Origin of the sequence: Alkalihalophilus lindianensis (assembly GCF_032843265.1) — a bacterium.
Taxonomy (GTDB): Bacteria; Bacillota; Bacilli; order Bacillales; family Bacillaceae_D; genus Alkalihalophilus; species Alkalihalophilus lindianensis.
In genome coordinates, this window is the sequence record NZ_JAWJBA010000001.1 from 804,896 (window position 1) to 862,566 (window position 57,671).

At 39.8% G+C, this 57,671-nt stretch carries 51 protein-coding genes; 11 read left to right on the forward strand and 40 right to left on the reverse strand.

What is annotated here, in order from left to right; genetic code table 11:
- Nucleotides 1-80: 80 nt before the first annotated feature.
- The 15 genes from cls to RYX56_RS04455 all read right to left on the reverse strand — a co-directional run bounded on the left by cls (nucleotide 81) and on the right by RYX56_RS04455 (nucleotide 17,032).
- Nucleotides 81-1,529, reverse strand: coding sequence for a cardiolipin synthase (gene cls, locus RYX56_RS04385; protein WP_317120916.1), 1,449 nt, complete (start codon nucleotides 1,527-1,529; stop codon nucleotides 81-83).
- Between the two features lie 111 nt (nucleotides 1,530-1,640).
- A complete protein-coding gene (locus RYX56_RS04390) occupies nucleotides 1,641-3,467 on the reverse strand; it encodes a UbiD family decarboxylase (protein WP_317120917.1) in 1,827 nt (608 codons plus the stop codon).
- Nucleotides 3,468-3,673: 206 nt separating this feature from the next.
- A complete protein-coding gene (locus RYX56_RS04395; protein ID WP_317120918.1) occupies nucleotides 3,674-4,513 on the reverse strand; it encodes an SDR family NAD(P)-dependent oxidoreductase in 840 nt (279 codons plus the stop codon).
- A 33-nt stretch (nucleotides 4,514-4,546) separates the two neighbouring features.
- On the reverse strand, nucleotides 4,547-4,840 hold the full coding sequence (locus tag RYX56_RS04400) for a DNA-binding protein (RefSeq protein ID WP_317120919.1): 294 nt from the start codon (nucleotides 4,838-4,840) through the stop codon (nucleotides 4,547-4,549).
- A 131-nt stretch (nucleotides 4,841-4,971) separates the two neighbouring features.
- Nucleotides 4,972-6,195, reverse strand: coding sequence for a M20 family metallopeptidase (locus RYX56_RS04405; RefSeq protein ID WP_317120920.1), 1,224 nt, complete (start codon nucleotides 6,193-6,195; stop codon nucleotides 4,972-4,974).
- Nucleotides 6,196-6,221: 26 nt separating this feature from the next.
- The gene (gene panF / locus RYX56_RS04410) at nucleotides 6,222-7,673 is read right to left on the reverse strand and encodes a sodium/pantothenate symporter (protein WP_317120921.1); all 1,452 of its coding nucleotides are present in this window, start codon (nucleotides 7,671-7,673) and stop codon (nucleotides 6,222-6,224) included.
- A complete protein-coding gene (locus tag RYX56_RS04415; RefSeq protein WP_317120922.1) occupies nucleotides 7,670-7,960 on the reverse strand; it encodes a YhdT family protein in 291 nt (96 codons plus the stop codon). Before RYX56_RS04415 ends, panF (RYX56_RS04410) begins: the two co-directional genes overlap by 4 nt.
- 112 nt (nucleotides 7,961-8,072) lie before the next feature.
- Nucleotides 8,073-8,834 carry an SDR family NAD(P)-dependent oxidoreductase gene (locus RYX56_RS04420; protein ID WP_317120923.1) on the reverse strand — a complete coding sequence of 254 codons (762 nt, stop codon included), beginning with the start codon at nucleotides 8,832-8,834 and terminating at the stop codon, nucleotides 8,073-8,075.
- Nucleotides 8,835-8,856: 22 nt separating this feature from the next.
- Nucleotides 8,857-9,939: a tartrate dehydrogenase gene (locus RYX56_RS04425; RefSeq protein WP_317120924.1), complete on the reverse strand. Its 1,083-nt coding sequence runs from the start codon at nucleotides 9,937-9,939 to the stop codon at nucleotides 8,857-8,859.
- A gap of 39 nt (nucleotides 9,940-9,978) precedes the next feature.
- A complete protein-coding gene (locus RYX56_RS04430) occupies nucleotides 9,979-11,433 on the reverse strand; it encodes an aldehyde dehydrogenase family protein (RefSeq protein ID WP_317120925.1) in 1,455 nt (484 codons plus the stop codon).
- A 152-nt stretch (nucleotides 11,434-11,585) separates the two neighbouring features.
- Nucleotides 11,586-13,382 carry a sigma-54 interaction domain-containing protein gene (locus RYX56_RS04435; RefSeq protein WP_317120926.1) on the reverse strand — a complete coding sequence of 599 codons (1,797 nt, stop codon included), beginning with the start codon at nucleotides 13,380-13,382 and terminating at the stop codon, nucleotides 11,586-11,588.
- A gap of 128 nt (nucleotides 13,383-13,510) precedes the next feature.
- Nucleotides 13,511-13,816 carry a hypothetical protein gene (locus RYX56_RS04440; RefSeq protein WP_317120927.1) on the reverse strand — a complete coding sequence of 102 codons (306 nt, stop codon included), beginning with the start codon at nucleotides 13,814-13,816 and terminating at the stop codon, nucleotides 13,511-13,513.
- Between the two features lie 117 nt (nucleotides 13,817-13,933).
- A complete protein-coding gene (gene purT, locus RYX56_RS04445; RefSeq protein WP_317120928.1) occupies nucleotides 13,934-15,133 on the reverse strand; it encodes a formate-dependent phosphoribosylglycinamide formyltransferase in 1,200 nt (399 codons plus the stop codon).
- Between the two features lie 157 nt (nucleotides 15,134-15,290).
- Complete coding sequence (gene panF / locus RYX56_RS04450) at nucleotides 15,291-16,727, reverse strand: sodium/pantothenate symporter (protein WP_317120929.1); 1,437 nt, start codon at nucleotides 16,725-16,727, stop codon at nucleotides 15,291-15,293.
- The gene (locus tag RYX56_RS04455) at nucleotides 16,724-17,032 is read right to left on the reverse strand and encodes a YhdT family protein (RefSeq protein ID WP_317120930.1); all 309 of its coding nucleotides are present in this window, start codon (nucleotides 17,030-17,032) and stop codon (nucleotides 16,724-16,726) included. The genes panF (RYX56_RS04450) and RYX56_RS04455 overlap by 4 nt, the downstream gene beginning before the upstream one ends.
- 135 nt (nucleotides 17,033-17,167) lie before the next feature.
- Here RYX56_RS04455 and RYX56_RS04460 point away from each other — a divergent pair, with 135 nt between their 5' ends.
- Nucleotides 17,168-18,076, forward strand: coding sequence for a VanW family protein (locus tag RYX56_RS04460; protein ID WP_317120931.1), 909 nt, complete (start codon nucleotides 17,168-17,170; stop codon nucleotides 18,074-18,076).
- Nucleotides 18,077-18,106: 30 nt separating this feature from the next.
- Here RYX56_RS04460 and RYX56_RS04465 read toward each other — a convergent pair whose 3' ends face one another.
- Nucleotides 18,107-19,189 carry a hypothetical protein gene (locus RYX56_RS04465; RefSeq protein WP_317120932.1) on the reverse strand — a complete coding sequence of 361 codons (1,083 nt, stop codon included), beginning with the start codon at nucleotides 19,187-19,189 and terminating at the stop codon, nucleotides 18,107-18,109.
- 136 nt (nucleotides 19,190-19,325) lie between these two features.
- Nucleotides 19,326-20,615, reverse strand: a complete 1,290-nt coding sequence (locus RYX56_RS04470; RefSeq protein WP_317120933.1) for a glycosyl hydrolase family 18 protein — start codon at nucleotides 20,613-20,615, stop codon at nucleotides 19,326-19,328.
- A 178-nt stretch (nucleotides 20,616-20,793) separates the two neighbouring features.
- Here RYX56_RS04470 and RYX56_RS04475 point away from each other — a divergent pair, with 178 nt between their 5' ends.
- Complete coding sequence (locus tag RYX56_RS04475; RefSeq protein ID WP_317120934.1) at nucleotides 20,794-21,249, forward strand: hypothetical protein; 456 nt, start codon at nucleotides 20,794-20,796, stop codon at nucleotides 21,247-21,249.
- A gap of 106 nt (nucleotides 21,250-21,355) precedes the next feature.
- A complete protein-coding gene (locus tag RYX56_RS04480) occupies nucleotides 21,356-21,760 on the forward strand; it encodes a secondary thiamine-phosphate synthase enzyme YjbQ (protein WP_317120935.1) in 405 nt (134 codons plus the stop codon).
- A gap of 33 nt (nucleotides 21,761-21,793) precedes the next feature.
- On the opposite strand, the gene ku is transcribed toward RYX56_RS04480, so the two are convergent.
- On the reverse strand, nucleotides 21,794-22,627 hold the full coding sequence (gene ku / locus RYX56_RS04485) for a non-homologous end joining protein Ku (RefSeq protein ID WP_317120936.1): 834 nt from the start codon (nucleotides 22,625-22,627) through the stop codon (nucleotides 21,794-21,796).
- Nucleotides 22,628-22,730: 103 nt separating this feature from the next.
- Here ku and RYX56_RS04490 point away from each other — a divergent pair, with 103 nt between their 5' ends.
- On the forward strand, nucleotides 22,731-24,578 hold the full coding sequence (locus RYX56_RS04490) for a DNA ligase D (protein WP_317120937.1): 1,848 nt from the start codon (nucleotides 22,731-22,733) through the stop codon (nucleotides 24,576-24,578).
- 26 nt (nucleotides 24,579-24,604) lie between these two features.
- Here RYX56_RS04490 and cydC read toward each other — a convergent pair whose 3' ends face one another.
- From cydC to RYX56_RS04510, 4 genes are all read right to left on the reverse strand, one after another.
- A complete protein-coding gene (cydC, locus tag RYX56_RS04495; protein ID WP_317120938.1) occupies nucleotides 24,605-26,320 on the reverse strand; it encodes a thiol reductant ABC exporter subunit CydC in 1,716 nt (571 codons plus the stop codon).
- A complete protein-coding gene (gene cydD / locus RYX56_RS04500) occupies nucleotides 26,317-28,050 on the reverse strand; it encodes a thiol reductant ABC exporter subunit CydD (RefSeq protein ID WP_317120939.1) in 1,734 nt (577 codons plus the stop codon). The genes cydC and cydD overlap by 4 nt, the downstream gene beginning before the upstream one ends.
- Nucleotides 28,051-28,221: 171 nt before the next feature.
- Nucleotides 28,222-29,646 (reverse strand): DEAD/DEAH box helicase, encoded by a 1,425-nt coding sequence (locus tag RYX56_RS04505; protein WP_317120940.1) that lies wholly within the window; start codon nucleotides 29,644-29,646, stop codon nucleotides 28,222-28,224.
- Between the two features lie 410 nt (nucleotides 29,647-30,056).
- Nucleotides 30,057-31,427: a hypothetical protein gene (locus tag RYX56_RS04510; protein ID WP_317120941.1), complete on the reverse strand. Its 1,371-nt coding sequence runs from the start codon at nucleotides 31,425-31,427 to the stop codon at nucleotides 30,057-30,059.
- Between the two features lie 296 nt (nucleotides 31,428-31,723).
- On the opposite strand from RYX56_RS04510, the gene RYX56_RS04515 reads away from it, so the two are divergent.
- Entirely contained in the window at nucleotides 31,724-33,115 is a 1,392-nt protein-coding gene (locus tag RYX56_RS04515) for an LVIVD repeat-containing protein (protein WP_317121305.1), read from the forward strand.
- Nucleotides 33,116-33,374: 259 nt separating this feature from the next.
- Here RYX56_RS04515 and cobT read toward each other — a convergent pair whose 3' ends face one another.
- The 3 genes from cobT to RYX56_RS04530 all read right to left on the reverse strand — a co-directional run bounded on the left by cobT (nucleotide 33,375) and on the right by RYX56_RS04530 (nucleotide 36,566).
- The gene (cobT, locus tag RYX56_RS04520; RefSeq protein WP_317120942.1) at nucleotides 33,375-34,421 is read right to left on the reverse strand and encodes a nicotinate-nucleotide--dimethylbenzimidazole phosphoribosyltransferase; all 1,047 of its coding nucleotides are present in this window, start codon (nucleotides 34,419-34,421) and stop codon (nucleotides 33,375-33,377) included.
- Between the two features lie 68 nt (nucleotides 34,422-34,489).
- Entirely contained in the window at nucleotides 34,490-35,875 is a 1,386-nt protein-coding gene (locus tag RYX56_RS04525; RefSeq protein ID WP_317120943.1) for a HAMP domain-containing sensor histidine kinase, read from the reverse strand.
- A gap of 1 nt (nucleotide 35,876) precedes the next feature.
- Nucleotides 35,877-36,566: a response regulator transcription factor gene (locus RYX56_RS04530; protein WP_317120944.1), complete on the reverse strand. Its 690-nt coding sequence runs from the start codon at nucleotides 36,564-36,566 to the stop codon at nucleotides 35,877-35,879.
- A 232-nt stretch (nucleotides 36,567-36,798) separates the two neighbouring features.
- On the opposite strand from RYX56_RS04530, the gene RYX56_RS04535 reads away from it, so the two are divergent.
- Nucleotides 36,799-37,278, forward strand: coding sequence for a hypothetical protein (locus tag RYX56_RS04535; RefSeq protein ID WP_317120945.1), 480 nt, complete (start codon nucleotides 36,799-36,801; stop codon nucleotides 37,276-37,278).
- 20 nt (nucleotides 37,279-37,298) lie between these two features.
- On the opposite strand, the gene RYX56_RS04540 is transcribed toward RYX56_RS04535, so the two are convergent.
- From RYX56_RS04540 to RYX56_RS04570, 7 genes are all read right to left on the reverse strand, one after another.
- Nucleotides 37,299-38,195, reverse strand: coding sequence for a F510_1955 family glycosylhydrolase (locus RYX56_RS04540; protein ID WP_317120946.1), 897 nt, complete (start codon nucleotides 38,193-38,195; stop codon nucleotides 37,299-37,301).
- Between the two features lie 15 nt (nucleotides 38,196-38,210).
- Nucleotides 38,211-39,551 (reverse strand): cell wall-binding repeat-containing protein, encoded by a 1,341-nt coding sequence (locus RYX56_RS04545; protein WP_317120947.1) that lies wholly within the window; start codon nucleotides 39,549-39,551, stop codon nucleotides 38,211-38,213.
- Between the two features lie 112 nt (nucleotides 39,552-39,663).
- Complete coding sequence (locus RYX56_RS04550) at nucleotides 39,664-40,968, reverse strand: protoglobin domain-containing protein (protein WP_317120948.1); 1,305 nt, start codon at nucleotides 40,966-40,968, stop codon at nucleotides 39,664-39,666.
- A gap of 187 nt (nucleotides 40,969-41,155) precedes the next feature.
- On the reverse strand, nucleotides 41,156-41,923 hold the full coding sequence (locus RYX56_RS04555) for a 3-hydroxyacyl-CoA dehydrogenase (protein WP_317120949.1): 768 nt from the start codon (nucleotides 41,921-41,923) through the stop codon (nucleotides 41,156-41,158).
- Nucleotides 41,924-41,941: 18 nt separating this feature from the next.
- Nucleotides 41,942-43,093, reverse strand: coding sequence for a thiolase family protein (locus tag RYX56_RS04560; RefSeq protein WP_317120950.1), 1,152 nt, complete (start codon nucleotides 43,091-43,093; stop codon nucleotides 41,942-41,944).
- A complete protein-coding gene (locus RYX56_RS04565) occupies nucleotides 43,090-44,154 on the reverse strand; it encodes a CaiB/BaiF CoA transferase family protein (protein ID WP_317120951.1) in 1,065 nt (354 codons plus the stop codon). Before RYX56_RS04565 ends, RYX56_RS04560 begins: the two co-directional genes overlap by 4 nt.
- A complete protein-coding gene (locus RYX56_RS04570; RefSeq protein ID WP_317120952.1) occupies nucleotides 44,154-45,302 on the reverse strand; it encodes an acyl-CoA dehydrogenase family protein in 1,149 nt (382 codons plus the stop codon). The genes RYX56_RS04565 and RYX56_RS04570 overlap by 1 nt, the downstream gene beginning before the upstream one ends.
- A 357-nt stretch (nucleotides 45,303-45,659) precedes the next feature.
- On the opposite strand from RYX56_RS04570, the gene safA reads away from it, so the two are divergent.
- The 4 genes from safA (at nucleotide 45,660) to RYX56_RS04590 (ending at nucleotide 48,853) form a co-directional block, all read left to right on the forward strand.
- Nucleotides 45,660-46,286 carry a SafA/ExsA family spore coat assembly protein gene (gene safA, locus RYX56_RS04575; protein WP_317120953.1) on the forward strand — a complete coding sequence of 209 codons (627 nt, stop codon included), beginning with the start codon at nucleotides 45,660-45,662 and terminating at the stop codon, nucleotides 46,284-46,286.
- 180 nt (nucleotides 46,287-46,466) lie between these two features.
- Nucleotides 46,467-47,540: a glycosyltransferase family 2 protein gene (locus tag RYX56_RS04580; protein ID WP_317120954.1), complete on the forward strand. Its 1,074-nt coding sequence runs from the start codon at nucleotides 46,467-46,469 to the stop codon at nucleotides 47,538-47,540.
- A gap of 95 nt (nucleotides 47,541-47,635) precedes the next feature.
- Complete coding sequence (gene yxiS, locus RYX56_RS04585; RefSeq protein WP_317120955.1) at nucleotides 47,636-47,941, forward strand: protein YxiS; 306 nt, start codon at nucleotides 47,636-47,638, stop codon at nucleotides 47,939-47,941.
- 102 nt (nucleotides 47,942-48,043) lie between these two features.
- Nucleotides 48,044-48,853 (forward strand): hypothetical protein, encoded by an 810-nt coding sequence (locus tag RYX56_RS04590; protein ID WP_317120956.1) that lies wholly within the window; start codon nucleotides 48,044-48,046, stop codon nucleotides 48,851-48,853.
- Nucleotides 48,854-48,895: 42 nt separating this feature from the next.
- On the opposite strand, the gene RYX56_RS04595 is transcribed toward RYX56_RS04590, so the two are convergent.
- On the reverse strand, nucleotides 48,896-50,044 hold the full coding sequence (locus tag RYX56_RS04595) for a GNAT family N-acetyltransferase (RefSeq protein WP_317120957.1): 1,149 nt from the start codon (nucleotides 50,042-50,044) through the stop codon (nucleotides 48,896-48,898).
- A 180-nt stretch (nucleotides 50,045-50,224) separates the two neighbouring features.
- On the opposite strand from RYX56_RS04595, the gene RYX56_RS04600 reads away from it, so the two are divergent.
- A complete protein-coding gene (locus tag RYX56_RS04600; protein ID WP_317120958.1) occupies nucleotides 50,225-51,049 on the forward strand; it encodes a Cof-type HAD-IIB family hydrolase in 825 nt (274 codons plus the stop codon).
- A gap of 17 nt (nucleotides 51,050-51,066) precedes the next feature.
- Here the strand turns inward: RYX56_RS04600 and RYX56_RS04605 are convergent, their stop codons facing one another.
- From RYX56_RS04605 to kamA, 7 genes are all read right to left on the reverse strand, one after another.
- Complete coding sequence (locus RYX56_RS04605; protein ID WP_317120959.1) at nucleotides 51,067-51,846, reverse strand: exodeoxyribonuclease III; 780 nt, start codon at nucleotides 51,844-51,846, stop codon at nucleotides 51,067-51,069.
- A gap of 85 nt (nucleotides 51,847-51,931) precedes the next feature.
- Nucleotides 51,932-53,212 carry a peptidase gene (locus RYX56_RS04610; protein WP_439108452.1) on the reverse strand — a complete coding sequence of 427 codons (1,281 nt, stop codon included), beginning with the start codon at nucleotides 53,210-53,212 and terminating at the stop codon, nucleotides 51,932-51,934.
- 14 nt (nucleotides 53,213-53,226) lie between these two features.
- Nucleotides 53,227-53,892 carry a 3-oxoacid CoA-transferase subunit B gene (locus RYX56_RS04615; RefSeq protein WP_317120960.1) on the reverse strand — a complete coding sequence of 222 codons (666 nt, stop codon included), beginning with the start codon at nucleotides 53,890-53,892 and terminating at the stop codon, nucleotides 53,227-53,229.
- The gene (locus tag RYX56_RS04620) at nucleotides 53,877-54,572 is read right to left on the reverse strand and encodes a CoA transferase subunit A (protein ID WP_317120961.1); all 696 of its coding nucleotides are present in this window, start codon (nucleotides 54,570-54,572) and stop codon (nucleotides 53,877-53,879) included. Before RYX56_RS04620 ends, RYX56_RS04615 begins: the two co-directional genes overlap by 16 nt.
- 23 nt (nucleotides 54,573-54,595) lie before the next feature.
- Nucleotides 54,596-55,933, reverse strand: coding sequence for an aspartate aminotransferase family protein (locus RYX56_RS04625; RefSeq protein ID WP_317120962.1), 1,338 nt, complete (start codon nucleotides 55,931-55,933; stop codon nucleotides 54,596-54,598).
- A 29-nt stretch (nucleotides 55,934-55,962) separates the two neighbouring features.
- The gene (locus tag RYX56_RS04630; protein ID WP_317120963.1) at nucleotides 55,963-56,235 is read right to left on the reverse strand and encodes a YokU family protein; all 273 of its coding nucleotides are present in this window, start codon (nucleotides 56,233-56,235) and stop codon (nucleotides 55,963-55,965) included.
- 3 nt (nucleotides 56,236-56,238) lie between these two features.
- Nucleotides 56,239-57,657 carry a lysine 2,3-aminomutase gene (kamA, locus tag RYX56_RS04635; protein WP_317120964.1) on the reverse strand — a complete coding sequence of 473 codons (1,419 nt, stop codon included), beginning with the start codon at nucleotides 57,655-57,657 and terminating at the stop codon, nucleotides 56,239-56,241.
- Nucleotides 57,658-57,671: the final 14 nt, after the last annotated feature.

Below are 57,671 nucleotides of genomic sequence, written 5' to 3' on the forward strand. Positions count from 1 at the left end.
ACCAAGGACATTTGTTGTCCTTGGTCAATGGAATGTAGCAAAATCTCTATCTTTTTTTGTCCTTTATATTTAGCGAAGATCTATAAGATCGGTGATAAGAGACGCGAAATTGATTCTTTAAAACGAATGGTTTTTGGTCGAGCATCATATAACGTTTGAGTTAATTCCGTACACGATTTCATATCTTCTTCAAAGAATAGAGCAAGTTTTTGAGAAGTAGGACGATCATAAATAAACGCATTCACTTCAAAATTCAACTTGAAGCTTCTCATGTCAATATTCGCAGTCCCAACGGAATTAACCTCACCGTCCACAACAATTGTTTTAGCATGAATAAATCCTTTTTCATAAATATATACCTTCGCGCCCGTCTTAAGCAATTCACCCACATGAGAATAAGTTGCCCAATAGACAAATGGATGATCAGGTCGATTCGGTATCATTACTCGGACATCTTTACCAGATAGTGCAGCGATTCGCAGTGCGTCAAATAAACTTTGGTCAGGGATAAAATAAGGTGTTTGGATATAGATCGACTCCTTAGCTGACATAATCATGCTAATATAGCCATTTTTGATCTGTTCCCACTCTGAATCAGGACCACTTGAGACAATTTGCATCGATGCGTTCCCTCGATTAACTTTAGCTGGGAAGTATCGATCTTCATAGTCAATTTGATATCGCTTAGATGCTTGATTCCAATCAAGAATGAATCTTGTTTGGATCGCATCTACAGCCTGCCCCTTTATTTTCAAATGAGTATCTCGCCAATAACCAAACTTATCACTTAATCCTAAATACTCATCACCGACATTAAAACCGCCAATATAACCAATCTGACCATCAATATTTACTAATTTTCGATGGTTTCTAAAATTCAATCGAAGGTTTATTAAGGCTAATTTAGACGGGAAAAACACTCCTACTTCTCCTCCAGCCGCTTCAAGTCCAGCGAAATGTTTCAGTCTTAGCTTACGAGAACCTAATTCATCATAAAGGATTCGTACTTTAACGCCTTCCCGTGCTTTTTCTTCAAGTGCTCTTATTAACTTCTTTCCGAGTGTATCATTCCTAAAGATATAATACTGAATATGAATAAACTCTTTTGCCCCCATAATGTCCGTCCATAAGGAATCAAATTTTTCTTGACCATCAACAAATATCTCAACTTCATTTTGATTTGTTAATATGGCGTCATTGTTGACTAAGTGCATAGAAATTAAATCTTTGTATTGCTCGACATCAGGATTATCAAAACGATACTCAGAGCTCTGCATCAGCTTTAACTGATCATTAATTAATCCTTCGATTCCTACTTTACTGATCCCATCCCAATCGAATAGTCTTTTTCTCGTTAGGTTCTGACCGAGAAATAAGTAGACAACAAAGCCAAAAAAGGGAATAAAAAATAAGATTAATAGCCATGCCCAAGTAGCACCAATATCTTTTCGTTCAATAAAAATAATAATCGCTGCAAAGATTAAATTAATGACAAACATAACAGCTAATAATATTGAATACACATCCATTCTGCTAATACCTACCTAACTACTTTTTTGTCATTCATTTGTTTTAATCCTAAGCGGACCTATCATAAGTGAAAGAGACTAACATTTGTTAGCCTCTTTCTTCTATTATCACTATTTCATCTTACTCAAACTAGCTCCGTTCTCAAACAATCGTTCAATTTTTTTTTCTACACTTTGATCGGCCAGTAACGGTGGCGCATGATGCGGTTTGATTCTTGCATCAATAATCACATTATCACAGCCCCAATGCTTATGCTGATAATAACTATTTACCCCGTACATATCATGTGAGGGATTGCTACGAGTAAAGGTTGCCCATAAGAAATTGCTTAACGATGCGCTCATGAACTCGCTATCATCGCAAACAATTAAGAGTGGACAATTTGTCAATTCACCATTATTACTTATACTAGTACTTAAAGCATCCATTTCCTTTTGTGCATCCTCATACGTCTTAAAGTTAGATGCTTTTAGTGTCACAACTCCTGGCATCACAAATTGGGCATCCTCAAATCCATTTAATCCGTGTAATTCCTCCGGTACACTTGTACAAAGGTCTCTCTTTTTATCTCCACAAGCAGCAAAAACGACTTTACTTCCTGTGTTTAACCCTGTACCTGAGTAATCAAGCGTATCAATGGTTGTGTTCGTTTGAAAATGAATATCACGATGTAAGTCGATTCTCTCAAGAATATACGATAAAAATTCGACCTCTTTATGTGTTGTTAATGGCTTATCCTCTTCTGCTGCAATAAAAAGGAATTTCGCTAAACTTAGCTGTCCTGTTCCAAGGATTCGATTGGCAATCGTTAAAAGCTCTGCAGGTTGCTTCACTTTTTGATACGGAGTATACCGTTCACTACCAATAGCAAATAGAAGAGGGTGAACCCCCGCTGCATCAACAGCATGAACCTCTTTTACCCCAGGAATTTCTTGCTTCACCGCATCACCCGTTAGCTCATGAATTAGATCACCAAAAGCGGTGTCTTCTTGAGGAGGACGGCCGACAACCGTAAATGGCCAAACAGAGTTTTCTTTTGCATATACTTTATGCACTCTCATTAAAGGGAATTCATGTGTCAGGCTATAATAACCAAGGTGATCACCAAACGGACCTTCTGGTTTCGTTTCTCCAGGGTGAATTTCCCCTGTAATAACAAAGTCTGCATCGTGACTTATGCAATAACCATCCTCATAACTATAGCGGAAGCGACGTCCGGCAAGCATTCCGGCAAAAGTCATTTCACTTAAGCCTTCTGGTAATGGCATGACAGCAGAAAGAGTATGGGATGGATGCCCCCCAATAAAGATACTCACTTTTAGAGGCTTTCCTAATTTCGTTGCTTTTGCTTGATGGACACCAATCCCACGATGAATCTGATAATGAAGCCCAATTTCTTTATTCAATTCATATTCATTTCCGCTTAACTGAATACGGTACATACCAAGGTTCGCATTCATGATTCCAGGCTTTTCAGGGTCTTCTGAATACACTTGTGGTAAAGTGACAAAGGCCCCGCCGTCATCTGGCCAATGATGAATGAGAGGCAGATCTGAAATTTGAATTTCTTTAAAAGTGCTAGGAAGAGATGACTTTTTCATAGGCAATGCTTTTGTAGCAGCCACACCTGAGCCTACATGTTTAAAAGGACTCTTTAGGGCACTCATTGGATCATTGCGAAGACCAATAATTTCTTGCGTTTTATCCCAAGTCTTTCTAAAAATATATTTACTGCGCTCCACTGTACCAAATAAATTAGAAACAGCAGGATAGCTTGAGCCTTTCACTTTTTCAAAAAATAGAGCAGGTCCTTTTGCTTCAAACACTTTCATGTGAATAGCAGCCATTTCTAGGTGAGGGTCGACCTCTTCTGTTATACGGATCAATTGTCCGCTTTTTTCTAAGTCCTGAATGCATTCTTCTAAGTTTTGATACATAATTGATAAACTCCTATATCTATGTCTTTATCCAAGTATCATTATACTTGATAGCCACTGCTGTGTCTTGTATGAATAGGAACATTCATAGAGTTGCTACATATTGTTAATATAGAGTCATGATTGATTCACAGAATTCAATCAGCTTTTTTCTTACATTCTGATTATCTGCATAATAGGGATAATAATGAGAGCCGATAAGCTGTTTAACCTGCTTGGAGGGCAGACGGTTCTTGCTCTGCACGGACCATCGTTTCAAGCTTATCGTTCATCAATGACCCTGTGACATCCCTAAAGCGTGGTGATGTACAAATGTCCACATAACATTTCGCCATTTTTTCAGGTGGCGGGAAAAACAAATTTTGAGCTCTAGCTGCGAGCCTCCACTTAAGTGTGAATTTATTCAGGGTCTCTGGTGACATTCGTGCCCCATTGATCTGCAGAGCATTTACCCTGATTCCATCTTCTTTATACTTTTCAGCTAAATAGAAGGTTAACATCACTAATGCCATTTTTGATTCACAGTATTGTTTATACACACTAAAAGGCTCGCTTGCACTCCACTCCCCTTTTAAGTGCTCAAATTGAAGGTTTTTCTTCGGATCAAAGAAATGCTTAACGATATTGCTGGATGCATGTAAGATAACTGGTTCACCTGCACGACTTAAAGCATCTCTTAGCCATTCGTTCATTAAATATGGACCAACTACATTTGTTGCAAAGGTTAATTCTATATTGTCTGCATTTAACTGGTGCTGCGCTCCGTGATTAAAGTAAGCGGTATTATGTATCAAGATATCTAGTTTATTAAAACGGGCTTTATAATCCTTGCAAAATTCTTGTATTGAGCAAAAGGAGGACATATCCACGTGCATGAGGTGTACTTGTCGGTTGTTTGTCACCTGAATGATTTCCTCTTGCACCTGCCTACTTCTTTCCATTCTCCTACAAGCCATCACGACCTCATAGTCAAGCTCTGCAAATTTATAAGCAGCAGCGCGGCCAATACCTGAATTCACCCCAGTAATAACGACGATTTTACTCATTCACAAGCCCCCTTTACATAAATTCAAGAACGTTTAGTCACCAACCTTCTTTAGCCACGCTCTAACCTTTGCTTTTGGATAGTAGACTGTATTATTAATTAATAGATGAGGAATATTTGGATGTTCTTTAATTAAGTGTTTTGCATCTTCTATAGAAATTCCAATATAATGATGAATCTCGTTCTCCTTTATTAATTGTTCCTCTTCTTCATTTAATGAATCAAATATATTTGACGAGTTCGGATTTTTAAAATTTTTCAACCCCTCGCCAATAAAATAACCAGCAGCTGCAATCCCAGCTCCAATAAACATAAAATCCCAAACCATCTGTACCTTCCTCCTAATCTCAACTCTATAACTTATTACACACAACTAAAGTTTAGCATATGAATTAGGCTTCGTTTCTAAAGAAAAGATAAAGAGTGCAGTCTCATATGAAACTGCACTCATGTCTCCCTTTATTTGTTCAAGAAATGTAAGGCTGCTTGACGATAGATCTCTGTTGTTTCTGCTAATTCGTCTAAATCAACATACTCATTTATTTGGTGAGGCACTTCCCGATCTCCCGCTCCTGTGGTAACAATCGGTATCCCTTCTAAGTGAAGGAAGGTACCGTCCGTAGCACCAGGGACCCCATTATAAATCGGTTCTTTCCCCGTAACTTTTCTGTAAGCATAAGCAAGCGATTCGACCACAGGCTCTGACCTGTTTGTTTCGGTCCATGGGCGGTCTTCAATCACTTCAAAAGAAGCTATGAAATCGGGATCCGCTTGCTTAAGATAATCCAGTATAGATTGAATATCTCTTTTTATAGTCTCATGGTCTTGACCAGGAACGGTTCTAATATCTAAAGTAGTCATACACTCATTTGGTACTACGTTAATTTGTGGATCTCCTTTCACCGGCGCTTGTAAAATGGTCGGTGTCACACTAGGCCACCCAAGCTCGGGGTGACAGCCTAATCTTTCTTTTTCTAGTTGCTCATAACGATCAAGTTCACAAATAACCTTTGCCATTCTCGTATTAGGATTAACTCCTGATAATGGCATCGCCCCATGAGCCATCTTTCCATACGTACGAAGGATGACTCTCATTGCCCCTTTTTGGCTGATGCATAGTTGATTTTCTTCAGGTTCACAAATAATAGCCGCATCAACTCCCTTGGCCCAGCCCCTTTTAATAAAATGTTTTATACCGATCATCATTCCTTCCTCATCGCATGGGATGCAAAGGAGGATTTTCCCTGTGAACGATTCGTTGTCACGGAGGATTGAATGCACTGCTGTAATCATACATGCTAAATTCCCTTTAGTATCGTTCGTACCGCGACCATACATTCTGTCCTCTTTTATGACAGCCGCAAACGGCGGATCGTCCCACGTTTCTGGGTCTCCTTCTGTTACAACATCTGTATGCCCTTCAAACAACAAGGTCTTCCCAGGCTTACCTGAGTCAACGATCCCAATCACATTTGGCCTGCCTACCTCTACGTACTCAATATGGGCTTTTATACCAAGCTTCTCTAGATAATCTGCCACAAACAACGCTACCTTCTCTTCGTTCCCATCCTTCGTACCAGGCCTATATACACTCGGTATTTGAACAAGCTTTTGAGTCAAACTTATAACCTCTTCTCGATCACGGAGCTTCCTTTGTTCTTGCTTTGGACTTAATTTGTGCATCTTCACATCTCCCTTCAAAAAATGAATTAAGCATTCACTTGGTTTTCCGTTGAAATCGATTGATCCTTTGTTATTAAACTAACTGCCACAAATGCGATAAACGAAAGAATGATTGGGAAAACAACCGTATGAACCCCAAAAACATTTGGACTGAATGTGTGAATGAGAATGTAGGTCCCTACCCCAACTACCATCGAAGCAAGCGCACCATGTTTATTCCCGCGACTCCAATACAGTCCCATAATAACCGGCCAGATAAATGCTGCTTCAAGACCACCAAAAGCAAATAGATTCAACCAGATTAATAGATCAGGCGGACTTAATGCTAAGGCAAAGACAAGCACACCTAGTAAAGTGGTTACACCAATCGTTATACGCTTCACTTGTTTATCAGATGCAGTTGGCTTGACGTAATTAAGGTAAACGTCTTTTACAACAGTGGAGCTGACCAGCAAAAGTAAGGAGTCTACCGTCGACATGATGGCAGCCATTGGTGCAGCTAGGACAATTCCTGCCAGCCATGGCGGGAGAACTTCTAATGTAATAAGCGGCATAACAGAATCTCCCACTTCAATGCCTGGAAGAATCGGGCGTGCAAATACCCCGATCAAATGCATACCAAGCATAATAAATCCAACAACAATAGTTCCTGTAATTAAGGCACGGTGCATCGCCTTCGAACTTTTATAAGACATAGCGCGCACAGTTACTTGAGGTAAGGCCACGACCCCAACTCCAACTAAAATCCAGAAAGAAGATACATAGGCAGGTGTTAAGCTGCCGTCATGACCAAAGGGGCTTACAAGATTCGGGTTCTCAGCTATGAGGTCTGACATAATGTTGCTAATCCCACCTCCAGCTATAATGGTCCCTATTAAAATAATGAGAGTACCACCAACCATGACAACACCTTGAATCGTGTCTGTTAGTGCAACGGCTCTAAAACCGCCGATGACCACATAAACCAATACTGCAACAGCGAAAATAAATAATGCGGACGTATAATTAAGCCCTGTCAATGATTCTATTAATCTTGCACCACCAACCCATTGTGCAGTCATTGCAGAAAAGAGAAAAATGATAATGCTGATTGCAGAAAAAATAGCTACTCCTTTGCTTCTATACCGTTTCCTTAAAAAATCAATTAATGTAATCGCTTCATATTTACGCGCATAAATAGCAAACTTTTTACCAAGTATCATCAAAACAAAATAACCTGTCGCTACTTGTGCCATCGCTAGGAGCACCCACGCGAGTCCTTGAGTGTAAGCTACACCAGGTCCGCCAATAAAACTACTTGCACTGCCGTACGTAGCAATCATTGTCATCGCTAAGATGAATCCACCAAGCTCACGACTTCCTAAAAAATATTCCTGCAAAAAGTTATTTGAAGATTTAATGTAGCGTGATGACCAGAAACCAACTACAAAGATCGAAAGCAAGAAGATGATTAAAGGAATCATTACTGCCCAGTTCATTGAATCTCCTCCTCTTCTTCATCTTCAAATGGAACTTCTACAAAGAAACCTTTTACTACCACTATTACTAATACAACCATAATTAGAAAACCTACTACACAGCTATAGAAAAACCAGGAAGGCAGCCCAAATATATAGGAATATTCTTCTACCGACCTAGACCCTAATCCATACGCAAAACCAAACCACCAGATAAAATTGAATAATACTAACCCTACTCCGATCAATGCCTCACGGTTGGCAATTTTAAATCGCGGATCATTTGGATCAATTTGATTATTAGCCATACGTAATAGCTCCTTTCAAATAGAAATCAAGAATAAAGACTCGTAAACTAGGTCTAGGAGGATAAACACATTTATTTTTTCTTAATTTTCAGTTATTTTTTTAGAAGAACAACTAAATTCCTCTTCCACCATCTACGTTTAGAATTTCTCCGGTAACACTTCTGGCTGCATCCGTTGATAAATAAAGGGCGGCCTGAGCTATTTCTTCCGATTGTATCAACGCACCTAATGGCATACTTTTTACAAAGATATCATTTATATCTTCATTCTTTGATTCATCAGCGAGGAATTGAGAAATCATTGGTGTTTCAGTTGGTCCAGGGTTAATTGCGTTCACCCTGATTTTGTATGGCGCTAATTCTATCGCTAACGCTTTAGTGAGCATAATTGCTCCACCTTTGGAAGCACAGTATGCATTTAAACCTGGTCTAGCCCTAACCCCAGCAATTGAACAAACATTAATAATAGCTCCAGATTGCTGCTTTTTGAAATAGGGCACAGCATATTTTGTAGTTAGAAAAATTGACTTTGTATTAACATCCATTAAACGATCCCATTCTGCTTCCTCTAACTCTTCAATCTGAGTAAATGATTGAGGAATTCCGGCACAATTAACTATAATATGAATGGTTCCAAACTTCTCGATTGTTTTAGATATTAAAGACTGAACACTTTTAGCATTTGCTACGTCTGCTTCAATTGCGGTAGTTATATCGCTTGAAAAACCACTCGCTGCATCCGCAGCTGCTTGTATGTTAATATCAGCAAATACAACATTGGCCCCTTCGCTAACAAATAGTTGTGCTACAGCTTTCCCCATGCCAGAACCTGCCCCAGTTACCACTGCGGTTTTCCCTGCTAATTGTAGTGCCACACCTTCCACCACCTTATGTTAATTAAACGGATTGACTTAACTGCTTAAACTTATGGACAATGGCATCTCCTACTTCAACTGTAGACGAATCTCCCCCTAAGTCTGGAGTCCTAACAAGGCCTTCTTGAAGTACCTCTTCGATCGATTGAATAATTAGCTCACCTAATCCCGTAAACCCTAAGTGATCCATCATCATGGCAACGCTCCAAATCTGTCCGATTGGATTAGCAATTCCTTTTCCAGCAATATCCGGTGCAGAACCGTGAATTGGTTCAAACATAGAAGGGTAATGAAAATCAGGATTGATATTTCCTGAAGGAGCTATCCCTAACCCTCCTACGATCGCTGCACCTAAGTCTGTTAAAATATCACCAAATAGATTACTGCCTACAACAATATCAAATTCTTCTGGCTTTGAGATAAAGTAGGCTGCTAGTGCATCAATATGATAGATATTCGTTTCTATTTCAGGGTGATGACCGGCTATTTCTTTTGCGATCTCATCCCAGAAAGGCATTGCAAAATTAATAGCATTTGATTTAGTAGCAATCGTCATGTTTTTCTTTTGTTTTTTCTTGGCTAAAGTATATGCATATTCTAAAATTCGTTTTGTTCCGAATTTCGTAAAAACATTGTTTTGGATTGCTAATTCATAAGGGGTTCCTTCGTGCAGCCTCCCCCCAATATTTGAATATTCACCTTCTGTATTCTCCCTTACAACGAGAAAATCGAGGTCATCATGCGTCTTATGACGTAATGGACTCTCTAGACCTTTAAGCAGTTTAACTGGTCTAAGATTGACATATTGTTGAAACGTGCGTCGAATAGGAAGGATCAGTTCCCAAACTGATACATGGTCAGGCACTTCAGGAGCACCGACTGCACCAAATAAAATGACATCGCAATCTCGAATCTGGTCAAGCCCATCTTTTGGCATCATCATTCCGTTTTGTAAGTAATAATCACACCCCCAGTCGTATGATTCATAGGAAAAGCGAACCCCTCCATGAAGCTTTTCAGCTGCTTCAACGACTTTTAATCCTTCACGCATGACTTCTGGACCGATCCCATCCCCTGCAATGACAGAAATAGAAAAATGTTTCAAGCGCACACACCTCACAAACGTTCATAGTTTAATAGATTTTTATGTTACTTTGACTGCAATATTTTTTAGCTGTGTATAATTTTGCAAAGCTTCAACACCCTTCTCTCTCCCAATACCGCTCTTCTTATAACCGCCAAAAGGCATTTCTACCCCTCCTGCAGCGCCGTAATTATTTATAAAAACTTGGCCGCTTTTTACTTTGTTGCTAACCCTGTGAGCACGCGAGATATCATTTGTCCAGATCCCTGTCACTAAACCGTAATCTGTCCCATTAGCAAGATCAACCGCTTCTGACTCGGTTTCAAAGTCAAATACAGTAAGGACTGGTCCAAACACTTCCTCTTGAGCAATCTCACTTTTCGGAGAAATTCGATTTAATATTGTCGGCAGGTAATATAAACCCCGTGAATGAATGATCTCTGCTGGTCTACCTCCAGTAATCACATGGGCTCCTTCTAATTTTGCCTGTTCAACCATTGCTTGAATTCGGTCGAATTGTTTTTTTGAAATAATTGGTCCTAAATCGTTATTGTCTGATCCAGGACCAATAGAGATTGATTCTGTCAGCTTAACTAGTTTGGTCAGTAATTGTTCTTTAACTGTATGGTGAACAATTAATCTAGAACCGGCAGAACAAGTCTGGCCTGCATTTTGAATAAATGATCGGACAATAACCTGTGCAGCTTCGTCTAAGTCAGAGTCTTCGAAAACAATATGCGGTGACTTTCCTCCAAGCTCTAATGTTACTGGCACAATCTGCTTAGCAGCTGCCATCATCACTTTCACACCCGTATTATAAGACCCGGTAAACGTGATATGGTCGATGTCAGGGTGATTAATCAAAGCATCCCCGGCTTCATGACCGTAACCAGTTACAATTTGCAAAGCTGATTTCAATGTCTCATTTTCAGCAATCAGCCTCCCTAATGCGAGTATAGAGAGTGACGCATCTTCAGCCGGCTTCACAACGACTGTATTTCCTGTGGCGATTGCAGCAGCTATGCTTCTTGAAGCAATTTGCAGGGGGTAATTCCATGGAATAATCTGTGCACTTACCCCGATAGGCTCTCTAATCGTATAATCAAGAATTCCAGGTTCCACTGGAATGGTTTCCCCGAACATCTTGTCTGCCATTCCTGCGTAATACTCAAAATAACGAGCGCTGTTCTCTACATCACTTTCTGATTGAGCTAGTGGTTTGCCTGTATCACTTGTTTCAATTTTGGCTAACTCTGATTTATTCTCTCTTAATTTAGCTGCTATTTCATTAAGAGCTCTCCCCCTTTGTGAAGGCTTTAATGACTGCCAAGATTCAGACTCGAACACTTTTTTAGCTGCTGTCACTGCATGTGCCACATCTTGTTTTTGTCCGCGTGGTATTGCTGTCATGACTTCCTGACTTTCGGGATTCACGACATTAATCATTTCTTTATTCGAGGCATTCAGCCAGTTACCATTAATGTACATCTTTTCCCAAGTCTTTGTAGAGTCCATATTCTTATCCCCCCGCTTTGTTTTAATAATGAGCTGATACTAAATAACAAGCAAGAACTGTGCCAACTTAAATACACGTAAAAGAACACTAATTTAGAGATTAATGTTGCAATACGTTGCAAGAAACAACAATGGCGTTGCAGATTGCAACATCATAGATTATATTTTTTCATTTTCCTCCATAAAGTGGTTCGATCAATACCTAAAGAGCGAGCTGCAAGCACTCGGTTATGTTCAAATTTTTCAAGAGCACGTACGATTAAATGTTGCTCATTTTCTTGAAGTCCTGCTTGTCTAGCCACTTCCCGTTCTTCCATAAAAGGGATAAATGGATTATCTGCTTTTAATACCGAACCTTCCTCTAAGACAACCATCCTTTCTACAACATTTCTAAGTTCTCTAATGTTTCCCGGCCATTGATACTCCTTTAATTTACGATAAACCCCTTCTTCAACCTCCAAAATCATAGAATCCCTTTCTTTGTTAAACTCAGTCATAAACATTTCAACGATGTCCGGTATATCATCTAACCGTTCTCGTAGGGGAGGAATATCTAACGCAAGTACATTTAATCGATAATAGAGATCCGCTCTGAATCGCTGTTCTTTAATCTCAAGTTCAAGTTCACGATTTGTAGCAGCAATAATGCGAACATCTACCGGTATTATTTTATCTCCTCCAACGCGCCTGACCGTTTTTTCTTGTATCACTCTAAGAAGCAGAGTTTGAATTCTTTGAGGTATTTCTCCTATTTCATCTAAAAATAATGTACCTCCATGAGCTAGTTCGAACAGCCCTTGCTTTCCACCTTTTAACGCACCAGTAAAAGTACCTTCAACATACCCAAACAGTTCACTTTCAAGTAAATTTTCAGAAAGCGCAGAGCAGTTGATTCCTACAAATGGCCCGTATGCCCGCCTGCTTGAAGCATGGATTCCTTGAGCAAATAATTCTTTTCCAGTACCCGACTCTCCAGTAATTAACACGGTTGAATCTGTTGCAGCATATTTTAATGCAAGTTTTTGGGTAGCGTGGATAATGGAGGATCGTCCAACAATATCCTCTAAAGAATATACCGTCTCTAACCCATTTTCGTGTAATCGTCTTCTAAGTTTCAGCTCAGCTTTCTGAATATCAGTGATTTCTTTAAAATTTGAAACAGCACCGATCACTTTCTCACCAATTTTAATAGGATAGCGATTAATCACTAACTTACGGCCATGAACTGTTGCAAGATCCCCCATTTCTACGACACCTGTTTTCAAAACACGTAACATATCTGAATCAGGTATATAAGAGGTGATATTCTGCCCAATACTGTGGTTATCTAACCCAAGAATTCGTTTAGCATGTTGATTCACAAGCTTTATTATTCCGTCTTTATCAACCGTTACAATCCCGTCATGATCAGAATCAAGTATGGCATCAACTTGATAACGATCCCTTATTACCTCTTCAGTAAAAGTGAGCATGGAAGCTGCAATTTGAACAATATTTATTAAAACAGCTTTCCCTGGTGTGACAAAATTGAGATTTTGAATTGGAATATGAACAAGCTCTTTTTTCAGCCAAATTGGTGCTATGTATGCAGTGCTATCATCTATTGCAATAGACGGAGTATCTTTTAATAATACAAAAGAAAAGGCTGAATCACTCCTTTTCAACCAATCTATTTCATCCTGTGTTCCAATCACTTTATAACTTGTTTTCTTACTATGATATACATACTCTTGAATGTCCCAAGAAGTAATCATTATAGGGATAATCGGCAAAGGAATGTGTTCTAACTCTTTCTTGTATATCGCAGGAGTCACTATGATCATTGGGTTCATTACTTGGTCTAGCAGTGAATTAAGTGAGGAAAAATATTGAACTTTTATCTTCTCTTCCTCAAATAATGCTGTAAGCTCATCAGCGTACATCTCATCAACCTTATATAGCACAATCATAAAAACCTTCACACCCCTTTTATAAAGAATTCTATAATAGTAGGGAAGTTCCTCTATCTCTACCATTCTAAGAATTTCTTTAAATACAAAAAAAGCCCTTAACACTAAGTGCTAAGGGCTTCATCAACTCAACTAAACAACGGCACCACATTCGTAAAACGGTTAAATTCTCTTATTTCCCCTGGATCCTTCATCAGCTTAACAGCATCTTGATAGCTTTTCATTTTCTTTAGCATATCAATAAAAATCTCATCTGCTGCAGCTAGTTCCTGAAGAGATGCAAGCAATGTGGCATTAGCTAAGAGCCATTCGAATGTTTTTGTTTCATAGTTTTGTTTCATATTCCAAGATAGATAGAGATAGGTCACTTCTGGAACTTCTTCTTCATTCATCAGAAGGTCCTCACATAATAAAATCGCTTGTTCTTTATCCATACCGATCATCCTTTATTTTTCGCTCCCCTCATTATAGGTGAGATGTTATGTGACATCCATGGATGAATAAAGGGAGTAGATTCAATGTTTTCCAGCTTACAAACAATGAAATGATCATTAATTAATCGGTTGGACTTCTTTCTCATAAATAATGCCAACTTTCTCTGCTGCACTCTTTGATTTTTCACATGCCGCGTCCACTGTTTCAGCCGTACTTAAGCTGACTGCCAGACGTCTCCCGACAAGCGCATTCGGTTTTCCGAAGATACGTAATTGTGTGTTAGGAACTGATAGAGCCTCTTCCATTCCTGTCATTTGATAAGTATCACTTGCTTCTGTTGCTTTAATCGCATGGCTTGCTCCGTTTGAATGCAGTTCGATTTCTGTAATCGGCAGCCCAAGGATCGCACGAACATGAAGGGCAAACTCAGAAAGGTTCTGCGTGACTAATGTGACCAGGCCAGTATCATGAGGACGCGGTGACACTTCACTAAAGTAGACTTTATCCTGTGTTAAGAATAACTCAACGCCAAACAATCCATACCCGCCAAGTTCATCTGTAATCTTCTTAGCAATTTGTTGTGATTCCTCGATTTGAGCAGCTGATATCTGGTGCGGCTGCCATGATTGTATGTAATCTCCACCTTTTTGCACGTGGCCGATTGGTGCGCAATAAGAAGTCCCTGATACGGAGCGGACTGTTAGCAAGGTAATTTCTGAATCAAAATGAATGAACTCCTCAACAATGACTCTTGTGCTCTTCCCGCGGCCGCCTTCAATCGCTTCACTCCAAGAGGATTCAACATCATCAAATGTTCTGCAAAGCGTCTGACCTTTTCCAGAAGAACTCATAAGCGGCTTAATCACGCAAGGTGTACCAATTTCAGCAACCGCTTCTTTTAATTCATCAAGAGAGTTAGCAAACGCATAATTCGCTGTTGGCAGACCTAACTCTTCTCTTGCCAAACGTCTGATGCCTTCACGATCCATCGTCAGCTTCGTGGCTCTTGCTGTTGGAACGACGTTAAAGCCTTCTCCTTCAAGCTCAACCAATGCATCTGTTGCAATGGCCTCCACTTCTGGGACAATGAGATCTGGCTTCTCTAGTTCAATCATTTTGCGCAGTTCCTCTGCATCAAGCATATTCACTACATGACATCTGTGAGCAACCTGCATCGCTGGTGCCCCCGCATAACGATCAACAGCAATGGTTTCTACACCAAGTCGCTGTGCTTCAATCACCATTTCTTTTCCTAATTCACCTGAACCTAAGAACATCATTTTTTTTGCATTTTCTGAGATTGGCACACCATACATTCGCAACGACCCCTTTAGACAATGATTGGTTTTATCTAATGATACCGTGTTTAAATTCATTTAATCAAGTCTTTTATTGATTAAATACGAACCAAAACATAAACAACCCTAAAAATTGTTCGCTTTATGTATAGAAACCAAATAAAAAAGCTACCCATCATAGGGCAGCTTCGTTGGTTGGTTTCGTTAGTAAGCTTATAACAACAAAGAATAAAAATGACAATAGAATTGGAAAGACAACTGTGTGAAGGCCGAGAAAATTCGGTACAAAGGTGTGAATCAAAATATAAGACCCGACCCCGACAATCATGGAAGCTAATGCCCCGTGTTTATTACCTCTTTGCCAATAAAGCCCCATAATGACTGGCCAAATGAAGGCTGCTTCGAGTCCTCCGAATGCAAATAAATTTAACCAGATCAATAAATCAGGCGGACTTAGGGCAAGCATGAAAACGAATATACCGAGTGCAGATGTTGTTCCAATCGTCACTTTCTTCACCTGTTGATTAGATGCCTCTGGTTTCACATAGTTTAGATACACGTCTTTCACGACAGTTGAACTGACCAATAGTAATAAAGAATCGACTGTTGACATGATCGCTGCCATAGGTGCAGCTAACACAATACCGGCCAGCCAAGGAGGTAACACTTCCAATGTAATAAGCGGCATCACACTATCTGCCACTTCAATCCCAGGAAGGATCGGTCTTGCGAACACTCCGATCAGGTGCATCCCGAGCATAATAAACCCTACTACAATGGTTCCGGTAATGAGAGCACGATGCATCGCTTTGGCATTTTTATAAGACATCGCCCTGACTGTTACTTGCGGTAAAGCAACTACACCAACCCCTACTAAAATCCAGAAGGACGATACATAAGCAGGTGTGAGTCCACCATCATGCCCAAAAGGTGTTATTAAGTTGGGGTTTTCTGCTATTAAATCTTGCATAATCGCAGGAATTCCACCACCAGCTATGATGGTTCCGATTAAAATAATGAGTGTGCCAAAGACCATGACGACTCCTTGAATCGTGTCGGTCAAAGCTACCGCTCTAAATCCACCGATGATGACGTAAAACAATACCGCAACAGCAAAAATAAACAATGCAGAGGTATAGGATAAGCCAGTTAACGACTCGATTAAGCGTGCTCCACCAACCCATTGAGCCGTCATCGCTGAGAATAGAAAAATGATAATACTAAAGGCAGAAAAAAGGACAACCCATTTGCTTTGATAGCGTTGCTTCAAAAAATCAACGAGGGTAATGGCGTTGTATTTTCTCGCATAAATCGCAAACTTCTTACCAAGGATCATTAAAACAAAATATCCAGTTGCGACTTGTGCCATTGCAAGAAGTACCCACCCGAGTCCTTGAGTATAAGCAATACCAGGTCCACCAATAAAACTGCTTGCACTTCCGTATGTAGCGATCATCGTCATTGCTAGGATAAAGCCACCTAGCTCACGACTACCTAAAAAGTATTCTTGCAAAAAGGAGTCTGACTTCTTTAAATAGGTAGATGACCAAAAACCGATAAAAAAAATGGACAGTAGGAAAATGACTAAAGGAATGATAACTGGCCAATTCATCGAACGTCTCCCTCCTCATCATCAAAAGGGACCTCTTTAAAGAAGCCTTTTACGGCAATGATGACAAGCACCACCATCACGAGAAAACCTACCACACAGCTATAAAAAAACCAAGCAGGCAACCCAAATACATATGTATATTCATCAACTGGTCTAGATCCTAATCCATAAGCAAAGCCATACCACCACGCGAAGTTAATGATCACTAAAATCACACCGATCCATGCTTCCCGATGAGCGATTTTAAAACGAGGATCATTGGGATCTATTTTAGAAACCTTCTTTTTATCAAACGAATCTTTCATCACGTTAATCTCCTTTCCCTATATTCACTTCTAAGTCCATCCATTATACAACGTAAAGCAAGCGTTCAGTCGATTTTTTTCGAATGAAAACATACTGCTCTACTCATACTAGTTTGAGGGGTGATTTCCATTAGAATGTCAATTGTATTACTAACCATGTTCTTTCTTTTTTCCTTTATGCCACGTGAAGAAACCTTAACGATTACCTCCGATGGAGAGACCATCATCTCGATCCATCGAACCGAATTTGCCGATCCTATACTTGGGAGAGCGATTATGGATGAGGAGAAATATCAGGAGCTTGAGGAAAGCATAGCAAATCAAGTGTACACCAAGCCTGTTAATGCAAAGCTTGATGAGTATGGACAGATTGTCCCGGAAGAAACAGGTAAGAGCCTCGATCGAAGGGTATTTAAAGAATTATTTTATGACTATTATTACGGAAGTGAACGCACGTCCATTGAGGTGCCTACGTTCACATTATTCGCAAAAGTAGATAAAGAGCTCTTAAAGGATATTCGTGCCGTGCAGATGGGCGCCTATGTCACGTATTACAATACATACAATCGACAACGTGCTCATAATATTACACTTGCAACAGAATCAATCAACAATTATGTCGTCTTCCCTAACGAAAGATTTTCATTTAATAAAGTGGTAGGGAAACGAACAGCTGAGCGAGGGTACTTGCCCGCCCCAGTAATTGTTCGCGGTGAATTAACAGAGGGGATCGGTGGTGGTATTTGCCAAGTGTCATCCACTTTATTCAATGCAGTAGACAAAGCAGGAATGAATATCCTTGAACGATACACTCATTCAAAACGCGTAACATACGTACCGCCCGGAAGAGATGCAACGGTCAGTTGGTATGGTCCTGACTTTGTATTTACGAATCGTCATAATCAACCGATATTACTCCTAGCTAAAACGTACAACGGGACTCTGCTTGTTAAGGTTTATTCATCAGAAGAAATTGATTACACACCGCGTGATGTCCCTCGCGCACCAAATAAGTTGCCACCTGAAATAGACGTAAACGATTAAAGCACTCGCCATGGCGAGTGCTTTCTCATTTCACTTTATGATTCTCCATTCACTTGTAGGTGATTCTCTTTGCAAGCAGAAGGTTGACGTCATCTCTTCTTCACGCTTTCCTTTTCGTGCGAGTAAGTACGTAAACGGGATCTCCACACGCAGGAGTTCATCTGTTTTTCTAGTATGCTCTTTTGTAATCCGCATCAGTTCAATCTGCTTTAATTCGTTTTTGGTTATATGTGTCTGTGGTGAATAAAGCAAGCGTGCTAGGTCTACATCATCATGATTAATAGCTGTCGCAAGTAAATGAATGATGTGTTCAGGTGGCTGCTGTTTTACAAAAGGATCAAGTAATCCTGCTGCCTTGTGAATCATCACTTGATGCGAGAGGTCTAAATTTTTAGTCTTATGTGTCACACTTCCGGCAAAGTGGATACAAAAATGACCTGGAAACCCATTCGCTAATGCTCCACCTCCGTGTGGCATCCCATGCATGGATGCAGCAATAACTTGTCCCTTATGTTCAACAAGAATGGCACGTCGCTTCCAGCTCCATTTCCCACCATAGATTCCCTTCATAATTTGAGTATCTTTTGCCGTTAAAGGTTGGACATCCGCATGATTTGCTCCTGCTCTTCTCTGTCCCTCAAAACTAAGCCCCGTTTCTAGATCTGTTATGGTGAATGTAGTGTATCGAGGGATGTGTGGATCGACCTCTTCCCATTTCCACAATTCACCAAAATGCTGCTCTTCTAAACCGAGAAAATAAGTATTGATTTTCGACCATACATCCGCATTTTTTAACTTATATTTAGTTTTGCTTTCCAGATCATAGAGGTAGCCTCTCTCATCAACTGAAAAGGATTGGATCATGTACCCTTGATCAATCGTTATCATTCGGGTGGAAAAAGGAACTTCGTGTACTTTTTGAATTGGTTTTGCGCTTACTATTGCTTCTTTCATTAAACTTGAACGTATTTCCAACTCCGTTTGATTGACAGATTCAGTTGAAGATTTGACGATGAACATCACAGAAGCCAATTCATCTTTTGCCGTCGCTTGGTACGGCAGCCCTCCCATCATGAACACCACAATTAAAAATATCATCATTCGTTGTCTCATTTTCATTCCCGCCAATCGATTGTGTTTAACCCTAATGTGTTTGTACTCTTTAACTATTTGCAAAACTCCTCACAATCAAACAGGGTGTTAATGGAAATGAAAAACCTCTAAACCATTAGGTTTAGAGGAATGAATGTTACACTCGTTTATTTATCGTGAAGTTATCTTCAAGCAATAACCAGTTTTGAGGGAAATCCCAACCGAGCACCCAGTAAAAGAGACCCCGAAGTCCAAATTCTTTTACGAGATCAAACTTTGCTTGTATGCTTCTCGCATCATCAAACCATACTTCATGCTGACGTCCCTCCTCATCAACGTACCTGAAAAAAGGAGATTGTGCCGTCTGATCATATTCAATGGCAGCATTGTATCTTACAGCGAGCTGGATTGCTTGTTGGTGGTCGATTGCCCTTGCTCTTGATTCACCGGCTACATATGGCAGTGTCCAGTCATATCCATATAAAGGAATACCCATCATGATTTTATCATTCGGCATTTGGGAGGCTGCAAACTCAATCACTCTTCGTACCTGATCAATCGGGGCAACAGCTCGTGGAGGCCCGCCCGTCCAGCCCCATTCATATGTCATCAGAAAGACGAAGTCAGCAAGTTCTCCATGAGTAGCATAGTCATGGCCCTCATAAAGAACACCTTCCATCCCTGCTTCTACTTGTGGAGCGAGGGCGCTTGATAAGTAGAACCCCTTTTCATCAAGTCTTACTTTCGCTTTTCTCATCAGATTATTATATGCCTCGCGATTTTCGGTCCCTAAATACTCTAAATCAAAATCAAGACCCAGATAGCCTTTCTCTTCCATGATCGCAATGGCTTCATCTAATAAGCGATCTTGTAACTCCTCGCTTTGAAGAACTTCAGTAGCAAGCTCTGTACTGAAACCTCCATCTTCAATATTTGTGATCACCATCAACGGAATCGCATTTTGACTATAGGCTGTATTGATAATGACCTGATCATCAATAGGGCGAAGTGTGCCATCACGATTCATTTCGTAACTGAAAATGGTTACATAGGTAAGATACTCCGCCACTTCTCCAACAACATTGGCTGAATCTTCTCCAGTTATACCGAGGTCCACATATGCACTCACATCAATTGTAGGTTTTTCTCTGAAATCGGTCGCGATATACAATCGTTTCCACACATGCAAATCACGTGTCGAATAAATTTGATTCATTCTCGTAATACTCTCTGGTGAAACTTGATACCGTTGGCTTACTTCCCATATATTCTCTCCTGGTTCTAACCAGTGGAACCTTCCTGAGACTGGAATCACTAATGCTTGACCGACGACTAATTGCTCCGGATTTAGTAGTTGATTGGCTTCAATAATGGATTCGTATGACACTTCGTATATTCTTGCGATCCCCCACACTGATTCACCTTGTGACACAACATGAATTTGCAAAATTCCGCCCCCTTATTTTTTTGTTTTCTCTACCCGCGTGCGAAATCGCTCCTCTACAACCTTATTCTGTAGAAGAGAATTAATGCCTGTACAAAAGGAAATTTATATGGATTTTTTTGTGTCATTTGGGTAGATGTTGAATAGGCTAACGGTGAGAGTATTTTAAGGAGGCCAAAACATGAATCACTTTAACAGCAATCAAATGAGAAATCACCATATGCCAAATGGGATGAACGGGCAGATGCCATCAATGATGAATGGGAATGGACAGATGCAAATGCCGGGAATGAACGGACAAATGCCACCTGAGATGATGAATGGAAGTGGGCAGATGGAGCAACCAACGCAAGAGGATATGTACAATTTCTGTAGCCAATTTATGCAGCACCTTGTACAGTTTGGAACGACTGACGGGAATATGCACGACGGGATTATTGAAAACGTTAATCAAGAGGGTGTCATGATGTTGATGCCTGATGGAGACGATGATACTCGTGATAGTAACATGACTCATGACCAGCGACAATTTGGCTATGGCTATGGATACGGCTATCCAAGAAGGTTCCGCCGCTTCAGACGCCAATTCTTTCCATTCTTTTTATTAAGAAGCTTATTCTTCCCTTATTTTTATTAAGTAACAAGAAGCCATCACCAAGTGTGATGGCTTCTTCTCATCCTTACCCTAGATGTTTTTCTCTGCAAAAGTAGGGGTACTATACGAATGAGAAGGGGTGATTAGGATGGAGAAAACGCTACAAATGAACACGAACAGCCGTGATCAAATGATTGATATCACGAAGCAGGTTGAAGAGTGGATGCAAGAAATTAATGCTAACAATGGAATGATCATCGTTTCCTCTCTTCATACAACAGCCGGAATCACGGTAAATGAAAATGCAGACCCTGACGTTAAAACGGACTTTTTAAGAAGGCTTGATGAGGTATACCCTTGGGAACATCAACTAGACCGTCATGCAGAGGGTAATACAGCTGCTCATATGAAAACAAGTACGGTAGGACATGCACAAACATTGATCGTTTCAAATGGCAAGCTCGTACTCGGTACATGGCAGGGCGTCTACTTCTGTGAATTTGATGGACCGAGACAAAACCGGAAGATCCAATTGAAAATGATTTCATCATAAAAAAGGCTGTATCGAATCGATACAGCCTTTTTCTTATGCATTCTTTTTAGCCTTAGCCGTCGATGTGCGCTTTTTAGCTGCAGGCTTTTTCTTTTTCGTCTTATCAATCGAGGCTTGAAGAGCTGACATTAAGTCCGTTACATTAGATTCTTTCGGTTTTTTGTCTGTTGCTGAAACGGTTTTCTTACCCGTTTTCTTCTCTTCAATTAAATCCATTAAAGCACTTCGATATTCATCATGGTATTTCTCTGGATCAAAATTGGTCGTTAGTTGTTCAACTAATAGTAATGCTGTATCAAGCTCTTTTTTGACGATCTTTTGGTCTTCTGGCAGATTAGGAACATCATCCATTTTACGTACTTCATCCGGAAAATGAATCGTCTCCATAATCAATCCATTTTTATAAACTCGGACTACAGCGAGCTGTTCCTTTGAACGAATAATAATTTTTGCAATCCCAATCTTACCGGATTCTTGCAGTGCTTCTCTTAAAAGACTGTACGCTTTCGCCCCGCCACTATCTGGTGCCATGAAGTAACTCTTCTCAAAATAAATTGGATCAATTTCGTCTAATTTCACAAAATCAATAATCTCAACCGCTTTCTCTTCCTGTTCCTTCTTTAAATTCTCTAGGTCCTCATCATCTAATACGACAAATTTATTTTTCGCATATTCATATGCTTTAACAATGTCCTCATTGGCTACTTCTTCTTCGCAATCCACACATCTTTTTTGATAATTAATCGGGGTATGGCATTTCTTGTGAAGTTGTCTCAGCTTAATATCTTTATTATCTGTAGCTGTGTGTAGTTTAACAGGAATATTCACCAGTCCAAAACTGATGCTTCCCTTCCATACTGTATGCACACTCATCACCTGCTTTTTTTCTTACTATGCAATAGTATGAACGGAATTATGTATAGAAGAGATTATTTATCAAAGGCTATCACTAAAAAGAAAGCGAGTTTCTATGATGAAACCAATGCTGCTAAGTTCAACAACCACGATTCCTTCCCGTGAAAATTGGTTGTTTGAAGTAAAATACGATGGCTATCGATGCTTGTTAGTATGGGAAAAGGAAGTTCCTCGTTTAATCAGTCGCAGCGGGAAAGATCTCACACGTAACTTTCCAGAGATTCTAACGTACTGCAAAAGCATTTACGAGGACATAGTCGACTATTTACCTTTAATAATTGATGGAGAATTAGTCTATTTAATCAATGATGTACAAAGTGATTTTTCAGTTGTTCAGCGACGTGGTAAATTGCGATCAATTGAGAAGATACACATATGTTCTAGACGATTGCCTATTCATTATGTGGTTTTTGACTTACTGCAAATCAAAGGAAAGAGTTTAACGGAACAACCTTTATGTAAGAGAAAAGATGCACTAGAAAAGCTTTTTCAAGACCTTTCTCTTCCGATTGGAGTGAACCGAGAGGAGCCACCTCTCATTCAATGCCTTCAAATAAGCTCAGATGGTCACAAACTTTGGGAGGAGATCGTATCGTTCAATGGTGAGGGTATGATTGCGAAAAAAAAGAAAAGCATCTACACATCTTCACGTTCAAAAGAGTGGCTAAAACTGAAAAATTGGCGTTTCATTGATGTAATTATCACGTCGTATGATAAAAAGAATGGTTATTTTCATGGCTCGGTTTATAAGGAAAAGGACTTAGTGGAAGTGACGATTTTCCGTCACGGCCTAAGCCAAGAAGAAGCACAGACCCTGTCGACTCTTTTTCAAAAAAACGGGGAGAAAGTTGGGAAAGAAAAATGGGCCCTTTCCCCTTCTATCTGCGCAAGAGTCTCTTGTATTGGGTTTGATGGCAAGCAACTTCGCGAACCAGCTTTTCATTCTTTTTTAATCGATGTTGAACCTCAATCTTGTACGTGGAGGTCATTACACCGGGCACTTAACCCGCTTCCGCCACAAATTGAATTGACTCATGAGGATAAACTCATTTGGCCTTCCATTCAATTTGTAAAAGATGATTATATTCTTTATTTACAGCAGGTGTCTCCCTACTTGCTTCCATTTTTTAAAAATAGATTGTTAACGGTTATCCGCTATCCACATGGGGCGGGAGGAGAATCCTTCTTTCAAAAAAATTGTCCTGAATACGCCCCTTCTTTTATAGAAACGGCAATAAAAGATGATATTGACTACATCACTTGCAATGATATGACAAGCTTACTATGGCTAGGTAACCAGCTTGCTCTCGAGTTCCACATTCCTTTTCAACCTATCGATACACGCAATCCAACAGAAATCGTATTTGATTTAGATCCACCTAGTGTCGAGCACTTCCACTTGGCTCGAACAGCAGCTCTTCAGATGAAAGAGATCTTTGATCGTTTTTCTCTCATCTCTTATGTTAAGACATCAGGAAATAAAGGGCTTCAATTATATATTCCGCTCCCGCCTAATCAATTTTCATATAAGGAAACGAGGATATTTAGTGAATTTATTAGCCATTTCTTATGTGAACAATCTCCAGATTTATTTACCGTTGAACGGTTGAAAAAGAATCGAAATGGACGATTATATGTGGATTATATTCAGCACGATGAAGGCAAAACGATTATCGCTCCTTATTCCCCACGCGGACATGATAAAGGGTTAGTTGCGACTCCGCTCTATTGGGAAGAAGTAACGGAATCGTTGCATCCTGATCAATTTACCTTACCTAACGTTGTGGAACGTCTACGAGATCAAGGAAATCCATTTAAAACATTTAACGAACATCTCATTAAGCAGGGCAAATCATTCCGTTCGGTTCTTGATCAGTTAATGACTCTACAAAAAGAACCTTAGCACTTAGCTAAGGTTCCCCGAAAACATTAAATCAATAGATTTTTTTCTAATTGCTTCATTTCATAAAAGTACCCTTTACTGTTGATTAGCTCGTTAAATGTACCTGTTTCAATGATCAAGCCTTTTTCCATGACAATTATTTGATCCATTTTCTCAAGCCCCATTAAACGATGACTAATGATAATCATCGTATCTTGTTTTGCTTGATCTAGTAAGTGGTCATAGATTTTTTTCTCAGTTAAAGAATCAACCGAAGAAGTCGGTTCATCAAGTAGCCATAACGAGCCTCCTTTTAGCATCGCTCGTGCAATAGCTAAGCGCTGTTTTTCACCACCTGATAAATTCTCACCCTTTTCGTACACCTCATCCGTTAGAAAAAAGCCATCTAAATCCACTTTTTTAAGGGCATCCATCATCTCTTCCTCTGTTCGATCCGGGTTAGCAAGCAGTAGATTTTCTTTGATTGTGCCGTAGAAAAAATGATTTTCTTGCAGCACCACATTTGCATGTTCCCAAATGCTTTCTTGATTCAGCTCATCAATGGGATGATTATCAATCTTAATTTCACCTGAATCTGCTTCTTGAATGTTTAAAAGAAGCTGCATCAGTGTTGATTTTCCTGAGCCACTCGCTCCTACAACCGCCGTTTTTGAGCCTTTTGGAAACTGGACGGTCACATCGTTCAGCGTCGGTCTTTCTTCGTTTGCAAATGAAAAAGAAACGTTTGTTAATGAGATTAACTTAGCACCACCTAAAGATAAATCGTTCACTCTTTCAACAAATTCCTTTGGATTCGTATCCACCACACTGTACAGTCGTTTCGCAGCATTGCGGCTATCTTCAAAGTGATTAGGGAAGACCGCCATTGGTGCTGCATTTTCAAAAGCCGTAAGAGAAATCATCATTAGCATTGCTAGAAATAACCCATCTAATTGACCAGTACTCACAAGGTAAGCCCCTAAAGCTAAGACTCCCCATGAAATGAATAAAGAGATCATTGTGTGAATGGACTGATTGGCCATCGCTAACTGGCCTTCCTTCTGTTGCTCAACAACATACTCAGTGGATGAATCGATCAGCTCAGATTTTTTGTCTTCAAGCTGCCCGTAAATTTTCAGATCACGATATCCGTACAATAACTCTGTTGTCTCCGTTGATAATGCTCCTCTGCTTGTGCGTGTAGAGAGTTTCTTTTTCTTCTGACTTGCTGCAAAGCATGCAGGAATGACAATCGCAGTGAGTAGTAACCCCAATAGCAGCAACAAAGAGATATAAATGGAATAAAACATCGTAAAGACAATCGTCGCTAAAAAGACAAGAGCAAGTACAATTGGTGGGTAAAAGACACGCAAGAAAAAGTTTTGTAAGCTTTCCACATCTCCTACGATACGTGATAATAAGTCCCCACTGCGATAACGTTGAAAGAGATTAGGTGCTAATGGCTCTAATTTCTCATAAAACGAAACACGTAGGTCACTTAACATCGTGAAGGTTGCTCGGTGTGAAAAGTATCTTTCACCATACCTTGCGACCGCTCTCGTAATACTAAATAATTTTAAGAGCGCAATAAGAATTGTCAGCGCATAAAGCGGCGGTGTAAGAGCAGCCTTTGATATCAAATAACCACTAGCAGAGAATAATCCTATAGCAGCGAGGCCAGCAAGGAAGCCAAGTACTACTGAATAGACAATGTCTTTCTTCTCTGTTGTCATCAATTTAATGATTGTCGTTAAATCCTTCACTTAATTCCCCCTCCTCGCTGTACACTTACCATATTTCGATAAGACTCTAGTGAATGAATCAATTGCTGATGGGTTCCTTGTCCAATTTGTTTCCCGTTTTCTAATACAATCAGTTTATCTGCATGTTGAATTGTATGGAGACGATGTGCAACGGTAATCACGGTTGAGGTCATAGAAAGCTCCTCAATGGATGCTTGTAAGATTTTTTCCGTTTTTAGATCAAGACCGGTTGTCGGTTCATCAAATAAAATAATCGTCGGCTGTTTTAGAAAAGCTCTCGCAATCGCAATTCGCTGTTTCTCGCCTCCAGATAAACCTCTTCCCCCTTCACCAATTGGCGTATCATAACCGTTCTCCAATTCATTTATTAAATCCTCGATCCCAGCTTTGGCAGCCGCTCTCTCGATCTCTTTAAGTGTTGTAGGTCCCCTTCTTCCGATAGCGATATTTTCTGCAATCGTTCCTGAGAATAAATAAGGGTTCTGCGAGATATAACTTACATGATTAAACCACTCATGTTCTGCATAATCCCTTTGAGGTCTGCCCTTTATAAGTACCTCCCCACTCGTTGCAGGAATGAGCCCAGCAAGCACATGAAGCAAGGTTGTCTTTCCAGCTCCACTCCGCCCAACGATTGCCACTTTCTCAAATGGAGCAATATGCAATTGAATATCTTTTAATGCAAACTTGTCCTCTCCATACGAAAGGTGGAGGTTCATCAATTCAATCGCAGGAGGCGTATTATTTGTATCAAGCTTTGCTTCACCCCATTTGATCGGAGGTGAATCCTTTTTAAGCTCTTCAGAGATTTTTTTGGTAGCCCCCATACTCCCTCTTCCAGTATGAAAGGCGCTTCCAAGGTCTTTTAAAGATAAATAAAATTCAGGCGCTAACACCAAGACGAAGAATGCAGCATGGAAAGTAATGCTTTCAAATAAAACCAAGCGCAGACCCACTTCAAGAGCAATTAACCCTATACCAAGCATTGAAATGAATTCAAGCATTAAAGACGAAATAAAAGCAATTTTTAACACGTCCATAGTAGCATCGCGAAATCCATGACTACTTTTTTGAATGGACTGTTTTTGCTCTTTAGCTCGACCTAATAGTTTAAGCGTTGTTAAGCCTTGCAACGTATCAAGAAACCGACCAGAGAATGCTGCTAACTTATCCATCTGCTCTTCAGATTTTTGCTGCGTCTTCATCCCGATAATGATATAAAAAAGCGGGATAAAAGGTGCTGTAATGATCATGATCAAAGCCGTATAAATATGTGTTGTAAAAACAGCTATTAAAATCATCAATGGAATAATAGATGTTTGAATAACTTGTGGAATGTATTTGCTAAAATAACTATCAACCTCATCGACTGCATCCATCATCACACTTACCTTCTTACCCGATTGTCCCTCAAGAGATGATTGAAGTGGATTTGTCGTATAGCTCTCGACCAAAGATTGTCTGAGCTTCGCCTTTACCGAGGTCGCCATACTCACCCCAAGATAGCCATTTACATAGGTAAGTGACACTCTAAGTAATAAAGCGCCTAATAGCCAGAGAAGCATCGAAGTGATTTCTTTGAACGAAGCACCTTGAAGAAAGACATGATCGACGATTGTTACGATAAAGTAAGCTTGTGCCACAACGGAGGCCCCTGTGAGTATAGCCGTCATGATAAGCAGCAGTCTTATTTTTTTATAGGATTTAGCTATTTGCTTAAGCTCTGTCATATGCATGTTCTCCTATTTTTGTTATAGTCAAACTAAAGTTAGTGAAGTTTTTCACAATGTTTGTATGAAGTCTATTATAAACAATCTCTACAGAAATTGCATCTGATCTGATTGAACGAAACTTGAACTTTCTAAAAAGCCACCAATATCTGATTGGTGGCTTTACTACACTTATTTTTTTGCTTCATGAACCTTTAACTGTTTCCCTTTAACCGTACGTTCACGCATTTCTCTTAACACGAACGGACCTTTTCCATTTAAAATTTCCACGTAAGTAGAATTTTCTTGTATCGTAATAATTCCAATATCATCAGCTTGAATACCATCAATCGATGAGATCGTTCCGACAAAATCAACCGCTCTTATTTTTTTCTTCTTACCACCATTAAAATATAACTTCATAATCGTTTGATTAAGTTCTTTTGCTTTATCCGTCTTAAGAACGGGATCTTTGTTTAGTTTTAAGTGATACGCATTAGTAGCCTGTTGAACATCTTTTTTTGTTGGGGGCGATACTCTTACGAGCGTGTGACCAACAAACTCCTCAATCTCTTCGATAAACTTTTCTTCAAACGGTGCAACAAATGTAATCGCTTTGCCTGTTTTTCCAGCACGTCCTGTTCTCCCTGTACGATGCACATAACTTTCTTTCTCTTCCGGTGTATCAAAATTGATAACTAACGAAATATTTTCAACGTCGATTCCTCTGCCTGCTACACCCGTTGCTACTAAGTAACGAAACGCTCCTCGCTTAAAATCATTCATCACACGAAAACGATCTTCTTGTCTCATTCCACCATGTAATTTTCTTGCAGGAATAGTCGCTTTTGATAATTGTTGTTGCAGCTGATCCACTTGGAGTTGCGTTTGACAAAAAATGATGCAGCTATCTGGATTTTCAGTAATTAATACATCTTTTAGTAACTGATATTTTCCCTCTTTTTCTGCTTCAATTACAGTATGTGAAATTTTAGCTGTTTGATTGGATGGGTGTATGACAATGTTTGTTGGATTGTTCATATGCTCGTTAGAAAGTTCCTCAAGATCCGTTGGAAAAGTTGCAGAAAATAACATGGTCATTCTCTCTTTTGGCAACGTTTCAATGATATCTTCTACTTGATCAATAAATCCCATATTTAGCATTTCATCTGCTTCATCAATGACTAAATAGCGAATTTGGCTTGTTGCCAGTGTACCTTTTTGAATGTGATCATAAACGCGGCCTGGCGTGCCAACAACCACGTGATTTTTTTGTTTTAATTCAATTTTTTGTTTTTCATAAGATTGTTTGCCATATATTGCTGCTGCTTTAATCCGTTTAAAACGGCCGATGTTTGTGATCTCATCTTTAACTTGGGCTGCTAGTTCTCTTGTCGGTGTTAACACGAGTGCTTGTGGTTTATTTTCTTCCCACTCAACCAGCTCACACAAGGGAATAGCAAATGCTGCTGTTTTCCCACTGCCCGTTTGTGCTTTTACAATCAAATCATTATGTTTAAGGGCAACTGGAAGAACTTCACGTTGAACATCTGTTGGTTTTACGTAATTCAGTAATTGTAATGCTTGCTTTATTTCTTGACTAAGATCTTTATACATAACGGGATAACCTCATTTATTAGTTAGTTTGAATTGACATCATATCCTTAGAATGTGCATCTACGCTTTCTTCATAACGATTGATCCCAATCCTTCTTTTTTTAAAATTGATGTGTATATAAAATGGTGATCTGGCTAGAATAAGGTTTGAGGGCAGCAATGTTCCTCACCAACCATACCCCATCATTTTAACATGATGATTAGATATACAAGTTGGATGATTTTCGATTATACCTTTTATGAGGTGATTGCATTGTACAGGAACCAGAAATTTCAAGAATGTTTTTAACATGAATGAGATGAGGTGTCTGTGGCAGACAATAATCGTTACGACCCCAGATTGTAAGTTTATAGGGTAAGGTATAAGGAGATGACCACCTTTGCGTTGGTCATCTCCTTTTTTGTGGTTATTATAAAAGAAAATAGCCAATCAACGTTCCAACCCCACCATAAAGGATCGCAAAAGGCATATTACGAAGTACGATACGGTATGGATTTTGCATCGTATTCATCGATGTCATCGTCACCGTTACCCCGTACGCTCCAACTGTAGCGGTAGCCAGTGCCCCCGTTATTAACACCATCCCAATACTTAGAGGATTAATAACGGTATATAATGGTTGAAGTACTTCCGCTAAAATACCGATGGTTGCGACAGGATGAACTCCAATCATACTCATTAGTAAGTATGTGGCTTGAATTAAAAGCAAGATGATTAATGGTGTATCGGCAGCTGCGAAGAATGGCTGCTGAATCATTTGCAAGAAAGGCGTCTCATTAAGGCTTGATGAGAAAAACGCAAGCGATAAGAATAATACCACAAAATTTTGCATGTGATTCGTACGATGCTTCCATGTACCCCAGCCAATCGCTAAGAAACTGCGCATCCTATTCATAATCAACGCCCAGCAAAAGCTAAAGGGCAATATAACAAGCGTGACAGATAAGATAAAGTTTAGCTGATAGGCGTTTCCTATCCCGACGACAATAAGCAAGAATGCCGTTAAAGCGATCACTAGCTTCGTTATTTTCCATGCAACTACACTTGATTCAATCGTTCTCGTGGCACGATTATGGGCTGGTTCGTAAGGTAATGACTTATATCGCTTACTCCCCCAGACCATATCAACCGTTATAACGATGAAGGAAACGAGCAATAACCACGGTAAATAGCTTAAATAACTGACTCCCGTTGCATCAACTGTCATTGCCACCATAATCTCCATCGGACTCCAACAAAGTGCTACAGCAAAAGCCCTCAACGTCGTTTGACTGATAAAAGAATCTTGAATCTTCTTTTTCATCTTCGCCATATTCTCAAGCAAGACTTCTTGTGAGATCGATAATGCCGAAAGATTAATGAAGGCACATAAGGTATATGTCGTAAAAGAACTTCTGACATACAGCTTCCCTAAATCAGATACATTCGCTTTCATTAATTCGTTAATTCGACGATCAAATCGTCCTGCCCGAACGACACTGTTCATCCAAGGTAGAACAGTTAAAAAGGCGAGAAGTGGCATCGTTGACGTAAAGTATAATGGGATTTGATAAAATGGTAGCCCGGAATACATGTACATTCCAGTACCTACCACAATAAAAATACTACCCAGAATACGGAATAGCTTACTAGCTCCGGCAAAGGACAGCAAAAGCATCGGTATAGCAAGACTCCCTACAATATAAGATATTACCTCACTAGCTATAAATGTATTTGCTATATATATGAGTAAAATAACAGTATAGACAACGTATAATCGTTGCTTTAAAAATGAATTCATCTCTTTCCCCTTCTAACTCTTTCAACTTTTACATCTCTCCACTTTACTCCTATTTATAAATAGAAGCAATGAGAATGTTTCGCATCCAGAAATAAAGTAGTACTTTTTTATATTGAAATCGTTTTCTATGCAATTAATATAGATACCATTTACTATTGCACTTTAGGATAAAAGCATCGCTTTCTTCGATTAACGAAATAATTAGTATACTAATAAAGGGAAATCACTTTAGTATGTCGAATTCCGAAAAGGTGCAATAATCTAAAAGTTAACTGGAGGTTATACTATTGAAAAAAATGAGAGACGTAGTTTTAAAATCTACACTAGCCAGTGCGTTAGTACTATCTGTAGCAGTACCAGCGGTTATCGCCCATGATGCATTAGACGAAAGCGGACTTCAAAAGGGAGAACGTATCGTTTTCTCTAATGAAGACCTAGCTACTCTTGGTGAAGCGACCAATGATGGAACTGGTAAAGTGTCAAGCCTAAATGAAGCAGCCTCTGTTCAGATCCAAAAAATCAATGGGGATGCTCAAAATAACACAGCAGATGTTTATGCACATAAAGGGTATGCTTATTTAGGAACACATACTGCAGGAGGAGCAAACGGCGGTGTCCGTATATTTGATTTAAAGGATCCATCGAACCCAGAAGAGATTTCGTACTTTGCACATGATGATGTTCCTGGAACTTGGCAAGAAAAAGTTATTGTGAAGTCAGTTAACACAGCGAACTTTAAGGGTGATTTAGCCGTCGTAAGTGTTCAACAAAGAAACAGAAATGCTAATACAGCTGGTGGGTTCTTACTATATGATGTCACAAATCCACACGAGCCCCAAAAACTTGGCTTTTATGAAGTGTATGACAATGCTGCTGGTACACATGAACTGTATCTTGCTACACAAGGAAATCGAGCTCTCGTTTTTACTTCTAACCCGTATGTTGATTATTACAGCCATGGTGAGGAAAAAGATTTCCAAATTATTGATGTATCAGATCCTGCCAACCCAGAAAAGCTATGGGAATTTGACCCTCGTGATGTTCCGGGTGTAGATGATTCTAATTTTAATGGGTATCACTGGAATACTCCCGATGGAAAAACAAGAGCTGTCTTTAACCATAGTGTGATTACAGATAATAATGCTCAGTATGCGTATGTATCAATGTGGGATTTAGGCACCGTTATCTTTGACGTACGAGATCCTGAAAATCCTGTATACCTCGGGCGTACTGACTTCGCTTCTGACCAACAAGGGGCTGCCCATTCAGCAGCACTTGCTCGTGGTGGTAACATCTTAATTGAAACAAGAGAAGTATATGTTCCTGTTCGTGAAGGCTATGAAGAATCATACGGCTATACTCGTATTTTCGATATCAAAGATAAAACAAATCCTAAACTTCTAAGTGAGTTCAAAACAGATTTAACAGAAAAAGTTGAAGACGGAAACACATTTGCTAATACAGTGCATGACCCTAAAGTTCAAGGTAATACTCTATATTTAAGTCATTATGCAGGTGGCGTTTATATGGTTGATATTTCAGATCCAAGTAATCCTGTTCAAATCGGACAATATTCACCTGATCAGGGAGATGTCTGGGGAGTATTCGTTGATCGTAACTATGTGCTAGCGTCTGATATGGGACAAGGTCTAAAAGTATTGGTACGAGGAAACAAGCAAAATAAGTAAATGCATGATAAAAAGAAAGAGGCTGGGACAAAAGTATTTTAACTTATGGAAAATCGAACATTACTGATACGGTCTATGTAGACCGCTCCTAAAATATACTTCGCTTTCCGCGGGAAGCTGGTGAGCCTCATCGTGCTACGCACTGTGGGGTCTCACTTCTGCCTTTTCATCCCGTAGGAGGTCTACGTATATTTCATCCGCTCATTTAGCGCTTCGTTCGTATCCTGAGTTAAACCTCTTAGATATGTCCCAGCCCCTTTTATTGATCAGAGATTCCAGCTGATTGAAACGTTGCCATTTCACTCAGCATACGTGTTGCTGATTCGATCAGTGGGAATGCAACAGCGGCCCCTGAGCCTTCACCAAGGCGTAGTCCTAAGTTAATTAAAGGCTCTTTACCTAGGGCGTGAATCGCTGTTAAATGTCCTGGCTCAACCGATTGATGAGAGACAATCATGTAATCAATCACATCATTTGAAATTTTACTAGCCACTAAAGCTGCGACCGTGGAAATAAATCCATCAAGTATGATTGGTACACGGTAACTAGCAGCAAAGAGCATGGCACCGGCCATCCCAGCAATTTCTAATCCTCCAACTTTTGCCAATACATCTATAGGGTCATCGGCATTCGGTTTTCTTCTTTCAATCGATTGTGTGATGATATCCACTTTATGTAACACACGCTCACTTGTGATACCCGTCCCAAAGCCAACCAACGTATCAATAGGTTTCCCTGTAAGGACAGCTAAGATTGCACTACTAGCTGTCGTATTGGCAATCCCCATCTCACCTAATATTAGGCTTTCAACTCCTTGATTGATGATGAATGATTCTGCTTGTCGCATTCCAATTTCGATTGCTTCTATTGCCTCAACTTTTGTCATTGCCTCTTCGATAAAAAAGTTTCCTGTTCCCATACGGACTTTATCAGTAATGAGATCTTTATCGTTTATAGTTGATTTCACACCTATATCGATTACCTTCAATGTTGCACCAATCTGTCTGCTAAAAACATTAATGGCTGCACCACCATTTAAGAAATTCTGGACCATTTGCAGGGTCACTTCTTGTGGGAAGGCAGATACCCCTTCTTCGGCAATGCCGTGATCAGCCGCAAATACTAACACACCAGCTGGTGAAACAACCGGAAAGGGCTTACTTTTCATCTCTGCTAACTCTACTGCTAATCCTTCAAGCTTCCCTAAACTGCCAGGGGGTTTCGTAAGGGTTTGAATATAGGAATCTACTTGTCTTCCTACTTCTTTGTCTAAGGCTGGAATCTTTATCACATTTTGCAAATTCATTGATTGGTACCCCTTTCATGATCATACAATTAATACTTATTGATTGAAGTATAATTCATTTCACTTATTTATTCAGCAGGGATTTTAATTAAAAAGGTTGCTCCTTCTCCTATTTTACTAGATACAGAAATCTCCCCTTTATGCAAGTGAATAATTTCTTTTGTGATCGCAAGCCCTAAACCACTTCCACCAAGTTTAGTTGAACGAGAGGCATCTACACGGTAGAATCGCTCCCAAATTCTATGGAGATCTTTCTTAGGAATCCCCGACCCATCATCACTTATCTGTATAATGCATACCTTTTTTTCTTTAAAGATTGTCACTTCAATTTGACCTCCAGGATCTGTATGGCGGATCGAGTTTGATAGTACATTCATGATCGCCCTCTCAAATTGCACCTGGTCAATTGAAACGTTTATATCAACGCTATCTGCATGCATATTAAAATGAAGTTGTTTTGCTTTTAAATCAAGCTTTATTTTTGCTTGTAGTTGAGCAAAGAAATCATACATATTTGTTCTTTCTTTCTCTAACTGATATTCTCCCTCTTCATATTTCATTAGTTGAAATAAATCATTCACTAAATGTTCCATCCGAGAGGCTTCTTGATAGATGACGTTAGATTGCTCTTCTACGACTGTTGGCTCTAGTTGATGATCTTTTAATAATGATGAATAACCTTTGATGTAGGTAAGCGGCGTTCTTAGATCATGAGAAATATTTGTAAACAACCGCTGCCTTTCGTCACGGTATTCTTTAAGATTTTTTGCCATTAAAGAAATGTCTGTTAATAATTCAGATACTTCGTCCTTGCTAGTAGACGATGGCACATCTACTTCAAAATCACCTAATGCAATTTTCCTAGTAAGCAGCTGGGCTTTTTTCACAGGAGCACTCAGGCGCTTTGACAAATAAATGCTTAACATAACGGCTAAGCAAACGGTAAAAAATCCAATAACAAATGTTAACAGCAAGAGATTGTTTCTCGTTGCCTCAAAGCTTCCTGTATCTTGATCAAGAAACAAATATCCGCTAACTCCTTCTTCTGATGAAAAAGATGTGAAAGACCATGCATGTGGAATATGTTCTTCCATTGTTTCAACAAATTCGGTATGTTTTGATTGATCAGCGTGTAAAATGATCCAATCTTGATAAGTGGCGATCACTTCATTAGTAAGAGGTCTTGAACTCTGAATCACTTCCAACGATTGATCAAAAATAACAAATGAATTTTCCTCTTGTCCTGCTTCCATCATCATGACATGATCAAAAGTTGTCACGTCTGAGTGGAGTGCTAATACCTTCGTATGGGCTTCAAGCCTGTTCTCGACTCCTTCTTGAAGCTGATGTTTGTAAAAAGATTTAGATATGTGATAAAAAGAAAGGTTCGTAATAATGATGACAAAAACAGTAGATAAGAAGATAGTAATTAATAATTTTGTAGCAAGCTTCAACTTATTCCCCCCTCTCTACAGGCATCTTATACCCTACTCCCCACACGGTTTCAATTAAAGGTCTCGGAAGCCCAACCTTATTTAATTTATCTCTAATATGCTTAATATGAACATCCACATTCCGGTTAAAACGATCCTCTTCCTCCCATTCAAGAGTGAGAAGTTGATCACGTGTATACACCCGCCCTGGGTAATTAAAGAACCGTGAAAACAATTGATATTCTTTATTCGTGAAAGGAATTACTTGACCTTTATAGGTAAACACACGTTGCAGTGAATCACGTTTCACATCAAATCTAACGATGGTAGAAAGCTCTTCAACTAGATGCTGAGTTCGCTTGATGACAGAGTCTACTCTAGCTTTTAATTCTCTAGGCTCAAATGGTTTTGTAATAAAATCATAAGCACCCAGCTCGAGTCCACGCACGACAGCATCCGTTTCATCTATTGCTGTGATTAAAATAACGGGTATGTTTTTATTTAATTCATTCATATAGGATAAAAAATCATAACCTGTCATCTCTGGCATCATAATATCCAATAATATGAGATGGATCGTTTCGCCTTCAAGTAAAGGTTTTGCCTCAATGGCACTGGTTAAACATGTGATCTGATAATCGCTTGACTGAATACAGACTTCGAGCAGTTTTTGCATTTGCTTCTCATCATCAATAATTAAAATCTTCTTCATCTTATCCTCACACTTTCTCCTAATTACGATTTTATGACATAATTATTTCACTTTTATAATACTAGTGTACAAACTACAGGTACCTTCGAGAGATGTTCATACTACATAGAGAGGAGAAATCTTCATGCACTGGATTATAATATGTCTCCTAATCATCTTGCTATCTATTATTGCCTTCATAGTCTTTTCTTTTAGACGATCTATATCAAATATGTTTGGGATGTGCTTGGCTATGGCTATCGGCATGCTTATAGGTCTAGCTGGCGGGACTGTACTCGGTCTACTGTTTGCTGATTCCTTTTTCGAAGTAACAATTTTAAGTATGTTTATCGGGGCTTTACTAGGTGTTTTATTCGGTTACCCCTTCTCACTTGTTGCAGTTATTGATGGCTTTATCTCTGGGTTAATGGGTGGAATGATGGGAACCATGCTTGCCGTTATGGTACCTCTTGAGCATAGCTTACCATTATCTCAAGTCATGTTGCTGCTTTTATTCGGTACGCTATTTATCGTTTATTTAGCCTTGACTTCAGAAATTAAAAACAAAGTTCAGAAGTCTTTTGCGCTCAAGCCTGTTTGGTATTTTTTATTAGTGTGCATCAGTTTTGTCTGTATTCATTTTATGGAAACACCAGGTTCAAGTCCTAATAAAGAACCTCACTCAAATCACCACCATGCCCAAAAAATAACTGACCATTTAGAACATGTCTAAATGGTCAGTTTTAAGCTTCGTTATTGATTAATATTCCCATTTTCAGCTAACTTCGACCATGAGTCCCCTAAATCATTCGTATGATAAATCGCTTCTTGCATCGATCCTAAAATGATCTCATTTTCTTGATCAGGGTTCTGACTGATGTAGGAAATCATATCATTCTCTAAAGTAAAGTCCAATGACTCCCATGTTTGACCAAAATCTGTACTATAATATAAGCCTTCTAATTCGCCAACAAAATAACCAATTAGCTCTTCGGTTTCTCCATTTAGTGATTCAAGAGCTGTGGCGGTTGACTCACTTTCCATTTCTTCCCATGTTCTTCCGCTATCGAGAGAAAGATACACTCCCTCTTCCGTACCTGCTAGTACGTGACTAGAAAATTGCGGATGAGACGTTAAACTGTACGTTTGGCCGATTGGTTCAGGTAACCCTTCTGTTTCCACCTGCTCCCAATTATAACCACCGTCTTCAGAGTGATAGAAGTGTGAATGATAGGCATCTATGGCATAGATTTGATTTGTATCGCCTTTATTTGCATGAAGGAGATGAAAATCTACTTCCGTATATAAGGAAATCGGCTCCCATGTTTCACCTGAATCTGTACTCTTCATCAACCCGAGAGGATCTTCTAAATCAGATGCATGACTCGGGTGTCCGCTTGAGAGCATCGTATCTTCATCAATGATCGTAAAGCCCATAAAATCATGTTGCTCCTTCTCATTATTTACATTGATCCATTTCCCTTGGGTATGTTTAATTAATCCATGATGAGTCGCTATATAGAAAGCATCTTCATTGTGAGCATATTCTAGCCCATGTATGTGAGAAAAACCCTCCACTTCATTTCCTGCTTCTGAACATCCAACGAGGATACTCAATAAACCTACTCCTGCTAAAAACCATTTTTTCATTATATTCTCCTTTAATTAATGATTACCATGACCGTCTCCATCAGCCGAGACAATCTCTAGCTTTTCATCTAGTATTCCTTGTGTTTTAAATGATATTGTATCAAACTCACCTAGAACATATCCATGATTATAAGGTCCTTCTGTTGGATCATGATGAAAAACTGGCTTCACTTTTGCTAAATATTGATACAGATCATCTTTAATTTGCCCTTCATCAAGCCATATCAACGGAGCATGTTTTCCTAAATGGGCAAAAGGAGCAGCCGTAATCGCAAGTTCTGCTGATGCAGTTGATGCAAATACAAAACCATGCCCCGGTTCTGTGATACCCCAGCCAAAATCTGTACTTTCATCTTTGTAAGATGCCATTGCAATCGATTGACTCACTGCATTGTTACCTTCAATTCGTTCTACTTCCCCGTACTCATTAAGCTCATCTATCACTTCGTCTCTGATCACGTTCTCTGAGCCTAGTACATACATTTTAGCTGTACCCTCACGTAAAGCCAATGCCTCTTTTGTTTCTTCTGGAATCCCATCACTGCTTACATACAGAAGTGATTCATTCATATGCGAGATCCAGTTTGCTGCTGTGATCGTATATTCTTTTGCAGATTCATCCATTGATCCAATAATAACAGCTTCTTCTATATGATCAATTGTCTTTGAAAACTCTTCTTCTACCTTTTGAGCGAAAGCAGCTGGGTTGGCTGCCTGAATTGTTTTAATCTTGAATTCAGTTAATTTATCTAACTCCGTTTCTTCGATATTCCCAACTACTAGTACTTCAATTCCTTCATTATTACCTTTAGGCTGCAGTCGGTTTAACTCATTCATTACATCTTCATTTATTTCTTCGTCATAATAAAGAATCGGGCCATCATTAGGATGATGGACGAGAGTAAGGGCAGCTAATGAGTACTGCCATTCATTTAAAGGAGCTAAAATAACTGTACCTGGCTGATTTTCCTCATGAGTAGATGGCCATATCATCTGTGAAACCATAATCGACATCGTTAATGGATTGTCATCATCTAATCGTGTGATGTTTTTCGTATTTGATACCATCAGTTGTTGTTCTGATCCCTCGTTAAAAGCAGACGGTTCATTGGCATATTGCTCTTTATCTGCTGCGACTCCGCTATGATTTTGATGATCGTCTTGATCCATGTCCGTTGTTTGATTATGGTCCATATCATCATGAGACATCTCACCGTTGTCTTCCATATGCTCTTCAGCTTCCTCTTGCCCATGGTGATTCATATTCTCGTGATCACCCTCTGTATCGTTAGTGCAACCTGCCATTAATAGAGAACTTCCTACCAAAGCAGACGTTAGCAAAGTTATTGTCTTCATCTTTTCACCCTCTTTTTGATTTGATCCTACTATACATAATAAATATTAAAATTTAATTAAGAAACGGAAGAAAAAAACTCTTCTAAAGAATACACTTTAGAAGAGTTTTCGCTTAATCAAGATGATTTGTTATTAAGTTTAATTCATTTGCTGTTGTAGCCAGTTGATAGACCGCGTCATTAATTTCTTCTATAACAAGAGCAATCTTTTTGATCTCTACGTCAACATTTCCATTTTGTTCTTTTGCCGTTTCTGTTTGGTGAACAATTCGATCAAAAAATTCATTAGTACTAGACAATCCATTGGCACTATTTTTAACGAGATCATCTATTTCTGACACATATGAAGAAACAGAGCCGATCCGTTCTTTCGTGGAAACAATTAAACCTGAAACTTCACTTACTGAAGCTTTTGTTTGTTCAGCAAGTTTTCGTACCTCACTTGCAACAACTGAGAACCCTTTACCCATCTCACCTGCTCGTGCTGCTTCAATTGCTGCATTTAATGCAAGTAAATTGGTCTGATCAGCAATCGACTGAACTAGGCTAACAATATCGTTGATTTTCTCAGACACATCTTTAAGTAACTCCATTTCACTCGAGATCTTCTCCATGTTCTGATCAATTTCTTTTACTTTTAAGTATTGTTCTTGGAGTTTTTCTTTACCTTCTTTAGATAATGACTCGACTTGAATGGATGCGCTCGTTCCTTCTGTGCTGTAGCGATGAACATCTTCAGATTTAGATTTTAATTCATCAATAGAGGCACTTGTTTCCTCTGAAATCGCAGCTAATTCTTCGGCGGTCACATTTACTTTTGCTTGTAAATTGTGTCGTTCTTCAATCTCTTTTTGACGATTCCGTTCGTTCTCATTTTCATATGCTTCTAAAACAAGCTGTTGTTCAATGTTTAAAATTTTAGAAACAGATAAAATCGCATCTAAACATTGAGTTGGATCTGTTGAGTGCTCTTTAAGCATGGTTGTGATTGATAAAAATAAATCCTGAAACGCACACATATACCATTTCGGTTCAAGACCGATGACGACGTGAGCGTGGGCAATTCGGTTTCTTTGTTCGACGAAAGCTGCATCAATCGTTCCAGCAAACATTTCTTCAATATGCTTTGTGAGCGTTCTCTTTAAGCGATCCACCGTGCTATGATCTTTAATAATCGTTGTCAGTGTGGGATTTTGATAAAGATTTTTATAAAAATTGTCAACAATCTCGTCAATATGATCATGAATCAATGGTTGAATCATTTTTATGCGAACAAGATCTTCCTTATCTAAATCAATCATCCTTAATTGAAGGGCAACTTCCTCTGACACATCAATCTTCACTTCATCTAGAGTTGGTTCAACCAAAGCTTCTAATGTATCCATTTGTTTTTTTCTATGTCTGAATAGCTGTTTCAACGTCCGTTTCTCCCCTTATATCCATCTTAATTATCAAAAAACCTACAAAATACACAATACATAAGACCTAAACCTTTTCTATCTTACACCATTCTCTTCCATTTGAATATAAGACTTTTCTATGTAAATTGAAGAATTAGTGAAAATAAAAAGGTAGAGTGTGCTTGCACTCTACCTTTACTGAGGCTTATTTCATTTGCATGCGAATCGCCCCATCTAGCCGAATCACTTCTCCATTTAGCATCGGGTTCACCATGATTTGTTCCACTAGCTGGGCGTATTCTGTTGGTTGACCAAGTCGATTCGGAAAAGGGGTCATTTTACCTAGAGATTCACGTGCAGCATCTGGTAAGGTCGCAAACATCGGTGTCTCAAAAATACCAGGGGCAATGCTCATCACGCGGATGCCATGAGAGGCTAACTCTCTAGCTAGCGGTAAGGTCATACTAACGATTCCACCCTTTGAAGCCGCATAGGCTGCTTGCCCAATCTGTCCATCAAATGCTGCGACAGATGCTGTATTCACTATGATGCCACGCTCTCCTTCACGATTCGGTTCATTGTCTTTCATAACCTCCGCTACGTGTTGAATCATCGAAAAACTACCGATTAGATTTACATTCATCACTTTTTTAAACGTTTCAATACCATGAATGCCACTCTTCCCTACTACTTTTTTGGCTTTACCGATACCAGCACAATTGATCAAACCGTGCACTGCTTGAAAGGTAGTAACAGCGTGCTCCACTGCTTGTTTTGCATTGGCATCATTCGTCACATCCGTTTTGATAAAGCTGACCTGATCACCTAGTTCATTGATAAGCTCCGTTCCTTTTTGCTCATCTACATCAACGATGACAGCATTCCCACCGTTTTTAACAATCATTCGAACTGTCGCTTCCCCAAGACCAGAAGAACCACCTGTTACAAGAAAGGTTTTATTTTTAATTCTCATTAATCTGCTCCTCCCTCTTTAGTCCAGTCTCTCAATGATCGTTGCATTTGCCATACCGAATCCTTCACAAATCGCTTGCAGGCCATATCGTTTACCTGTGCGCTCAAGCTCGTGCAATAACGTGATCATCACACGGGCACCACTTGCTCCTAGTGGATGTCCAAGCGCAATCGCACCACCATTAGGATTTAATTTTTTTAGATCAGCCCCTACTTCTTTTGCCCAAATAAGAGGAACCGGTGCAAATGCTTCGTTCACTTCATACAGATCCATATCTTCAATCGTTAACCCGGCTTTTTGAAGGACTTTTTCAGTAGCAGGGATGGGTCCAGTTAGCATTAATGTTGGATCTGAACCAACAACACTCCTTGCAATAATACGGCATCTCGGTTTAAGGCCTAGTGCCTCTGCTTTCTCTCTCGACATTAATAAAATCGCAGCTGCGCCATCACTCATTTGACTTGCATTTCCAGCTGTAATCGTCCCATCTTCTTTAAAGACCTTTTTCAGCGATTGAAGAGCTTCGATCGTCGTAGCAGCACGTGGTCCCTCATCTTTTGCTAAATGAATCTCAGTCCCATCTTCTCCTGTGTATTGAACAGGCATTACTTCTCTTTCAAAGTGACCTGCTTCCCATGCATGAACAGCTTTTTGATGACTTTGAAGGGCAAATTGATCCAGTTCTTCTTTTGTTAATCCCCATTTTTCAACCATGCGCTCAGCGGACATTCCTTGATGCAAGAGCTCATATTTGTCGCTTAACTTCTTGCTGTAAGTCGTTCCTTGTGTATTTGAAAACATTGGTACACGTGTCATATGCTCCACCCCTGCTGCGACCACGACATCCATATCTCCACTTGCAATCGCTTGAGCGGCAAAATGAACGGCTTGTTGACTCGATCCGCATTGACGGTCTATTGTCACACCCGGTACTTCAATCGGATATCCAGCAATTAATGCTGCAGCACGTGCAATGTCTGGTGATTGCTCTCCAACTTGTGAAACACAACCTGCAATGACATCTTCAATGATGCTCGTGTCAATTTGAGTTCGATCGATTAATTCCTTTAATGGAAGAGCCAGTAATTCATCAGCACGAATAGTTGAATAAGCTCCCTTTCTCTTTCCAAGTGGTGTTCTGACAGCTTCTACAATCACAACTTCTCTCATATGAAGCGTTCCTCCCTTTTTAACGTTCGTATTGGTGTCGTCCTAACTCTTGTGCGATGATCTGGTAAACGATCCATTAATCCTCTTTCCTTAAGAAGTGGAGCTTCAATTCCTTCAGCCGTTGTATAAACAGGTGCAAGACAACAATCAACCCTTAAACTAAACTCACACCACTCGTCAAAGGTTCTACTTTTAAAGAGCTCAATGACATCAGCAGAGATGGAACCTTCTTGGTCATGACGATCTTGCCCTTTTGATAGCCAGTTTGGCTGGTCCACTTCAATACATAATTGATTCCAAAACTTCTTTTCTAAAGCGCCTAAAGCCATAAAACGCCCATCTTTTGTTTCATATATGGAATAGCAAACATACTGACCGTTCAGTTCGTCTACCCCGTCAGGACGCTTTGTCTCTCGGTAAATTAAATCATGCGCACCAAGCATCGCATGGAGGGGATCTGTTAAACTAAGATCTATATAGCAACCTTTATTCGTAAGCCCCCTGTTAACTAGAGCAGCGAGGATTTGTTCGCTCGCATACATGCCACCAATATAGTCTGCAAATTGGATTTTCGGATGAATCGGTCTACCTTCTTTATCCGTTAATAAAGAGAGGAAGCCTGTTTCAGCCATATAATTAATGTCATGACTCCCTAACCCTTTTTTATGCTCCGTCTCTTGGCCATAGCCTGAAATCGAACAATAGATAATGGTTCGATTCACTTTTTTTACTTGCTCATAACTAAGACCGAATTTCTCCATAACTCCAGGTCGATACGATTCAATCACCACATCTGCCTGTTCAATCATTTTCATTACTTTATCTTGATCGGCTTTATCTTTTAAGTTTAGATGGGTCGATTGCTTATTCCAATTTGTAGCAGAGTAGATGACTCCCTCGCCTTCATGCATCGTTGATAAATGAAGAGCTGGATCTCCATTTGGTGGTTCAATTTTCGTGATCGTTGCCCCCATGTTACCGAGTCGCAGTGTGGCATAAGGTCCAGGAAGGTAATTCGTAAAATCAATCACTTGAATCGAGTCGAGCATATTCTTCATCATCACAACCCCATCTTTTTGGCAATAATGGACTTCATGATTTCATTCGTACCGGCATAAATCGCTGATACAGGAATATCACGCGACCTTCTAGCTACCTCGTATTCTTCCATATATCCATAGCCTCCATGTAATTGAACGCATGAGCTAACGACTTCTTTTGCTAAATCTGTGAGCCAATACTTAGCCATGGATACTTCTTTCACGACATCTTCTTGATTCATATGTCTTTCGACTAGGGAATCTAGGAAAGTGCGACCGATTTCTATTTTTGTGGCAAGTTCCACTAGAGTGAATTGGTTATGTTGAAAACTTCCTATTGGTTTTCCGAATGCTTTTCGCTCTTTTACATAGTCTAGTGTTAATTCTAGCGTTCGTTCTGCCGAGACAATCGCAGCAATCGCGACAATTAATCGCTCTTGTTGTAATTGTTCCATTAAATAATAGAAACCTCTCCCAGCTTCACCTAACAAATTAGCTTTTGGAACCCGTACATCTTCAAACGATAATTCAATCGTATCTTGTGAACGAAGACCGACTTTATCTAGCTTTTTTCCTTTTGTAAAACCTGGTGTATCTGCGTCTATCACTAATAAGCTGATTCCTTTATGGGCAGGTTGGGCTTTGGGGTCAGTCTTACACACAACCACAAATAAATCTCCATGCAAGCCATTTGAAATAAATGTTTTAGAACCGTTTACTACATAGGAGTCGCCGTCTAAAATAGCCGTTGTTTTAATCGCTGCTAGATCAGATCCAGTGCCTGGTTCTGTCATCCCAATCGCTGATACACTTTTACCTGATGTGCAGGAAGGTAACCATCTCTTCTTTTGTTCCGTTGACCCATAATGCCACAAATACGGGACAACCACATCATTATGTAGTGGAACGCCAACTAAGCTTGATCCCACTCGTTCTAATTCTTCGATTAAAACAAAAGAATACCCAAAGTCAGCTTCTCCACCGCCAAATTCTTCTGGCAGCCAAGGACATAATAATCCTTGTTGGCCTAATTTGCCCCATAAGTCTCGTGGGATCAAACCGTCTTTCTCCCATTTTTCATAATGGGGTTTCACTTCTTTTTCAAGAAAGCTGCGAACTGATTTTCTAAAAATAGCATGTTCTTCTTTTAGAAATGTAGCTGTTGACATTGTTAACCACCCCTTCATAAAAACGCTTTCATATTACCTTATACGATCACTCTAGCAAACTTTCCTGTGAACATTTCCCCTACTCATACTAAATAGATTCCATACCGTACAGGATTTTCCTGCTTATTCAACAAAAAACTCATTGTTTTTAAAGTGAATAAAGGAGTTTTTTCCTAAGTAATGACATTTCGTACAATTAAAAACCCATACTATTCTCATAAAGTTATTAGCGTAACCTATTTTAGGTCATCTATAGACCTAATTTTCTTGTTAATCCTAGTAAGCTAGCCAACTATCAGCCTAGAAAGGTAGCAATTACCGCTATACTTACATAGTATACCTACTTATTATAGATTTATGAGACATTTCAAACGATTTACCTCACTCTTATTATTGTCCGTTGCTCTAGTCTTTGGTTTTGGTGGTACAGATGCAGAAGCTTCTACTTCTCATACTGTTTCACAAGGAGATACCATGTGGAAGATTGCTGTTCGCTACCAAGTTGGTGTTAGTGAAATCATTCAAGCTAACCCACAAGTATCAAATCCTAATATGATCTATCCAGGTCAACGTCTTACGATCCCTAGCGCAAGCAGCTATGGTTCGATGGAAGAAGAAGTGGTTCGTCTAGTAAACCAAGAACGTGCAAAACATGGTTTGCAACCTCTTAAAAGTGATTGGGAATTAGCGCGCGTTGCTAGATTTAAATCAGAAGACATGCGTGATAAAAACTACTTCAATCACAATTCACCAACATACGGAAGTCCTCATCAAATGATTCGTAATTTTGGTATTACATACCGCGCGTCAGGTGAGAATATTGCAGCTGGTCAAACGTCAGCTCAAGCTGTATTCAATGCTTGGATGAACAGCACAGGTCACCGTCAAAACATCCTTTCATCCAATTACACACATATCGGTGTAGGCTATGCAAAAGGAGGTTCATACGGTCATTACTGGACACAAATGTTCATTGGTCGCTAAAAAAGGCGAGGGGCTTCCCTCGCTTTTTTTTTGCATAAAAGACATGACTCTCTTGCTTTTGTTCTGATAGGAAACAAGCTATGATAAGGAATGAAAGGAAGTGCTTCATCCATGCTTATGGGGTTATTGCTTTTGGTTTGCCTCTTTTGGTTTGTTATCTTATTGGATGCTTCTATAGGAATGAAGAAAATTGACCGCCTAGAAAATGTACGAATGACTTCTACTGAAATACCACTAATCTCTGTGATTGTAGCTGCTAGAAACGAAGAAAAATCTATATCTAGCAGTATAACCTCACAATTAAATCAAACCTACCCTAACCTTGAGTGGGTTGTCGTCAATGATCGGTCCACTGACTCTACTGGAGATTTAATTGATGCGTTCGTTAAGAAAGACCAAAGAGTGAATGCCGTCCATATAAAAGAATTGGAACCAGGTTGGCTAGGCAAAAATCATGCTCTTTATAAAGGTTTCCTTCGAGCAAATGGGGATTATCTTTTATTTACAGATGCCGATATCATCTACCACCCTGATACGATTGAAAAAGCAATCAGCTATTCTCTCCAACATAAACTCGATCATCTTACGCTAGCCCCTAATATGAATGTAAAACGGTTTTGGCCTAAAGCGTTTATTTCATTTTTCTTGTTTGGATTTTCCTTTTTCAAACGACCATGGATGGCAAATGTTGATAAGAGTAACTCAGCCATTGGCATTGGTGCTTTTAATCTTGTAAGGCGTAGTGCCTATGAAGCTGTAGGAACGCACCTTGCGATAAAAGAACGACCAGATGATGATTTAATGCTTGGAGTTCTTCTTAAACAAAACGGATTCAAGCAAAGAATGGCTACTGCATTAGAACATTTAGAAGTGGAATGGTACTCTACGTTGCGGGAAGCCTTTATCGGCTTAGAGAAGAACACAGTAGCGGGTCTTTATTACCGCTACTCCATGGTTCTTTTAGCAATAAGTGGCGTGTTTGTTACTCATGTGCTCCCTTTTATAACAATCTTTCAATCTGAAGGGATCAATCGCTTTCTATCACTGGCAGCCATCGTATTAATAGGGCTTGTGTATGTACAAACGGTGCAGAAGATGACAAAAGGAGCGCTGAAATCATTACCTGTACTGCCAATCACCGCCCTCCTTTTTATTTATTGCATTAGTCGTGCTGCATGTCTTACATTCATACGTGGAGGAATTATATGGAGAGGCACATTTTACCCAATGAAAGAACTTCGTAAAAAACAATAATAGCGCTTTAACCTATTTATCAGCCATTCTGTATGGGAATTTATCGCTTCTTTCGTTATACTAGCAACATACATATTAATGAAGGAGCATGTTACATGGACAAAAAAGAATTAGAGGAAAAAATCATCGGACAATTTAAACAAGATGAACAAATGATGATTCTTGTGTTTGCTCAGTGGTGTATCAACCATGATCTCGAACCCGCCGAGCTCTATCAACGTGCCTACCCTACACAAGCTGAAAATCCATCATTAAAGCAAGCACTGGATTTAACAGTCCCAAAAGAAGAAGCTGGAGAGATTCATGATGAGACATTATTAGGCGTTCTTTCTTTATTCGGAAATGAGGATTTAGCTTTTGTGGTGACTGAAGAAATGGAAAAGCTCAAAAAACGCAAGTAGCTAGCTACTTGCGTTTTTTGTCGAATGATATTCATTGTTGATTCTCCTGTTTGTGAATATACTAATTGGAAAAAAGAGGTTTTTCCAAAGGGGATAACAACGATGAAGGTTAAAAGGCTCCTCTATACATTAGGCTTTATTGTAAGCGTATCATTGGTCTTAATCATTATTCAAATGAGTCAATTACACTCGTTGAAAAACGAAATCGAGAATGTGCATCATCAAGTGATGGGGACCGATTCAACTATGTCTCAATTATTCTCAGAAGTTCATTCACTTCAAGTGGCTAATCAATGGGTGGGTCATATTGATGTTTCTTTAAGCTACCCTGAAGAATATGAAGCTTCATTTAACGTGACATTAACATGGTCATTTAATGAAATCGAAACAGACGCTTCTGTATTTCTGTTAACGAGAAAACTTGGTGACACTGAATGGAACACAGTAGATGCTATTAATCACGAAGGACTTCATTATGAAGCAACGATCGAAGTTGACCCAAATGAAGAGTATGAATATCAAATTATGTCTAAAGGAGATGTGGCACGGAGTTCAAGTATAGAATACCTTCCATTAGATGCCTATTCTCATCAATCACTCCTATTTGAGAGCAGTGCTTACACACAAGATTCTAATGATACCCTTACTTCCTATGAAGCTACCTTCAGCCAACCAAATAATCAACCTACTTATTTCAAAGTAAAGGAAGCAAAGGCAATCGTAGAATTGGGAGATGGAGAAGTGATCGAAGTTCCTTTGGAAAAGCAACAATACGATCACTATGATCATTGGTCTTTTCAGTTAGATGATACTAATATTTACGAAATCACACTTGATGTGACGTATGGGAATGGTACAAAAGAGAGTGGCATTATCTACCCTGAAGGGGATTATGATCACTCCTTTTACTAAGCAAAAAGCGAACCTGCATCAATGAGGTTCGCTTTTTGCTATTTAAAAGAAATCATAGAAAAAGGGTTGAGTATAGGGAATCAATTTCTCTAGCTCCTCTACTGCTGGGACAGTTCCTTCAATGAGCCCTGCTTCTACTAACTCGGCTGGACGCTTGTAACCGAAACAAATCGTCGCAAGATGTTGAGTCGAGATGTGGATGTCAGCGTCCTCTTCTGTTTCCTTAATTCCCTGATTGGAAAAGACAAACGTTTTGTTATTCCATTGTGCAAACGAATCTGTCACACTCACTCTTAAGGGTTTATTTAATGACTCAACTTTAAATGAGAATTTGCGTATAAACGCTTCCATATCTACAATTCTAACCATAAAATAAGGTTTCACATCGCTCTCAACCCTCGGCTCATCTAAAGAAAAAAACAACGGCTCTTGCTCATGTGTAATCATTTTCACTTCTTCCACCATCGAATCATGCTGACAAATGAAATTCCAAAGGCCAACCCTCGCTTCTGCATTTAGCGGAATAATCTCTTCAATTATCATTTTTGAGTCTTTTATCACATACAACATAAACCCTTTCGCACTTCCGCTCTGGTCATAATAAACAGCGACTTGCTTGTCAATGACAACAGACTTCCACCAAGCAGCATCACGAACGAGCATCCCCGAAAATTGTGAGGCATATCTTTCATAAATAGCGGAAAGATCCGGGTGCTCTCCTTCAGGGGTCCAACGTTTAATCTTGCCAGAGACTTCCCTTTTGCGTTTAAGGTCGCTCTTTTTTAATGTGGTGGTGAGGCGATTCGAAAAGAGTTCCCATCCATACTTCCTGTAAAAAGCGACGTCAAACGGATGTAGCATCGATAGCGTCATTCCTTTTGACTTCATCGCTTCAAGACTATGGCTTAGCAGCGCTTTGACATATCCATTTCGACGGTATTCAGGATAAGTTGCAACACCAGCTATCCCTCCCATTTTCCACTTTTCACCTTGAAGGTACACGTAATGTGGCAAAAGATGCAGTTTAGCAGCGACTTTTTGATCATTAAGAATGCCATAGAGGATTTGATGTTTTTTCATTCGTTCAATCAACTGAGGGATACGTTCTTCTGTGACTTTATACTGAAAGGCATATTCTGATAGATGCATAGCTTCGATGTACTGCTCTTCCTTTAGTGTAATGATATTCATGATTGTTCCTCCACTTATTAAATGTATGTGAGATCTCACTACTTACATTCGATAAGTGGAAACGAATTCCTCTATTTCTCGAGCACTTGTCTTCTACTTGTCTTCTACTTGTCTTCTACCCTACTATTCCGTTATAGTTAATTAGTTAAGAACTAGTGAGTAACGAAAGGAATTTTAAACTTGACTTATAAAATGATCGTACTAGATTTAGATGATACCTTGCTTCAAGATGACCATACCATTTCAGAACGTACTAAAAATGCTCTCATGCAAGCACAAGAAAACGGGGTAAAAGTAGTGTTGGCTTCTGGTCGACCGACATATGGCATGCTTGATATTGCACGTGAATTAAAGCTTGCTGAATACGGAAGTTTTATTCTTGCGTTTAACGGAGCGAAAATTATTAACTGCAAAACCGATGAGGAAATGTATAGTAGTACGCTTAATACAAGTCAACTTCATGAACTCTACCATTTAAGTAAAAGAGAAGATGTTGGCATTCATACGTATATGGGCCAGGAAATTATAACGGAAGCAAATAATCAGTTTACAGAAATAGAAGGTGAGATCACTGGAATGCCTGTGATTGAGGTTGCACGTTTTGTTGAATCAGTAAATCAACCATGTGTAAAAGCGTTAATGGTTGCCGACCCTGATCGTTTAATTAAAGTAGAAAAGAAATTGCAACAGGAACTTAAAGGTCAATTAAGCGTCATGCGTTCTAAGCCTTATTTCTTAGAGTTCACAGAAGATGGGGTCACAAAAGGAACGAGCTTAAATAGCCTGATCAAAACACTTGGCATTGAACGCGAAGAAGTGATTGCTGTAGGTGATAGTTACAATGATCAATCGATGCTTGAATTTGCAGGCTTAGGTGTGGCAATGGGGAATGCTCCAGACGACATTAAAGCAATCGCCAACCACGTAACAGATACAAACATGAATGAGGGGGTTGCAAAGGTCGTAGAAGAATTTATCTTACAGCCAACAGTCTCTGTAATATAATAATAAGACCTCTCATTTTATGAATGAGAGGTCTTATTTGTGTAAGTGGTAAGCTCAAGTCCAATTGGACAATGGTCGCTTCCCATCACGTCTTTATATATGCATGCTTCCTTGATCAAAGGTGCGAGCTGATTTGAAACGATAAAATAATCAATCCGCCACCCAATGTTTCTAGCACGTACATCTCTCATATACGACCACCATGTGAAGGAATCCGTTTGATGAGGATACAGGTGTCTGAAACTATCAACAAATCCCGTTTGCAGCAGAGTGGACATTTTGCCCCGTTCCTCCACAGTGAAACCTGATTTCCCTTTATTTGCGCGAGCATTTTTAACATCGATTTCCTCATGCGCAACATTTAAATCGCCACAATAAATGACTGGCTTTTCTTCATTTAATTGGAGTAAGTAGTCTCTAAGAGCATCTTCCCACATAAGGCGCTCGGGCAGGCGAGTGAGGTCACGCTTTGCATTAATCGTATAAACGTTCACAAGATAAAAGGAATCAAACTCTAGGGTAATGATACGTCCCTCATCTTCAACCACATTCTCTCCCACACCGTACCAAACAGAAAGTGGCTTCATTTTTGTAAAGACAGCAGTACCAGAATACCCTTTTTTTAATGCATAATTCCAAAATTGATGAAATCCTGGTAAATCTAGCTCAATCTGACCCTCTTGCAATTTTGTTTCTTGCAAGCAGACGATATCAGCATCTTGCTCATGAAAGAAATCCAAAAAACCTTTACGCACACAGGCACGTAATCCATTAACATTCCACGAAATCAGTTTCATCTATTACTCACGATCTCCTTTTCTTTTCCCTTATCAAATCGTAGCATAGATTAAGAGTGATTGAAAAGAAGCAGTCTTGATAGATTTATTTTGACACTTCACACCAGTCAATAATGGTCTCAGCTATAATTTCAGCACAAGTAAAAATATCCTCAAGCATAATGTATTCATTTGGAAAGTGAGCTTTCTCTGTCACACCTGGTCCAAACACAATCGTTGGTATCTGACCAATTTCCGTTAATAAGCCTCCATCAGTACCCCAAGGTGACGCTTCAATCGTTGCTTCTCGTCCAGTCACATCCTCATACTTCTCGCTAAGTAGCTTCATAAAGGCATGCTCAGGTTCAAGCGAACCCGGAAGCCATCTCGCACCAAACCACTCTAATGTAGGTGGATGCTCGCTAAACCACGCATCAGCCTCAGGCAATGCTTCAATCCATTGTTTCATTTCCTTTTTGGCCTCATCAATGGTTTCTTCAGGCGAAACACCAAACCTTCCTTCGATTGTCACTATATCAGGTACTGAAGATGGCCATTCTCCCCCATAGATTTTTCCTATATTAATTGGAATCGGAATCGGGATGTTTTTATAAAGAGGATCTGTAATACGTGCATTTCGAACACGCTCTAACTCTCTAATATGCTCGACCACGACTAGACTTTTCTCAATTGCACTTACACCTGCATAGCGAGTTCCACCGTGCGCAGAAAGTCCTTTTATATGCATCTTAAACCACATCGAGCCTTGCTGCTTAGGAAAAAACTTCATGTTCGTCGGTTCAGGTATGATGGCTGCATCTGCCTTATAGCCTCGAAGTAATGTCGCTAGGGTTCCGCATCCGCCGCTTTCTTCTTCTATCACACTTTGAAAAATCACATCGCCCTTTAATTCGATGCCAGCAGCTTGAATCGCTTGCATCGCAAGAAGAAGTGCTACATTACCCCCCTTCATATCCGTTACCCCACGGCCGAACATTTTCCCCTCTTTGACGATTCCACTAAAGGGATGGTCCGTCCATTGTGTTTTATCTCCTGCTGGCACGACATCAATATGTCCATTTAAAATGATCGACCGGCCACCACCTTTTCCTTTCATGACCCCCACGACATTCGGGCTTCCTGTAAATTCTTCTCTTGAAGAGGCAAAATACCGATGCCCTTTTAACTCTGCTCCATCGGGCTCCCACACATCCACGTCTAGCCCCATCTCTTGTAACGTCTCAATCACTAACGTTTGGGCGTAGCGCTCATTTCCCTGTGTGCTCTCTGCTTGCACAAATGACCGCAATAACTGAATGATTTCATTTTTTTTGGAATGAATCGATGCTTGAATTTTTCTTTTCATATCAGCTTGTTGCTTAGACATAACCGTTCCTCCCTTCACGTTTCAATCGTCTTTATCGTTTCACCTACCAAGAGCTCGACACCTGTTGCATCAAGCACATCTTGTATAGTATGTGGGGAAATCACCTCTTTTAATAGGAGCCCATCATCCGTTACTTCAATTACAGCCATATCGGTAATAATTAGGGATACACATTGTTTGGCTGTCAGGGGAAAGGTGCACTCTTGGACAATTTTCGGTTGACCGTCTTTACTTGTATGATTCATTAAGACGACCACTTTTTTTGCTTTTTGGGCAAGCTCCATTGCTCCACCTATACCGGGTACTCGCTTCCCTGGTACGATCCAATTAGCCAAATCTCCCTTTGCACTCACTTCAAGCCCTCCAAGAAAAGTCATATCTAAGTATCCTGAACGAATCATTCCAAACGCGATCGCACTATCAAAATAAGAAGCTCCTCTAACCGTTGTGACTGGGTATCCTGCAGCATTACATAAAGTGGCATCTTCAGCCCCTTTACCAGGAGATGGTCCCATTCCGAGTACACCATTTTCAGCATGGAAGAGAACGTCTATTTCTTCAGAGACATGGTTAGCAACGAGCGAGGGTATCCCTATTCCTAAATTCACAATCATGCCTGACTTAATTTCCAGTGCTGCTCGCTTAGCCATTTGATTTCGTATATCTACTCCCATACCCATTGCCAATCCACCCCTTTACTCTGAATGATGAGATCGACAAAAATACCAGGTGTAATAATTTCTGTGGGATCTAGCTCACCCATTTCGACGATCTCTTCAACCTCAGCGATTGTGAATGTCCCTGCCATTGCTACTAATGGATTTGTATTTCTGGCACTCGTTTCATAAATTAAATTCCCAAACCGATCAGCTTTTTTGGCATAAACAATCGATACATCAGCTCGTAAGGCTGTTTCGAGTAAATATTCTTTATCGTTAAGGACGACTTTCTCTTTTCCTTCCTCAACCATACTTCCAATCCCAACATCCGTTAAAAAAGCAGGGATCCCGACTCCCCCTGCTCGGATTCGTTCTGCTAACGTTCCCTGAGGGGAAAATTCAACCTCAAGCTCTCCATCCACCATTTGCTGCCCGGCTAGTGGATTAGAACCGATATGAGAAGCAATGATCTTTTTTGCTTGTTTATGTTTAATTAATTGTCCAATTCCAATGTTCGGAAAGGCGGTATCATTTCCAATTAACGTTAGGTCCTTCACGCCTTTTTCTACGATTCCTTTGATGAGGGTTGGTGGGTTGCCAATTCCACCAAACCCACCAAACATTACCGTCGAACCATCATGAATGACAGCTAATGCATCCTCTATTTGCCCTACCTTATTTAATGATTTTTTCTGAAGCATGCACACTCCTCCCCTCTTTAAAACTAGTTAAGTTCGGCCTGAATCTCCTTTAATGTCTTCTTTAGAAGCTCAACGATCTGATCGACTTCTTCTTTTGTAGAGATGAGAGGCGGAGCGATAATCACAGCATCACCATCCCCTTGAGGTCTTGCTGTAGAGGCCGGGTAAATCAACAAGCCATTCTCTTGCGCTTTTTTCACAAGCTTATTTGTTAAGAAAGTTGGTGAAGGAAATGGATCTTTTGAAGCTCGATTTCGAACAAACTCTATGCCCACCATCATGCCAAGACCCCTCACATCGCCGATAAAGTCAAATTGGTTAAATAACGTTTTCAGTTGTCTTTTCAAGTACGCGCCGTTAGTCTTGGATTTCTGTACGAGACCATGCTTTTTCAAATAATAAAGAACAGCAAGTGCTGTTGCGGCTGATTGCGGGTTGGCACTAAAGGTATGACCACTCATGATGAAGTTTGAACCGTTCTTAATTGGCTCTAGTACAGACTCACTACACATCGTTGCAGCAAGAGGCGTGTATCCTGCACTTAACCCCTTCCCTAGAGCTAAAATATCTGGTTTCACTTTCCAATGATCCATTCCTAGGGCTTCACCTGTACGGCCAAGTCCAGTCATCACCTCATCTGCAATCAATAAAATCTCGTGTTTTTCACAAATTTCTTTTATTCGCTCATAATAGCCACGAGGCGGAACAATCGCGCCTCCCGCTGCACCAATTATTGGTTCAGCAATAAACGCAGCAATATGCTCAGCACCCATTTTTTCAATGACCACATTTAATTCATCAGCGCATTTAAGCTGGCATCCAGGAAAGCTTTCGTTAAATGGGCATCGATAACAGGACGGGGGCGGGGCGACTGGATAGTCATGTAATAATGGAACAAACCGTTCGCGTCTTTTCTTATGACCTGATAAGGAGAGCGCCCCTAACGTGATACCGTGATAACTGGTCCAGCGCGAGATAACTTTGTTCTTTTGATGCTGTCCTTTTTCTTGAAAATGTTGAATAGCGATTTTCATAGCCGTCTCCGTAGCCTCAGAACCACTATTCACAAAAAAGGTATGATAATCTTCATCAGCATCGATCAACTTGTTTAACTCAAAAGCAAGATCTTCAACGGCTTTTGACGTAAATTGTGAACGATAAACAAACGATACTTGATTCGCTTGCTCATTCATCGCCTCAATCACTTCACTTATCCCATGCCCAATGCTTGCAGTAACCGCACCTGAAGAGGCATCGATATAAGCCTTTCCGTCTGTATCATACAAATAGATTCCCTTGCCGTGAGAAATCATTGGATACGCTTCGTTTAATAACGGCTTAATCACATAGGAGCGTTCCATCCATCCCACCCCCTTCTTCTTGTCAGGCATTAAAAACGAAAATAGTTTCGCTTTAGAAGTTTAGGCTCTGCCATTAAAGCTTGATAGGTCATGCATTTAGGAAGAGTTTTTGTATTAATAAGCATAAGATGGTCTTCTAATTCATCGATCAAAGACTCTTCTTGATATAACATCCCACAAATATCACATGTAATCGTTGGTGTTTCTGTAATTTCAATTGCTCGCGTACCATCTGGCAATTCCCAATAAACAGTCGATTGTGATATCCGGGCACTCTCCTCCTCGCACCATTGACATTGCATAATTTAAGCCTCCTTTTCGTTCTCTTCCTCTTTCACCGTGTTCTTTTTTAATTCGGCTTGGTATTTCTTTTCTTTTAGTTGATCGCGTTTTTCTCGTTTATCTTTTAACGTACTGTGTTCTCCGGTGGATTGATAGTTTTCACGACGCTTATGACGTTCTAGTGTTTTTGGGGTTAAGGTTGATTGATTATCATTTAATAATGCAGCAATCCCTACATTAGTGTGCTTTTTCGCTGTATCTGGATAGATACTGTTAAAGTAATCATCTGCACGTCCGGCCTCATACTTCTCTGGCTCAGGATATGTTGTAATCACCCCTTCAAAATTTCTAAGGACGACTTTATCTGGACTTTGAGAAATCATATAGTTCGGTTGAAGCGTAATTTTTCCACCGCCATGTGGGGCATCAACGACGAAGGTTGGCACACTGTAGCCAGATGTATGTCCTCTAAGACCTTCGATGATTTCAAGTCCTTTTGAAACAGGTGCTCTGAAATGCCCGATTCCTTCAGAGAGATCACATTGATAAATGTAATACGGACGAACTCGAATTTTGACGAGATCTTGGCACAGCTTTTTCATAATCGGTACACTATCATTAATCCCAGCTAAAATAACTGCTTGGTTACCGACCGGAACGCCCGAGTTTACAAGCATTTCACAGGCTTTCTTTGATTCTTCTGTGATCTCAATTGACGTATTGAAATGGGTATTTAACCATACGGGATGATACTTCTTTAAAATATTGCACAAATTTTCAGTTATTCGTTGCGGGAATACGACCGGTGCCCGAGTTCCAATTCGAATGATCTCTACATGAGGAATCTCACGTAAGTTCTTTAATATATATTCAAGAATGGTGTCATTAATTAATAAACCATCACCACCGGAGATTAAAACATCACGAACTTCAGGTGTCTCGCGAATGTAGGCAATCGCACCATCTAATTGTTTTTTCGGTACACCCATCCCTATTTGTCCAGAAAACCGTCTTCTTGTACAGTAACGACAATACATCGAGCATTGATTCGTCACGAGAAACAACACACGGTCAGGATAACGATGCGTCAACCCTGGTACTGGAGAATCTTCATCTTCCTCTAATGGATCTTCCATGTCATATATCGTTTTATGAATTTCTTCCCCTACTGGAACAGATTGCATTCGAATTGGACATCTCGGATCATCTGGATTCATTAATGCTGCATAATAGGGTGTTATATTTAACGGAATCGTTTTCGTCGATATCCGAACACCTTCCTCTTCTTCCGGTGTAAGGTTAATCACTTCTTTCAAGTCATCAAGTGTTCGTATGGTATTGGTGAGTTGCCAAATCCAATCGTTCCATTGTTCCTCTTTTACATCACTCCATAAACTAATCTCGCTCCAATGACGATCTGGCTTGTATAAATCATTCCACATATGATCTCCCCCTT

Bases quoted from the DNA above. Each gene is read 5' to 3' on its own strand.
- cls (WP_317120916.1), bottom strand. From the start codon at position 1,529: ATGGATGTGTATTCAATATTATTAGCTGTTATGTTTGTCATTAATTTA.
- RYX56_RS04390 (WP_317120917.1), bottom strand. From the start codon at position 3,467: ATGTATCAAAACTTAGAAGAATGCATTCAGGACTTAGAAAAAAGCGGA.
- RYX56_RS04395 (WP_317120918.1), bottom strand. From the start codon at position 4,513: ATGAGTAAAATCGTCGTTATTACTGGGGTGAATTCAGGTATTGGCCGC.
- RYX56_RS04400 (WP_317120919.1), bottom strand. From the start codon at position 4,840: ATGGTTTGGGATTTTATGTTTATTGGAGCTGGGATTGCAGCTGCTGGT.
- RYX56_RS04405 (WP_317120920.1), bottom strand. From the start codon at position 6,195: ATGCACAAATTAAGTCCAAAGCAAGAACAAAGGAAGCTCCGTGATCGA.
- panF (WP_317120921.1), bottom strand. From the start codon at position 7,673: ATGAACTGGGCAGTAATGATTCCTTTAATCATCTTCTTGCTTTCGATC.
- RYX56_RS04415 (WP_317120922.1), bottom strand. From the start codon at position 7,960: ATGGCTAATAATCAAATTGATCCAAATGATCCGCGATTTAAAATTGCC.
- RYX56_RS04430 (WP_317120925.1), bottom strand. From the start codon at position 11,433: ATGGACTCTACAAAGACTTGGGAAAAGATGTACATTAATGGTAACTGG.
- RYX56_RS04435 (WP_317120926.1), bottom strand. From the start codon at position 13,382: ATGATTGTGCTATATAAGGTTGATGAGATGTACGCTGATGAGCTTACA.
- RYX56_RS04440 (WP_317120927.1), bottom strand. From the start codon at position 13,816: ATGGATAAAGAACAAGCGATTTTATTATGTGAGGACCTTCTGATGAAT.
- purT (WP_317120928.1), bottom strand. From the start codon at position 15,133: ATGTATGGTGTGCCAATCTCAGAAAATGCAAAAAAAATGATGTTCTTA.
- panF (WP_317120929.1), bottom strand. From the start codon at position 16,727: ATGAATTGGCCAGTTATCATTCCTTTAGTCATTTTCCTACTGTCCATT.
- RYX56_RS04455 (WP_317120930.1), bottom strand. From the start codon at position 17,032: ATGAAAGATTCGTTTGATAAAAAGAAGGTTTCTAAAATAGATCCCAAT.
- RYX56_RS04460 (WP_317120931.1), top strand. From the start codon at position 17,168: ATGTCAATTGTATTACTAACCATGTTCTTTCTTTTTTCCTTTATGCCA.
- RYX56_RS04465 (WP_317120932.1), bottom strand. From the start codon at position 19,189: ATGAGACAACGAATGATGATATTTTTAATTGTGGTGTTCATGATGGGA.
- RYX56_RS04475 (WP_317120934.1), top strand. From the start codon at position 20,794: ATGAATCACTTTAACAGCAATCAAATGAGAAATCACCATATGCCAAAT.
- RYX56_RS04480 (WP_317120935.1), top strand. From the start codon at position 21,356: ATGGAGAAAACGCTACAAATGAACACGAACAGCCGTGATCAAATGATT.
- RYX56_RS04490 (WP_317120937.1), top strand. From the start codon at position 22,731: ATGATGAAACCAATGCTGCTAAGTTCAACAACCACGATTCCTTCCCGT.
- cydD (WP_317120939.1), bottom strand. From the start codon at position 28,050: ATGACAGAGCTTAAGCAAATAGCTAAATCCTATAAAAAAATAAGACTG.
- RYX56_RS04505 (WP_317120940.1), bottom strand. From the start codon at position 29,646: ATGTATAAAGATCTTAGTCAAGAAATAAAGCAAGCATTACAATTACTG.
- RYX56_RS04510 (WP_317120941.1), bottom strand. From the start codon at position 31,427: ATGAATTCATTTTTAAAGCAACGATTATACGTTGTCTATACTGTTATT.
- RYX56_RS04515 (WP_317121305.1), top strand. From the start codon at position 31,724: ATGAGAGACGTAGTTTTAAAATCTACACTAGCCAGTGCGTTAGTACTA.
- cobT (WP_317120942.1), bottom strand. From the start codon at position 34,421: ATGAATTTGCAAAATGTGATAAAGATTCCAGCCTTAGACAAAGAAGTA.
- RYX56_RS04530 (WP_317120944.1), bottom strand. From the start codon at position 36,566: ATGAAGAAGATTTTAATTATTGATGATGAGAAGCAAATGCAAAAACTG.
- RYX56_RS04535 (WP_317120945.1), top strand. From the start codon at position 36,799: ATGGCTATCGGCATGCTTATAGGTCTAGCTGGCGGGACTGTACTCGGT.
- RYX56_RS04540 (WP_317120946.1), bottom strand. From the start codon at position 38,195: ATGAAAAAATGGTTTTTAGCAGGAGTAGGTTTATTGAGTATCCTCGTT.
- RYX56_RS04545 (WP_317120947.1), bottom strand. From the start codon at position 39,551: ATGAAGACAATAACTTTGCTAACGTCTGCTTTGGTAGGAAGTTCTCTA.
- RYX56_RS04555 (WP_317120949.1), bottom strand. From the start codon at position 41,923: ATGAGAATTAAAAATAAAACCTTTCTTGTAACAGGTGGTTCTTCTGGT.
- RYX56_RS04560 (WP_317120950.1), bottom strand. From the start codon at position 43,093: ATGAGAGAAGTTGTGATTGTAGAAGCTGTCAGAACACCACTTGGAAAG.
- RYX56_RS04565 (WP_317120951.1), bottom strand. From the start codon at position 44,154: ATGATGAAGAATATGCTCGACTCGATTCAAGTGATTGATTTTACGAAT.
- RYX56_RS04570 (WP_317120952.1), bottom strand. From the start codon at position 45,302: ATGTCAACAGCTACATTTCTAAAAGAAGAACATGCTATTTTTAGAAAA.
- safA (WP_317120953.1), top strand. From the start codon at position 45,660: ATGAGACATTTCAAACGATTTACCTCACTCTTATTATTGTCCGTTGCT.
- RYX56_RS04580 (WP_317120954.1), top strand. From the start codon at position 46,467: ATGAAGAAAATTGACCGCCTAGAAAATGTACGAATGACTTCTACTGAA.
- yxiS (WP_317120955.1), top strand. From the start codon at position 47,636: ATGGACAAAAAAGAATTAGAGGAAAAAATCATCGGACAATTTAAACAA.
- RYX56_RS04590 (WP_317120956.1), top strand. From the start codon at position 48,044: ATGAAGGTTAAAAGGCTCCTCTATACATTAGGCTTTATTGTAAGCGTA.
- RYX56_RS04595 (WP_317120957.1), bottom strand. From the start codon at position 50,044: ATGAATATCATTACACTAAAGGAAGAGCAGTACATCGAAGCTATGCAT.
- RYX56_RS04605 (WP_317120959.1), bottom strand. From the start codon at position 51,846: ATGAAACTGATTTCGTGGAATGTTAATGGATTACGTGCCTGTGTGCGT.
- RYX56_RS04610 (WP_439108452.1), bottom strand. From the start codon at position 53,212: ATGTCTAAGCAACAAGCTGATATGAAAAGAAAAATTCAAGCATCGATT.
- RYX56_RS04615 (WP_317120960.1), bottom strand. From the start codon at position 53,892: ATGGGTATGGGAGTAGATATACGAAATCAAATGGCTAAGCGAGCAGCA.
- RYX56_RS04620 (WP_317120961.1), bottom strand. From the start codon at position 54,572: ATGCTTCAGAAAAAATCATTAAATAAGGTAGGGCAAATAGAGGATGCA.
- RYX56_RS04625 (WP_317120962.1), bottom strand. From the start codon at position 55,933: ATGGAACGCTCCTATGTGATTAAGCCGTTATTAAACGAAGCGTATCCA.
- RYX56_RS04630 (WP_317120963.1), bottom strand. From the start codon at position 56,235: ATGCAATGTCAATGGTGCGAGGAGGAGAGTGCCCGGATATCACAATCG.
- kamA (WP_317120964.1), bottom strand. From the start codon at position 57,657: ATGTGGAATGATTTATACAAGCCAGATCGTCATTGGAGCGAGATTAGT.